At 71.4% G+C, this 55881-nt stretch carries 55 protein-coding genes, 1 tRNA gene, 1 pseudogene and 1 riboswitch (2 of these 58 running past the window's edge); of the genes and pseudogenes, 27 read left to right on the forward strand and 30 right to left on the reverse strand.

What is annotated here, in order from left to right:
• The 4 genes in view from IL992_RS03440 to IL992_RS03455 are tightly spaced (at most 24 nt apart) and all read left to right on the forward strand, a layout consistent with a single transcriptional unit that may run on beyond the window.
• On the forward strand, positions 1–672 hold the 3' portion of the coding sequence (locus tag IL992_RS03440; RefSeq protein WP_193201857.1) for an ABC transporter permease. Its footprint begins 342 nt before the window's first position; the window shows 672 of its 1014 coding nt (coding positions 343–1014); its start codon lies off the left edge, out of view; it ends in the stop codon at positions 670–672.
• Positions 669–1736, forward strand: a complete 1068-nt coding sequence (locus tag IL992_RS03445) for a zinc-dependent alcohol dehydrogenase family protein (RefSeq protein WP_226872297.1) — start codon at positions 669–671, stop codon at positions 1734–1736. Before IL992_RS03440 ends, IL992_RS03445 begins: the two co-directional genes overlap by 4 nt.
• Positions 1733–2692 (forward strand): DUF4380 domain-containing protein, encoded by a 960-nt coding sequence (locus IL992_RS03450; RefSeq protein WP_193201858.1) that lies wholly within the window; start codon positions 1733–1735, stop codon positions 2690–2692. Before IL992_RS03445 ends, IL992_RS03450 begins: the two co-directional genes overlap by 4 nt.
• A 24-nt stretch (positions 2693–2716) precedes the next feature.
• Positions 2717–3568, forward strand: a complete 852-nt coding sequence (locus IL992_RS03455) for a DUF72 domain-containing protein (protein ID WP_193201859.1) — start codon at positions 2717–2719, stop codon at positions 3566–3568.
• Here the strand turns inward: IL992_RS03455 and IL992_RS03460 are convergent, their stop codons facing one another.
• Complete coding sequence (locus tag IL992_RS03460; RefSeq protein ID WP_193201860.1) at positions 3569–4735, reverse strand: methyltransferase; 1167 nt, start codon at positions 4733–4735, stop codon at positions 3569–3571.
• Between the two features lie 157 nt (positions 4736–4892).
• A complete protein-coding gene (locus IL992_RS03465; protein WP_193201861.1) occupies positions 4893–5627 on the reverse strand; it encodes a GbsR/MarR family transcriptional regulator in 735 nt (244 codons plus the stop codon).
• Positions 5628–5868: 241 nt separating this feature from the next.
• Between IL992_RS03465 and IL992_RS03470 the strand changes: the two genes are divergently transcribed.
• Positions 5869–7005, forward strand: coding sequence for a serine hydrolase domain-containing protein (locus tag IL992_RS03470; RefSeq protein WP_193201862.1), 1137 nt, complete (start codon positions 5869–5871; stop codon positions 7003–7005).
• A 29-nt stretch (positions 7006–7034) separates the two neighbouring features.
• Here the strand turns inward: IL992_RS03470 and IL992_RS03475 are convergent, their stop codons facing one another.
• From IL992_RS03475 to IL992_RS03490, 4 genes are all read right to left on the reverse strand, one after another.
• The gene (locus IL992_RS03475; protein WP_193201863.1) at positions 7035–7739 is read right to left on the reverse strand and encodes a hypothetical protein; all 705 of its coding nucleotides are present in this window, start codon (positions 7737–7739) and stop codon (positions 7035–7037) included.
• Complete coding sequence (locus IL992_RS03480; RefSeq protein ID WP_193201864.1) at positions 7736–8074, reverse strand: PadR family transcriptional regulator; 339 nt, start codon at positions 8072–8074, stop codon at positions 7736–7738. The genes IL992_RS03475 and IL992_RS03480 overlap by 4 nt, the downstream gene beginning before the upstream one ends.
• Positions 8075–8105: 31 nt before the next feature.
• Positions 8106–8840 carry a CPBP family intramembrane glutamic endopeptidase gene (locus IL992_RS03485; RefSeq protein ID WP_193201865.1) on the reverse strand — a complete coding sequence of 245 codons (735 nt, stop codon included), beginning with the start codon at positions 8838–8840 and terminating at the stop codon, positions 8106–8108.
• A 131-nt stretch (positions 8841–8971) separates the two neighbouring features.
• Positions 8972–9502, reverse strand: coding sequence for a YceI family protein (locus IL992_RS03490; protein ID WP_319018310.1), 531 nt, complete (start codon positions 9500–9502; stop codon positions 8972–8974).
• Positions 9503–9644: 142 nt separating this feature from the next.
• Here IL992_RS03490 and IL992_RS03495 point away from each other — a divergent pair, with 142 nt between their 5' ends.
• On the forward strand, positions 9645–10535 hold the full coding sequence (locus IL992_RS03495) for a LysR family transcriptional regulator (protein ID WP_193201867.1): 891 nt from the start codon (positions 9645–9647) through the stop codon (positions 10533–10535).
• Positions 10536–10725: 190 nt separating this feature from the next.
• Positions 10726–11973, forward strand: a pseudogene (gene thrS, locus IL992_RS03500) (threonine--tRNA ligase); the annotation flags it as partial.
• Position 11974: 1 nt separating this feature from the next.
• Here thrS and IL992_RS03505 read toward each other — a convergent pair.
• The 5 genes from IL992_RS03505 to IL992_RS03525 form a co-directional block, all read right to left on the reverse strand.
• Positions 11975–13033, reverse strand: a complete 1059-nt coding sequence (locus IL992_RS03505) for an LCP family protein (protein WP_193201869.1) — start codon at positions 13031–13033, stop codon at positions 11975–11977.
• 2 nt (positions 13034–13035) lie between these two features.
• On the reverse strand, positions 13036–13614 hold the full coding sequence (locus IL992_RS03510; RefSeq protein ID WP_226872298.1) for an RNA polymerase sigma factor: 579 nt from the start codon (positions 13612–13614) through the stop codon (positions 13036–13038).
• Between the two features lie 207 nt (positions 13615–13821).
• On the reverse strand, positions 13822–15078 hold the full coding sequence (locus tag IL992_RS03515) for an MFS transporter (RefSeq protein WP_193201871.1): 1257 nt from the start codon (positions 15076–15078) through the stop codon (positions 13822–13824).
• A 197-nt stretch (positions 15079–15275) separates the two neighbouring features.
• A complete protein-coding gene (locus tag IL992_RS03520; protein ID WP_193201872.1) occupies positions 15276–16091 on the reverse strand; it encodes a glycerophosphodiester phosphodiesterase in 816 nt (271 codons plus the stop codon).
• A 114-nt stretch (positions 16092–16205) separates the two neighbouring features.
• Entirely contained in the window at positions 16206–17969 is a 1764-nt protein-coding gene (locus tag IL992_RS03525) for an ABC transporter ATP-binding protein (protein ID WP_193201873.1), read from the reverse strand.
• A 224-nt stretch (positions 17970–18193) separates the two neighbouring features.
• Between IL992_RS03525 and IL992_RS03530 the strand changes: the two genes are divergently transcribed.
• The 5 genes from IL992_RS03530 (at position 18194) to IL992_RS03550 (ending at position 24639) form a co-directional block, all read left to right on the forward strand.
• Complete coding sequence (locus IL992_RS03530) at positions 18194–19774, forward strand: PP2C family protein-serine/threonine phosphatase (RefSeq protein ID WP_226872299.1); 1581 nt, start codon at positions 18194–18196, stop codon at positions 19772–19774.
• A complete protein-coding gene (locus IL992_RS03535; RefSeq protein WP_193201875.1) occupies positions 19774–20157 on the forward strand; it encodes an STAS domain-containing protein in 384 nt (127 codons plus the stop codon). Before IL992_RS03530 ends, IL992_RS03535 begins: the two co-directional genes overlap by 1 nt.
• 128 nt (positions 20158–20285) lie before the next feature.
• A complete protein-coding gene (locus IL992_RS03540) occupies positions 20286–20762 on the forward strand; it encodes a hypothetical protein (RefSeq protein ID WP_193201876.1) in 477 nt (158 codons plus the stop codon).
• The gene (locus tag IL992_RS03545; protein ID WP_193201877.1) at positions 20759–21934 is read left to right on the forward strand and encodes a zinc-dependent alcohol dehydrogenase; all 1176 of its coding nucleotides are present in this window, start codon (positions 20759–20761) and stop codon (positions 21932–21934) included. Before IL992_RS03540 ends, IL992_RS03545 begins: the two co-directional genes overlap by 4 nt.
• Positions 21935–22380: 446 nt before the next feature.
• Positions 22381–24639, forward strand: a complete 2259-nt coding sequence (locus IL992_RS03550) for a HelD family protein (RefSeq protein ID WP_193201878.1) — start codon at positions 22381–22383, stop codon at positions 24637–24639.
• A gap of 586 nt (positions 24640–25225) precedes the next feature.
• Here the strand turns inward: IL992_RS03550 and IL992_RS03555 are convergent.
• Positions 25226–25645 (reverse strand): hypothetical protein, encoded by a 420-nt coding sequence (locus IL992_RS03555; RefSeq protein ID WP_079313447.1) that lies wholly within the window; start codon positions 25643–25645, stop codon positions 25226–25228.
• 221 nt (positions 25646–25866) lie between these two features.
• Between IL992_RS03555 and IL992_RS03560 the strand changes: the two genes are divergently transcribed.
• Both IL992_RS03560 and IL992_RS03565 read left to right on the forward strand, forming a co-directional pair.
• A complete protein-coding gene (locus IL992_RS03560) occupies positions 25867–26397 on the forward strand; it encodes a peptidylprolyl isomerase (RefSeq protein WP_193201879.1) in 531 nt (176 codons plus the stop codon).
• 111 nt (positions 26398–26508) lie between these two features.
• Positions 26509–27372: a rhomboid family intramembrane serine protease gene (locus IL992_RS03565; RefSeq protein ID WP_193201880.1), complete on the forward strand. Its 864-nt coding sequence runs from the start codon at positions 26509–26511 to the stop codon at positions 27370–27372.
• Here the strand turns inward: IL992_RS03565 and IL992_RS03570 are convergent.
• Positions 27365–28078 carry a TetR/AcrR family transcriptional regulator gene (locus IL992_RS03570; RefSeq protein WP_193201881.1) on the reverse strand — a complete coding sequence of 238 codons (714 nt, stop codon included), beginning with the start codon at positions 28076–28078 and terminating at the stop codon, positions 27365–27367. The two genes, IL992_RS03565 and IL992_RS03570, sit on opposite strands and share 8 nt — an antisense overlap.
• Before the next feature lie 112 nt (positions 28079–28190).
• On the opposite strand from IL992_RS03570, the gene IL992_RS03575 reads away from it, so the two are divergent.
• Entirely contained in the window at positions 28191–28925 is a 735-nt protein-coding gene (locus tag IL992_RS03575; protein WP_193201882.1) for an SDR family oxidoreductase, read from the forward strand.
• A gap of 53 nt (positions 28926–28978) precedes the next feature.
• On the forward strand, positions 28979–29185 hold the full coding sequence (locus IL992_RS03580) for a 4-oxalocrotonate tautomerase family protein (RefSeq protein WP_079313442.1): 207 nt from the start codon (positions 28979–28981) through the stop codon (positions 29183–29185).
• A gap of 137 nt (positions 29186–29322) precedes the next feature.
• Here IL992_RS03580 and IL992_RS03585 read toward each other — a convergent pair whose 3' ends face one another.
• Positions 29323–29568 carry a cell division protein CrgA gene (locus IL992_RS03585; protein ID WP_193201883.1) on the reverse strand — a complete coding sequence of 82 codons (246 nt, stop codon included), beginning with the start codon at positions 29566–29568 and terminating at the stop codon, positions 29323–29325.
• Between the two features lie 194 nt (positions 29569–29762).
• Here IL992_RS03585 and IL992_RS03590 point away from each other — a divergent pair, with 194 nt between their 5' ends.
• Entirely contained in the window at positions 29763–30341 is a 579-nt protein-coding gene (locus tag IL992_RS03590; protein WP_193201884.1) for an anthranilate synthase component II, read from the forward strand.
• 195 nt (positions 30342–30536) lie between these two features.
• On the opposite strand, the gene pknB is transcribed toward IL992_RS03590, so the two are convergent.
• The 7 genes from pknB to IL992_RS03625 all read right to left on the reverse strand — a co-directional run bounded on the left by pknB (position 30537) and on the right by IL992_RS03625 (position 39295).
• On the reverse strand, positions 30537–32420 hold the full coding sequence (pknB, locus tag IL992_RS03595; RefSeq protein WP_193201885.1) for a Stk1 family PASTA domain-containing Ser/Thr kinase: 1884 nt from the start codon (positions 32418–32420) through the stop codon (positions 30537–30539).
• A gap of 67 nt (positions 32421–32487) precedes the next feature.
• On the reverse strand, positions 32488–33978 hold the full coding sequence (locus tag IL992_RS03600; protein WP_319018311.1) for a serine/threonine-protein kinase: 1491 nt from the start codon (positions 33976–33978) through the stop codon (positions 32488–32490).
• Positions 33975–35432: a peptidoglycan D,D-transpeptidase FtsI family protein gene (locus IL992_RS03605; RefSeq protein WP_193201886.1), complete on the reverse strand. Its 1458-nt coding sequence runs from the start codon at positions 35430–35432 to the stop codon at positions 33975–33977. The genes IL992_RS03600 and IL992_RS03605 overlap by 4 nt, the downstream gene beginning before the upstream one ends.
• Complete coding sequence (locus IL992_RS03610; protein WP_193201887.1) at positions 35429–36775, reverse strand: FtsW/RodA/SpoVE family cell cycle protein; 1347 nt, start codon at positions 36773–36775, stop codon at positions 35429–35431. The genes IL992_RS03605 and IL992_RS03610 overlap by 4 nt, the downstream gene beginning before the upstream one ends.
• A gap of 26 nt (positions 36776–36801) precedes the next feature.
• Positions 36802–38076 carry a Stp1/IreP family PP2C-type Ser/Thr phosphatase gene (locus tag IL992_RS03615; protein WP_193201888.1) on the reverse strand — a complete coding sequence of 425 codons (1275 nt, stop codon included), beginning with the start codon at positions 38074–38076 and terminating at the stop codon, positions 36802–36804.
• Positions 38073–38537, reverse strand: a complete 465-nt coding sequence (locus IL992_RS03620) for an FHA domain-containing protein FhaB/FipA (protein ID WP_079313436.1) — start codon at positions 38535–38537, stop codon at positions 38073–38075. The genes IL992_RS03615 and IL992_RS03620 overlap by 4 nt, the downstream gene beginning before the upstream one ends.
• Positions 38538–38554: 17 nt before the next feature.
• Positions 38555–39295: an FhaA domain-containing protein gene (locus IL992_RS03625; protein ID WP_079313435.1), complete on the reverse strand. Its 741-nt coding sequence runs from the start codon at positions 39293–39295 to the stop codon at positions 38555–38557.
• 157 nt (positions 39296–39452) lie between these two features.
• On the opposite strand from IL992_RS03625, the gene IL992_RS03630 reads away from it, so the two are divergent.
• Positions 39453–39538 (forward strand) — tRNA-Leu (locus tag IL992_RS03630).
• Positions 39539–40093: 555 nt separating this feature from the next.
• Here the strand turns inward: IL992_RS03630 and IL992_RS03635 are convergent.
• Both IL992_RS03635 and IL992_RS03640 read right to left on the reverse strand, forming a co-directional pair.
• A complete protein-coding gene (locus tag IL992_RS03635; protein ID WP_193201889.1) occupies positions 40094–41098 on the reverse strand; it encodes a CNNM domain-containing protein in 1005 nt (334 codons plus the stop codon).
• Positions 41095–42573, reverse strand: coding sequence for a hemolysin family protein (locus tag IL992_RS03640; protein ID WP_193201890.1), 1479 nt, complete (start codon positions 42571–42573; stop codon positions 41095–41097). The genes IL992_RS03635 and IL992_RS03640 overlap by 4 nt, the downstream gene beginning before the upstream one ends.
• A gap of 254 nt (positions 42574–42827) precedes the next feature.
• On the opposite strand from IL992_RS03640, the gene IL992_RS48195 reads away from it, so the two are divergent.
• On the forward strand, positions 42828–44066 hold the full coding sequence (locus IL992_RS48195; protein ID WP_319018312.1) for an LCP family protein: 1239 nt from the start codon (positions 42828–42830) through the stop codon (positions 44064–44066).
• 55 nt (positions 44067–44121) lie between these two features.
• Here IL992_RS48195 and IL992_RS03650 read toward each other — a convergent pair whose 3' ends face one another.
• The gene (locus IL992_RS03650) at positions 44122–44772 is read right to left on the reverse strand and encodes a GOLPH3/VPS74 family protein (protein ID WP_193201891.1); all 651 of its coding nucleotides are present in this window, start codon (positions 44770–44772) and stop codon (positions 44122–44124) included.
• A gap of 43 nt (positions 44773–44815) precedes the next feature.
• Here IL992_RS03650 and IL992_RS03655 point away from each other — a divergent pair, with 43 nt between their 5' ends.
• The 4 genes from IL992_RS03655 to IL992_RS03670 all read left to right on the forward strand — a co-directional run bounded on the left by IL992_RS03655 (position 44816) and on the right by IL992_RS03670 (position 48488).
• Complete coding sequence (locus IL992_RS03655; RefSeq protein WP_193201892.1) at positions 44816–45421, forward strand: TenA family protein; 606 nt, start codon at positions 44816–44818, stop codon at positions 45419–45421.
• Between the two features lie 183 nt (positions 45422–45604).
• Complete coding sequence (locus IL992_RS03660; RefSeq protein WP_193201893.1) at positions 45605–46483, forward strand: Fpg/Nei family DNA glycosylase; 879 nt, start codon at positions 45605–45607, stop codon at positions 46481–46483.
• A 179-nt stretch (positions 46484–46662) separates the two neighbouring features.
• Positions 46663–46986 (forward strand): rhodanese-like domain-containing protein, encoded by a 324-nt coding sequence (locus IL992_RS03665; RefSeq protein ID WP_193201894.1) that lies wholly within the window; start codon positions 46663–46665, stop codon positions 46984–46986.
• 54 nt (positions 46987–47040) lie between these two features.
• A riboswitch (TPP riboswitch) is annotated at positions 47041–47157 on the forward strand.
• On the forward strand, positions 47148–48488 hold the full coding sequence (locus IL992_RS03670) for a purine-cytosine permease family protein (RefSeq protein ID WP_193201895.1): 1341 nt from the start codon (positions 47148–47150) through the stop codon (positions 48486–48488). Its footprint overlaps the riboswitch before it by 10 nt.
• Positions 48489–48522: 34 nt before the next feature.
• Here the strand turns inward: IL992_RS03670 and IL992_RS03675 are convergent, their stop codons facing one another.
• The gene (locus tag IL992_RS03675; protein ID WP_193201896.1) at positions 48523–49083 is read right to left on the reverse strand and encodes a methylated-DNA--[protein]-cysteine S-methyltransferase; all 561 of its coding nucleotides are present in this window, start codon (positions 49081–49083) and stop codon (positions 48523–48525) included.
• A gap of 119 nt (positions 49084–49202) precedes the next feature.
• On the opposite strand from IL992_RS03675, the gene IL992_RS03680 reads away from it, so the two are divergent.
• Together IL992_RS03680 and IL992_RS03685 are read left to right on the forward strand one after the other, a co-directional pair.
• On the forward strand, positions 49203–51086 hold the full coding sequence (locus tag IL992_RS03680; RefSeq protein ID WP_193202252.1) for a sensor histidine kinase: 1884 nt from the start codon (positions 49203–49205) through the stop codon (positions 51084–51086).
• Positions 51087–51236: 150 nt separating this feature from the next.
• Positions 51237–51689, forward strand: coding sequence for an ATP-binding protein (locus IL992_RS03685; protein ID WP_319018313.1), 453 nt, complete (start codon positions 51237–51239; stop codon positions 51687–51689).
• A gap of 11 nt (positions 51690–51700) precedes the next feature.
• Here the strand turns inward: IL992_RS03685 and IL992_RS03690 are convergent, their stop codons facing one another.
• The 4 genes from IL992_RS03690 to IL992_RS03705 form a co-directional block, all read right to left on the reverse strand.
• Positions 51701–52060 (reverse strand): GNAT family N-acetyltransferase, encoded by a 360-nt coding sequence (locus tag IL992_RS03690; protein ID WP_319018314.1) that lies wholly within the window; start codon positions 52058–52060, stop codon positions 51701–51703.
• A gap of 172 nt (positions 52061–52232) precedes the next feature.
• Positions 52233–52895: a YidC/Oxa1 family membrane protein insertase gene (locus tag IL992_RS03695; RefSeq protein ID WP_193201897.1), complete on the reverse strand. Its 663-nt coding sequence runs from the start codon at positions 52893–52895 to the stop codon at positions 52233–52235.
• Positions 52896–52967: 72 nt separating this feature from the next.
• Complete coding sequence (locus tag IL992_RS47485) at positions 52968–53249, reverse strand: DUF6412 domain-containing protein (RefSeq protein WP_193201898.1); 282 nt, start codon at positions 53247–53249, stop codon at positions 52968–52970.
• Between the two features lies 1 nt (position 53250).
• On the reverse strand, positions 53251–53418 hold the full coding sequence (locus IL992_RS03705; protein ID WP_193201899.1) for a hypothetical protein: 168 nt from the start codon (positions 53416–53418) through the stop codon (positions 53251–53253).
• A 193-nt stretch (positions 53419–53611) separates the two neighbouring features.
• Between IL992_RS03705 and IL992_RS03710 the strand changes: the two genes are divergently transcribed.
• Together IL992_RS03710 and IL992_RS03715 are read left to right on the forward strand one after the other, a co-directional pair.
• Positions 53612–54325, forward strand: a complete 714-nt coding sequence (locus tag IL992_RS03710; protein WP_193201900.1) for a response regulator transcription factor — start codon at positions 53612–53614, stop codon at positions 54323–54325.
• Positions 54322–55437: a sensor histidine kinase gene (locus IL992_RS03715; protein ID WP_193201901.1), complete on the forward strand. Its 1116-nt coding sequence runs from the start codon at positions 54322–54324 to the stop codon at positions 55435–55437. Before IL992_RS03710 ends, IL992_RS03715 begins: the two co-directional genes overlap by 4 nt.
• Before the next feature lie 9 nt (positions 55438–55446).
• Here IL992_RS03715 and IL992_RS03720 read toward each other — a convergent pair whose 3' ends face one another.
• Positions 55447–55881, reverse strand: the 3' end of a protein-coding gene (locus IL992_RS03720; protein WP_193201902.1) for an ABC transporter ATP-binding protein. The gene runs 1341 nt beyond the window's last position; 435 of the gene's 1776 nt are visible here — the last part of the coding sequence; its start codon lies off the right edge, out of view; it ends in the stop codon at positions 55447–55449.

Genomic DNA, 55881 nt, shown 5'->3' on the forward strand with positions numbered 1-55881 from the left:
GTCTGCCTCGCGGTGGGTCTGCTGCTCGGGGCCGGGGCCGGCTTCCTGCGCGCCCGCTGGGGCATCCCGTCGTTCGTGGCCACGCTGGGCCTGTGGAGCGCCCTGCGCGGGCTGGCGCAGTACATGACCGACGGCCTGCCGGTCCCGCTGGAGGCCAACGGGTTCCTCGACGTCCTGTCCGGGAGCATCCTCGGCATCCCGACCCCGGCCATCATCATGGCGGTCCTGTTCGTCGTGTTCCTCTTCGTGGCCAACCGCACGGCGTACGGCCGCTCGGTCTTCGCGGTCGGCGGCAACGCCGAGGCCGCCCGCCTCGCGGGAATCAACGTCTCCCGGATCCGGGTGATCCTGTTCGCGACGACCGGCCTGCTCGCCGCGGTCAGCGGCCTGCTGCTCGCCGCGCGCCTCGGGTCGGGCAACGGCGGCGCGTCGGTGGGCCTCGAGTTCGACGTGATCGCCGCGGTCGTGATCGGCGGCACCTCCCTCGCCGGCGGCAAGGGATCCCTGCTCGGCACCCTGCTGGGCGTCGCCTTCATCACCGTCATCGGCAACGGCCTCGTGCTGCTCGGGGTCAACGCCTTCTTCCAGGACGTGGTCCGCGGCGTCATCATCGTCGGCGCCGTGCTGATCAACGTGTTGCTCTCCCAGCGGAACGGAGCCCGTAGCTCATGACCACCATGAAAGGCGTCTTCCTGCCCGGCGACTTCACCGCCGTGCTCCGCGACGTCGAGGTGCCCACGCCCGGTCCCGGCCAGCTGCTCGTACGGGTGGGCGCGTCCGGCATCTGCGGCAGCGACCTGTCCTACATCTACCGGGGGCACAAGACGCACGTCGGCCAGGAGGGCGCGGCGTACAAGGGGGTCGTGGCCGGACACGAGCCCAGCGGCCAGGTCGTGGAGACCGGTCCGGGCTGCCGGCGGTTCGGGGTGGGCGACCGGGTGATCGTCTACCACATCTCCGGCTGCGGGCGCTGCTCCAACTGCCGCCGCGGCCACATGATCAGCTGCTCCGATCCCGAGCGCAGGTCGGCGTACGGCTGGCAGCGCGACGGCGGGCACGCCGAGTACATCCTGGTCGAGGAGAGCACGGCCGTGCCACTCCCGGACGAGCTGTCCTACGTGGACGGCGCCCTGATCGCGTGCGGGTTCGGCACGGCGTACGAGGGCCTGCTGCGCACCGGGGTCGGCGGGCGCGACGACCTGCTCGTGGTCGGCCTCGGGCCGGTCGGGCTGGCCGCCGCGATGATCGCCCGCGGTCTCGGCGCGACCCGGGTGCTCGGTGTGGAGCGCTCGCCCGAGCGCGCCGCGCACGCCCGCTCCCTCGGCCTGTTCGACGAGGTCCTGATCGCCGACGACGGGGTCGCCGAGGCCGTGGACGAGGCAACCGGGGGACGCGGCTGTTCGGTGACGATGGACTGCTCGGGCTCGGCCGCGGGCCGGAGCGTCGCGATCCGGGGCGCGGCCGAGTGGGGCCGCGTCTCCCTGGTGGGCGAGGGCGGCCGGCTGGAGACCGAGGTCTCCGACCTGCTGCTGCACCGCCAGCTCACCCTGTACGCCTCCTGGGTCACCTCGCTGCAGGCCATGGAGGAGCTGGCCTTCCGCCTGGTGCGGTGGGGTGCCGGCCCGCAGCGGCTGGTGACCGACGTGCTGCCGCTGGAGAAGGCCGACGAGGCGTACCGCCTGGCCGACTCGGGGCGGACCGGCAAGGTCTGCCTGGTCCCCTCGCTGGACCGATGACGACCCACGAGAACGAACCGCTGGTCCGGCTCGCCGCGCCCTGGGGCGAGGCGGTCGTCCTGCCGGGGCGCGGCGGGCGGATCATCTCGCTGCGCGCCGCGAGCCGGGAGTGGCTGTGGCGCAATCCGGATCTGCTCGACGAGTCGTTGGCGCTCACCCCCGCCGCGCGGCGGCTGCCCACTCCCACCGGCTTCGCGAGCTGGGCGAACTGGGGCGGAGACAAGACCTGGCCCGCCCCGCAGGGGTGGTCGTCGGCGCAGGAGTGGGCAGGGCCGCCCGACCCCGTGCTCGACGCCGGCGCCTACACCGTGCTGGAGCGCGACGACCTGCGCGTACGGATGCGCAGCGGCGACGACCCGCGCACCGGCCTGGCCGCCACCCGTACGCTCACGATGTCGGCCGGCGAGCCCGTCCTCGTGGTCGACAGCGAGCTGGAGAACGTCACCGATCACCCGGTGCGGTGGGCGGCTTGGACGGTGACCCAGTTCGAGACCGAGTCCTTCCGCGACCACGACGATCCCCGGTGCGGGGTGTGGGTCGGGCTGACCGAGCGGCACCGGGCGCCGGTGACGTTGTTCGCCCCCGACGGCGCGCCGGTCCTGGAGCGGGTCTCCCCCTCGGCGGGCCGGGTGCCGGTGCGCGACGTGGTCGGCAAGATCGGCATCGGCGGCACGGCCGGATGGCTGGCGGTGGTGGCCCCCGGCGGGGCGACGCTGACGCAGCGGTTCGACGTGCGGCCGGGCGCGCCCTACCCCGACGAAGGCTCGGAGATCGCCATCTGGATGCAGTACCCCAAGGAAGAGGAGCTGGAGGGGCTGGCGGGCCTGCGCCCCACCGCCCGGCTGGTCGAGGCCGAGACCATGTCGCCCTTGACCTCGCTCGCACCCGGCGAGGTGCTGCGCCACCGCGTGACCTGGTCGGTGACGGACGCGCCGCCGCCCGTCGCCGGGGAGTGATCCGAACCGGATAACGTCGGGGCCATGCGGCTTCATGTGGGATGCGCGATGTGGACGCACGCGCCGTGGCAGGGGCGTCTCCTGCCGCACCCGCTTCCTCCGGGGGAGCGGCTGCGGGCCTACGCGACCTGGTGCAACGCGGTCGAGGGCAACACGACGTTCTACGCGACGCCCTCGCGGAGCACGGTCGAGTCCTGGGCGCGGCAGACGGACCCCGGCTTCCGCCTCGTGGTCAAGCTGCCCAAGCCGATCACCCACGAGCGCCGCCTGACCGGGGCCGACGACGACCTGCGGGCCTTCCTCGACGCGATCGAGCCGCTCGGCCCGCGCGCCCACGCGCTGTGGATCCAGCTCCCGGGCTCGTTCGGCCCGGCGGACGTCGGCGTGCTGGCGGCCTTCCTCGGCCGCCTTCCCCGCGACCACCGCTACGCCGTCGAGGTCCGTCACCGCGCGTTCTTCGAGGACCCCCGGGCCGCGCGGCTCCTGGAGCGGGTGTTGGCCGGGGCCGGCGCCGAGTGGGTGCCGTTCGACACGACGGTCCTGTTCCGCAGCCCGCCGACCAGCGACGCCGAACGGGACGCCTGGTCGAAGAAACCGCGCGTGCCCCTGCGGACCGCCGCACTCACCGACCGCCCGATCGTCCGCTACATCGGCCGCGACGATCCGGAGCGTACGGCCGAGGGCTGGCGGCACTGGGTGGACGCGGTCGCCGGGTGGCTGCGCGAGGGCCGCTCGCCGACGGTGTTCGTGCACACTCCCGACAACGCCGACGCGCTGACGCTCGCCCGCCGGTTCCACGACGACGTACGCGCCGAGGTGCCCGGCGTGGAACCGCTCCCCGAGCCCATGCCGAACGAGCCGCTCACCCTGTTCTGATCACCGCTTGACGGCACGGAGCACGACGAACTTCGGGTCGCTGGCGACGACCTCGCAGTTGCCGAAGAGCCGGCGCAGCTTCACGTGGTAGCCGAGGTGTCGGTTGCCCACCACCCACAGCTCGCCGCCCCGTCGCAGCGCGGCACGCGAGCCGTTGAACATGCGCCAGGCGGTCGCGTCGGTCCTGCCCCGATGGGTGTGGAACGGGGGGTTGTTCAGCACCAGGTCCGCGGTGCCCGGCGGGAAGCCCGACAGGCCGTCGGCCGCCACGAACCGGGCGGCGGCGCCCGGGCCGGCGTTCGCCCGGAAGGTGGCCTCGGCGGAGGCCAGCGCCTGGTAGGACTCGTCGATGAACGTCACCTCGGCCTCGCCGTTGGACAGCGCCGCGGCGAGCCCGATCACCCCGTTGCCGCAGCCGAGGTCGACCACGTGCTCGGCCCCCGTACGCGTGGGCAGGCTGCCCAGCAGGAGGCGGGTGCCGGCGTCGAGACGCTCGGCGGAGAAGACGCCGGCGTGGTTGACGACGGTCAGGCCGGAGACCACCCCGATGTCGGCGGGCAAGGCGTAGCTCCGCGGCCACGGATTCGCCCCACGCGGCGCCCCGGGGTCGGGGGAGCAGAAGATCAGACGCGCCTTCTTCACCGCCAGCGAGGTCCGGGTCGGTCCGAGGACGCGTTCGAACAGCTTCAGCGTCGAGGTGTGGATCTCGGTGACCATCCCCGCGCCGACCACCACCGTGCCCTCGTGCACGTGAGGGGCGAGGCGGTGCAACTGGTCCTCCAGGAGGGCGAGGCTCTTGGGCACCCGCACCAGCAGCACGTCGATCCGGTCCGGCGGCGCGTCCCTGGTCGTGCTCAGCCGTACGGCGTCCGCGTCGAGGCCGTTGCGCTCGAGGTTGGCGCGGGTGGCCTGCTGACCGAGGAAGGAATCGCTGATCTGGACGGGTCGGTGGATGGGGCGGTGCGCGGCGAGCGCGGTGACGAGGGCGCCCCACCGGTCGCCCAGCACGACCAGGCTCCCCGACAGGTCCACCGGCCCGCCCTCGCGCTCGTCGAGGTGCCGCAGCAGGTACTCGTCGGCCGCGTCCCACGCGCGGAGCGGGTCGCGGGGGTCCTCGGGGAAGCGCGCGAGGTCGAGATCACCCCGCGCCGTCGTCATACGGTCCATCGCCGCTCAGGCTAGTGGGCCCTCCGCTCGGGTCCGTACGACGAGTCCCGCATCAGCCGCGCCTGACGTCTCAAGACAGGCGTGCCGGCGGTCGGGTGGTAGCCGGCTGACGTCCCGGCGGTGGTCGCCGAGGCTGTCTGCCCGCGATCTGGGCGTGCTAGGTAGCGCTGTCCGAAGTCGTGTCGATTCTCGTGTGGAGGATCTCGCGGGCCTGGTCCGCGGCGCGGACGATGCTCTCGGAGACGAAGGCGACGAAGCGGGCGATGTTCTCCAGGCGGGCGGCGGCCGGGGTTCCGGGGCCGAGCACGCCGACGCCCTGGCGTGCGACCTCGCCGAGGTGGGCGGTGGCGCGGGCGCTGGCCATCATCGACTGGTACAAGACGTCGTCGTCGACGACGTAGCGCTCGCGGCGGCGTTCGTCGCGTTCCCGGCGGATGAGGCCCTGGCTCTCGAGGAACGTGGTCGCTTTGGAGACGGACGCCGGGCTGACCTGCAGGCGTCCGGCGAGCTCGGAGGCGGTGAGGCTGCCGGCGTCGGTGGTGTAGAGGCTGGCCAGCACCCGTGCCGTCATCTTGGGCAGGCCCGATTGCATGAAGACGGTGGCGAACACCTCCTCGTACTCGCGCACCGCCTCGGCATCGCGTCCGTGAGCCTGGGGGGACGTGCCGGAGTTCCGGGGCGCGGCCTTCCTGCGGCGGTGGGTGCGGCGTTCAGTGGCGCGGTGCGCCAGGTCGGCACGGTAGGCGGTGGGGCCGCCGTTGCGCATCACCTCACGCGTGATCGTCGAAGTGGGGCGGTCGAGGCGCCTGGCGATCTCCGCGTAGGCGAGGCCGTCGGCCAGTCCCAGCGCGATCTGCTGGCGGTCCTGCTGGGTGAGCCTGCCTCCCGGCATCGCGGTCTCCTCCGTGGTCTGTGGCCTCGAAAGCATAGCGTTCACGTTTGATCCGTTGCAACGATTGCATCGCGTGATTGTTGCATTGAATTCAGGTCCATTGCAACGATTTGTGGACTATTACGTGCACATACATCTCGTGAACGCAACAAGCCGCTTGTATGACTTGGAAATGCAACGTAGCGTTTCCGATGTCGGAAACGAAGAGCGAAGTCATCGCAGACCTGAAGGAGCCACCACCATGTCCGTCACTCTTACCGGCCAGGACCGCCCGGAGCTGCAGAAGATCATTGAGGAGATGGTCGATTCCGGCTTCGTCGGGGTGTCGCTGCGCGTGCACGACGAGCGGGGCGAGTGGGCCGGCAGCGCCGGGGTGCGCGAGCTGGGCACGGCCGCCGAGCCGCCGATCAACGGACACGTTCGGATCGGCAGCAACACCAAGACCTTCATCGCGACCGTGGTGCTGCAACTGGTGGCCGAGGGCGAGATCGGGCTGGACACTCCGGTGACCGACTACCTGCCCGAGTTCGGCCTGGACGAGCGGATCACGGTGCGGATGCTGCTGCAGCACACCAGCGGGGTGTTCAACTTCACCGGCGAGTACTTCGAGGACGGCACGTTCGTGCCGGGCATCCCCTCCACCACGGCCGGCAAGGAGTGGGTGGACAACCGGTTCACCACCTACGGGCCCGAGGAACTGGTCCGGCTGGCGTTGTCCAAGCCGGCGCGGTTCGAGCCGGGCACCGACTGGAGCTACTCCAACACCAACTACGTGCTGGCCCGGCTGCTGATCGAGAAGGTCACCGGCCGCCCGGTCGCCGAGGAGATGCGGCGGCTGATCCTGGGGCCGCTCGGCTTGTCGGGCACCATCCAGCCGACCACCGAGACGGACATCCCCGAGCCGCATGCCCACGCCTACTACCGCTACGAGAAGGACGGCCAGAGCCAGACGGTCGACGTCACCCGCCACAACCCGTCCTGGATCTCCAGCGGCGGAGACATGATCTCCACCACCCAGGACCTGCACACGTTCATCTCTGCGTTGTGCGGTGGCAAGCTGCTGCCGGCCGAGCTGCTGGCCGAGATGCGCACGCCGGAATCCAAGGCCGGCTACGGACTGGGCGTGTTCGTACAGCAGGCGCCGGGCGGCGGCACCGTCATCACGCACAACGGCGGCGCGGCCGGCCACGCGGCGCTGATGTACAGCACGCCCGACGGCAGCACGACCCTGACCGCCGCGCTGAACTACGTCGACGACGCCGCGCTGTCCATGGGAGTGGCGTTCCAGCAGGCGACACAGCGCCTCGTGCAGGAGGTGTTCGGCGGCGGACGGGCCGGCTCGGCCGACGCGGCCGAGCCGGCTCAGCAGACGGGCTGAGCACCCGGGACGGAAGGCCGGCGGCGGGCTCAGGGACGGCGGCGGGCCGTCCACAGCCACATCGCCGCCAGGGCGGCGATCGCGACGCAGCCTCCGACGGCCATGCCGGCGAAGAAGCCCGGCCCGTCGCCGTCCGGCGGCCCCCACAGGACCCCGGGCGTGACCAGGGCGAGCAGGGCCAGGGCCAGCACAAGGTAGAACCGCCGGCTGAAGAAGACGTTGCGGCCGGGGGCCGCGGGCGGGGAGTCGAGCTGCGCGGCCGGTCCCACGCTGGCTGCCCTGGGCCGCTTGAAGTATCGCCAGTACATCCAGGTGCCGCAGGGCTCCCAGCCCTCGGGCGCCAGCCGCGCGGCCGGCGCGGAACCGCCGATCGACGGTTCCCTGCGGTACTCCCACCGTTGCGGCCGTTCCGGATCGCGGTGGCTGACGAACCTGCCGAGGTGGTCGACCCGGTCGATCTCCCACCCCTGGTCGCCGAGCCGGGCCAGCATCTGGCGGTCGGTGAAGATGTCGGCGGTCCACCGCCACTCGGTGGCGTCCGCCGCGTCGGCCTCGGGCGCCCGCGCCGCCAGCAACTGCCCGGCGAACTCCCCGACCGGCCCGAACTCGTCCTCCGGGTCGGCGCCGGTCTCGGCGACGTACGCGGCGAGGTCGGCGACGGTGGCCTCGATTTGCGCCGCGGGCACGCCGCCCGCGCGCAACAGGGTCTCCAGCTCGTCGAGGTAGGTGCTCACTTCAACCCTCCCGAGGCCAGCACCGTGCGTACGGACTCGTCGAACGCCAGCCACAGGCGGCCCTGCTCGGCCAGCGTCTGCCTGCCCTGCTCGGTGAGCCGGTAGTAGCGCCGGCCGGGGCCCCGCTCGGTCACCCGGAACTCGGCCGACACCAGGCCCGCCTCCTCCAGGCGGTTGAGCACGGGATAGAGCGTGCCGCCGCGGATCTGCCCGAGCCCGGAGCCGGCGAGCATCTTGGCGATCTCGTAGCCGTAGTTCTCGCCCTCGGTCAGGCTGGCCAGCACCAGCAAATCGAGGACGCCCTTGAGCCAGCTCGCGCGGCGGTCGGTCGCCATGTGCCTCATCCTCGCACGGTAGGAGTACTACCTAGACCGCTTGACCGACCGTCTTCCCTGCGGGTGCCGGCATGCACACGAGGCCCCGGACGTCGATCAGGACGTGCATCAGGATCGGCAGCAGCAGGCTGCCGGTGGACAGGTACACGTTGGTGAGCCAGAAACCGAGGAGGGTCACCGCGACCATGCCCTTCCAGCCCTGGTAGAGGTGGCCCGCGACGAAGACCGCCAGAGCCAGGGCGGCGGCCGCGGCGGTGCCGAGGCCCAGCACGCCGACGCCGAACGCGATGAGCAGGCCGCGGTAGACGATCTCCTCGCAGACGCCCGCGGTCACCGCCATGGCGAGGCCGTGCCACCGCTCGGCGGGGGTGCGCGGCATCAGTTCCGCGAAGGCCGCCTGACCAGGTACGGCACGGCCCGAGCGGGCGAGGCGGCGAAGCAGCAGCGTGCCGATCACGATGGCGCCGGTCATGCCGACGACCGCCGGGGCGACCTGGTCGAGGTGGCCCGGCATCGCGAATCCCAGATCCGCCGGGTCGAGTCCCGGCGAGAGCGCCAGGATCAGCGCCGTTACGGCGAGCCAGATCCACTCCTCGGCGATCCACAACCGGTACGCGTGCACCAGCGCCCGGGGGTCGTGGGCGCGGCGTCGTGCCAGCCGGTCGTACTGGCGCTTGCCCAGCCAGGGAGCGGCGAAGGCCAGATAGGCCGTCAGCGCGACCGTCAGGAGCAGGCCCGGGGTCGAGAAGCTCGCAGAGATGCTCATAGGAAGCCGCCCTTCTTACGTAAGCGAACTACCTAGACCATAGAGCGATCTAGTTAGGAATACAACCTATAAGCACTTGCCCTCGGGGGCCGGTGCGCATCCGCGGCAGAGCCTCGATGCGGGCCGGCTTGTCAGATCTGCCGGATCGCGGTGACATCGAGCTCCAGCGCGACCTTCTTGCCGACCAGGCCCGCGGTCGCGGCCCAGCTCACACCCCACTCCTTGCGGTTGATCGTGGCGCTGCCCCTGAAATGAACCCGGACATCGCCCTGCGGGTCCTGCTCGGCGCCGATCCGCGCGAAGGCTACGGTGACCGGCCTGGTCACGCCGCGGATGGTCAGGTCACCGGTGAGCTCGAAGGTGGTCTCGTCGACCTGCTGCGCGCCGGTCGAGACGAAGGTGATGGTCGGGTGGTCGTCCAGCTTGAGGAACCTGCCGCGCAGCATGTCGTCGCGTTGCGGGTTGTGGGTCTGGATGCTGCCGGCCTGGATCGTGAGCTGGACGTTCGAATTGGACGGGTCGTCGCCGTCCAGGTGCGCGCTCCCCTCGAACTCCTCGAACTGTCCGCGCACCTTGGGGCCGATCGTGTGCCGGGCGACGAAGCCGATCCGGGTGTGGGCGATGTCGAGGGTGTAGTCACCGGTCAGAGCCGCGGTTGTCACTCTGGTCGCTCCTGGAGCTGCCTTATCGATGTGCCGATCAGGCGCGTGGCGCCTGTCCGGTGGTGATGTGTCCAGCATCGAGGCAGGTCAGCGGCGGAACAATGTAAGCTTCGTGGGGCGATCCATAACAGTGGGGTTATTGGTGGAGCTACGCGACATCGAGATCTTCCTGACGTTGGCCGAGGAGTTGCACTTCGGCCGCACCGCGGAACGCCTTCGCGTGTCCCAGGCCCGCGTCAGCCAGGCCATCGGCAAGCAGGAACGGCGTCTCGGCGTGGCCCTGTTCGATCGCACCAGCCGACGCGTGACCCTGACCCCTGTCGGCCGGCGCCTCCGCGAGGACCTCCAGCAGGCCCTCGACCTGCTCAAGGAGGGACTCGCCCGCGCCGAGGCGGCCGGCCTGGGCGCGGGCCGGACCCTGCGGCTGGGCGTCTTCGGCCATGCCGGACACGTACTACGCCCCCTCGTCGACGCGTTCCGCACCCGCTACCCCGGCGCCGACGTCCAGTTCGGCGAAATCTACGGCAGCGACCCGTTCACCGCCCTGCGTACGGGAGAGCATGACGTGCACGTGCTGTGGTTGCCCGTCGCCGAACCGGACCTCACGGTCGGCCCCACCGTGCTCACCGGAGGCCGCGTGCTGGCGGTGCCGGCGGACCACCCGCTCGCCGAGCGCGGCACCGCGTCCCTGGAGGACCTCGCCGACAACCATGTCGTCGACCTCGGCCCCGACGCCCCCGAGTACTGGGTCGCGTCCATGGTCCCCACGCGTACACCGCTGGGCCGCCGCATCCCACGTGGGCCCACCGCGCGGACCTTCCACGAGATCCTTTCCCTGGTCGCCGCCGGTCATTGCGTCCACCCGCTGGGCGAGATCGCCGCCCGCTACAACAGGCCCCCTGGCGTCGTCTTCCTGCCCATGCATGACGCCCCCACCCTCCAATGGGCCCTGACCTGGCGCTCCACCGCCGACAGCCCCGCCGTCCGCGCGCTGGCCCAGACCGCCGCCGACCTCGGCCCCATCTCGCTGTGACGGCGACCTCCTTCCTATGGAGCCGGAAATCGGCTCGGGGTTGATCAGCGGCTGTGCTAGCGTTCGCGGCATGATGCGCGCCTGCCTGACGACGACGCCGGAGACCGTCCCGGCGCGCTGACACGTACTTTCATCGAAGCCCCGGGGCGAGCGGCCCCGGGGCTTCGTCGTCCGGTCGCTCGCCTCGCCGCACACGAAACGCGAGGAGACCGCGATGCACGACCACCGCAAGCTGGGCCGCGAGCTCGGCCTGTTCGACACCGACCCGCTGATCGGCTCCGGGCTGCCCTACTGGCTGCCCGACGGCGCCGTCATCCGGCACACCCTGGAGGAGTACATCCGCGACGCCGAACGGCGGGCGGGCTACCGGCACGTGTACTCCCCCGTGCTGGGCAAACGGGAGCTGTACGAGATCTCCGGGCACTGGTCCCACTACAGCGACGACATGTTCCCGCCGATGGACCTCGGGGGAGAGCAGGTCGTGCTGCGGCCGAGCCTGTGCCCCCACCACGCGTTGATCTACCGCTCCCGCTCGCACAGCTACCGCGAGCTGCCGCTGCGCGTCGCCGAGCTGGGCGGCATGTACCGCTCCGAGCTGTCGGGCGTGCTCGGCGGGCTCACCCGCGTGCGGGCGATCCAGCTCAACGACGCGCACATCTTCTGCACCCTCGACCAGGTCGCCGCCGAGGCGGCCGGGGCCCTGGAGATGATCAGGCGCGCGTACGCCGTGCTCGGCATCCGCCCGGTCCGCTACCGGCTCTCCCTGCCGGGGGCCGGCGGGAAGTACGTGGCCGCCCCCGACATGTGGCGGCGGGCGACCGCCATGCTGACCGACGTCCTCGGCCGCTCCGGCCTGGCGTACGAGGCCGTCGAGGGCGAGGCGGCGTTCTACGGCCCGAAGATCGACGTGCAGATCGCCGACGGCGCCGGGCGCGAGGCCACCCTGTCCACCGTGCAGGTCGACTTCCACCAGCCGGAACAGTTCGACCTGCACTACATCGGCCCGGACGGCGCCAGGCACCGGCCGGTCATGGTCCACCGCAGCATCATCGGCAGCGTGGAGCGGGCCGTGGCGCACCTCATCGAGGTGTACGGCGGCGCCTTCCCCGCCTGGCTCGCCCCCACCCAGGTGGTGGTCCTGCCGGTGAACGAGGCCGAACTGCCCCCGGCCGAGGCGCTCGTACGGCGCTGCACCGAGCTCGGCCTGCGGGCGGAGGTCTCCGGACCCGAGCACGGCAGCCTGGGGGCCCGCGTCCGGGCCGCCCGGCTGGCGCCCTACCAGGCGGTGATCGGCGCGAAGGAGGCCGCGGGCGACGAGGTCGCGCTGCGCCTGCGCGACGGCCGCGCCCTGGACGCGATGCCCGCAGCCGAGGCGCTGGCCCGCATCGGCGGTCTCGTCGAGGCCCGTGCCGCCGCCCTGTGGGAGCCCGCGTCGTGACTCAGCTTTCGGCGAGCCGTGCGAACAGGCGGGCGGCCTCGGGCTGCTTCCATTCGATCCGGTTCGGGTCCTTCGTGTAGGGCTGCCAGGGCACGGTCACGAACGTGACCCGGGTGCCGGCCCGCTGCACGTCCCCGGCCAGCGCGAGCATGGTGTCCAGGTCCAGACCCGCGTCCGTGGTGACCGACGTCGCGGCCACGCGGACGAGGGCGGCCAGGGCGGCGGGATCGTCGAGACGGGAGACCTTCTTCAGCAACGCCTGAGCGAGGACCTGGTTCCGCCTGACGCGGGCGATGTCGGAACCGTCGTCCAACGCGAACCGAAGGCGCGCGTAGGCCACCGCGGTCCTGCCGTCGACGACGGAGCGGCCGGCGGGCAGCTTCAGCTTCGATTTGGAGTCGTCCACGGCGCGGGGGAGGGTCACCTCGACGCCGCCGAGCGCGTCGACCAGCTTCTCCATGCCGTCGTAGCGGATGGCGACGGCGTGGTCGACGCGCACGCCCGTCGTGGCCTCCACCGCCTTCCACGCGCAGGTCAGGCCGCCGATCGCGTACGCCTGGTTGATCATGTCCTGGTGCGCGGCGACGGTCCGGCCGTCGGCGGATCGGCACTGCGGGATCCGGACCATGGAGTCGCGGGGCAGGCTGACGGCCGTCGCCCGCTTCCGGTCGGCGGACAGCCGCAGGAGGATCATCAGATCGCTGCGCTCGCCCAGGTCGCCGACGCGTCCGGACGTCGGGCGCCGGTCGGAGCCGAGGAGCAGCACGGTCAGGGCCTCGCCCTTCTTGGGCGGACGGTCCCCGGTGGGCGGCGCCACGGTGTGCGCGCCGGTGGTCCCGCGCAGCAGCACGGTCGGCACCACGACGAGCGCGGCGGTGACCACCGCGACCGCCACCAGGGCGATCCAGCCCGCCCGGCGGCCGCCGCTCCATGCCGTCAGGCGCCGGCGGTGTCCGCCCGCCGCCTCGTCCAGCAGGCGGCGCCGCTGGCGGGCGAGGCCGGCCGGGGGCTCGTGCTCGAGGCCGCGGCCGAGATCGCGGAGCATCGTGAGGTCGTCCATGCTTACTCCTCGTCGCGCAGCGGGTTGGTGTGGCCGAGCGCCTCGCGCACCTTGCGGCGGGCCCGGTTCAGGCGTGAGCGCACGGTGCCCACGGGAATGCCGAGGGCCTGCGCCGCCTCGTCGTACGACAGGTCGGCCCAGGCGATGAGCAGCAGGACGTCGCGGTCGCCCTTGGACAGGCGCGCGAGCGCGGCGGCCAGCAGCGGGCGGACGGCCGTCGCGCTCACGCCGTCCTCGACGCGTTCGGCGGGGGACTCCGCGACATCGTCCAGCGGGCTGCGCGTGAGCGCCCGGTAGCGGGCGGCCTCGTCGCGATGGTGACGGGAGACGAGCTTGCTGACGATGCCGAACAGCCAGGGACGGGCGTCCGGGCGGGCGAGGTCGTAGCGGTCCCGACGCCGGAAGGCGACCAGGAACGTCTCGCCCACCAGGTCCTCGGCGACCTCCGGCCCGAGGCGGCGGGACACGTAGCGGTAGAGCATCGCCGCGTAGCGGTCGAACAGTGCCGCGAACGCCTCGGGCCGCGCCCTGGACTCGGCGATCAGGTCCGAGTCCAGGCGTGGGGTGGCAAGGGGGATCATCAACGACACCATGGCATCGAGCCGGCCTAACGCTCGGGGATCTGACAGCCATGTCTCGCCACTCGTCGCGTTTCGAGTTCACGGTAGGGACGCGCGCTTACGCGTAGCGGGATGAGGCGTGGACGACGGCGGGACGTCCGAGGGCTGTGCCGCGTTCGCGTCCGGCCCGAGGTCGCCGGGCCCTCGCCGCCGAGCGGGGCGGTGTGCTCAGGTCGCGGCCGGTACGTCCGAGGGCTTCTCGTCGGCGACCCGTAGCCCGCGCACGCCGGGGGCCAGCAGCGCGGCCAGCGTGACCAGGATGACGACCGCCCCGCAGGCGACCAGCGCCGGCCGCGGTCCCACCGCGATGGCCACCGGCCCGGCCAGCAGCAGGCCGAGCGGCCCGAACATCAGGGACCCGAGCGCGTCGTAGGAGCTCACCCGGGACAGCGACTCGGCCGGGATCTCGCGCTGCATGGTGGTCTGCCACAGCACGCCGAAGATGTCGAAGCACACGCCCATCACGAACGCCCCGCCCACGACCGTCCACAGCGGTGCGCTCAGGCCGAGCAGCACGTACGGCGCGGCGGTGGGCAGCGTGAGGAGCGTGGCGACCAGGATGGGCCGCCGGGGCCGCAGGCGCAGCGTGACGACCACACCCACGATCATGCCGACGGCCTCGCCCGCGAGGACGGCCGACCAGGCGGGCGCCCCGCCCAGCGACTGCTTGGCCACCAGCGGCCCGAGCACGCCGTGGGCGGCCTGCAGCGCCATGACCAGGATCGAGAACTGGGCGACGACCACCCACAGCCACTGCCGGGAGACGAACTCGCGCCAGCCGTCCCGCAGTTCGGCCAGCACCGAGTGCCCGCCGCCGGCCGCCCGCTCGGCGGGGGTGAGGCGCAGCAGCGCGATCAGCACGGCGGCCACGGCGAACATCGCCCCGCTCGCCGTCAGCGCCCATCCGCCTCCCAGCAGGACCACGGCCGCGCCGCTCAGCACGAGGCCGGTGACGCGGGAGATGTTCTGTCCCAGTCCCAGCAGCGCGTTGGCGGTCTGCAGCCGGTCGGCGGGCACCACGTCCGGGATGATCCCGGTCAGGGCGGGGAACAGGACCGCGGCGGCGATGCCGCTCACCGCGCTCGCGGTCACGAGGGCGGGCAGCGGCGTCCAGCCGGTGAGCATCATCGCGGCCAGGGAGAAGTACGCCGCCGCGTTGAGCGTCTCCCCCGCCATCATGACCCGGTGGCGCGGCAGCCGGTCGGCGATCACTCCGCCGACGAGCATGAACAGCACCATCGGCAGCGCCTCGGCGGTGAGCACGGCGGACAGCGTCGTGGCGGTCGCGCCGGGGAGGCCGAGCACGCCGAAGGCGAGGGCCACCGGTGCGAAGGCGGTGCCGAGTACGGAGATCGTCCGGGCCGCCAGCAGCAGGGCGAACCGCCGGTCCCTGAGCAGGCCGAGATCACGGCGGAGGCCAGGCATGAGAACAACTCCGGAGAACGTGGGACATGGGGAAGAGAAGCGACATTCCATCGTGCCGTCCCCGCCCGCGCCCGTCACCTGATTTACGGCCGCACGGAACTCGACGGGGAGGAGCGGACCGGACCTTCCGACCGGACCTTCCGACCGGCGCGGTGACGTCTCATGCGACGGCTGCCGACCCGGTGGACGGCGCCCTTTCACGCGTCCGCGTAGCGGCGGCACCTGCCGTCCAGCCAGGCGCGGTAGTCCGCGGTGTGGCTGGTCATCACGCTGTTGGGAGCCTGGTCGAACACGGCACGCCACCGCGGCACGTTGAGCTGCCACGGGGGCGGCGGCTCGTCCCACTCGACGCCGTCGGTCCACTTCGCCGCCGATCCTCGCAGGTGCTCGGGCAGCCGGTCGGCGAGCTGCGCCTCGATCCACTCGTCGCGCGAGTAGACGAGGATCGGCTGCGCGTCCTGCCGCTCGACGACGGGATCGACGATCTCCCGCCACGCGGCGGCGCCGTACTCCGGATCGGCCAGGACGAGCGCTGCCGACTTCTTGATCTCCAGCAGCGCGATCAGCCCCCGGGCGCGGACGTGGTCGAGCCACTCCCGCAGCGTCGGCACGCGCTCACCCGCGTACGGTCCGCGGGCGACGCGGCGATCGCGCAGGTTCCCGGGCCCGTCGGCCCACCCGATCTCGCGGATCTCCTGCCGGGGACCGGTCAGCCCGTTCGTCGTCCTGTTGTGCCACATGACCGCCTTCGTGCCCTGCCGCGTGAGCTGGACGTCGGCCTCGACTCCGTCGGCGCCCCACGAAGCCTGGTCGTCGACGGCCCGCAGCACGTTGGGCTGGCGGATCACGTCCTTCGCCTTGGCGCCGGCGCTCTTCGGGTAGCCGCCGTGGCCGATCACCAGCGGGCACGGCGGCAGCTCCGCCGCGGGCACGGGTGCGGGCGCGGCGACCACAGCGACCACGAGGGTCAGCGCGACTCCCGCCGGTGCCCATGGACGTAGGTGGAGGGGCATCGCTCGTCCTCCCCACTCGACCACGGCTGACCAGCGCATTGTGTGCGGACGTGGATGGACCGTGCGGCCGGCGCCGCGCGGGCGGACCCTTTCTTGACGACAACGGGGAGCGGTTCAGGCGAGCTGGGCGGCCTGGAGCCCGGAGTAGACGCCCGGCCTGCGGCTCAGCTCGTCGTGGGTGCCCACCTCGGCGATCCGGCCGTCCCGCATCACGACGATGCGGTCGGCCGTACGGATGGTGGACAGGCGGTGGGCGACGACGAAGACCGTGCGGCCCGCGACCAGGCGGGCGAGGGCCTGCCGGATCAGCGCCTCCGACGCGGTGTCGAGTGCCGAGGTCGCCTCGTCCAGGATCAGCACCCGCGGGTCGCGGACGAGCGCGCGGGCGATGGCGAGCCGCTGCCTCTGGCCGCCGGACAGCCGCGCGCCGCGCTCGCCCACGATCGTGTCGAGCCCGTGCGGCAGCCGGTCGATGAACTCCAGGGCGTTCGCGTCGCGCAGGGCCGCGCGCAGGGTCTCCTCCGGCACGTCCCGCATGCCGTAGGTGACGTTGTCGCGGATGCTCCCCTCGAACAGGATCGACTCCTGGGGCACCACGGAGAGGAACCGCCGGTAGGTCCGCAGATCGAGCTCCTCCATGTCCCTGCCGTCCAGCAGGATGCGGCCCGAGGTGGGGCGCAGGAAGCCGATCACGAGGTTGAGCACGGTCGACTTGCCCGCCCCCGAGGCCCCGACCAGGGCGATGGTCTCTCCGGGAGACACGGTGAGGCTGAACCCGTCCACGGCGGGCCGGTCCGCCTCATAGGCGAGCGACACCGACCGGAACTCGAACTCGCCGCGGACCGCCGTCACCTCGGCCTTGCCGTCGTTGTTCTCCAGGTCGGGCGCCTGGAGCACCTCGCCGATCGAGCGTACGGACTCCAGGCCCTTGCTGATCACAGGCGTCAGGCTCATCAGCGTGGTGACCGAGGTGGTGAGCGTGGTGAAGAACGTGCTGAGCATGACCACGTCGCCGGCCGTGATCGGCAGCACCTGGTAGTAGGAGATTAGCGCGGAGCCGGCGAGGAAGCCCGCGGCGAGCACGTTCAGCGTGATCCACGCCATCGCGCCGAACCGGCCGTTGAGCAGGTCGAGCCGCAGGCCGGTGCGCAGGACGCGGGTGAGCGTGCCGTCCATGCGGTGCAGCGCGTCCTGTTCCAGGCCGTGGGCGCGGGTAATGGGGATCAGGTGCGTCATCTCGGTCACGCGCGCCGACAGCCGCTCGACCTCCTGCCGGAAGCTCTCGTTGTCGGCCCGCAGGCGGTTGCGCATCCGCATCACCAGGACCGCGGCGGCCGGGACGACGAGCAGGAAGACCGGCAGCGCGGCCGGCACCCGGAAGGCGATCACCGCGAGACCGCCCATGAGCATGGTGACCGCCGACAGGCCGCTGTCGGCCGTCTGCTGCACCATCTGCTCGACGCTCTCGACGTCCCTGACGACCTTGGTCTGCAGCACCCCGGCGCTCACGCGCGAGTGGTAGCCGATCGACAGATGCTGCATCCTGCGGCACAGCGCCGACCGCAGCCCGGTGCCCACCTGCCGGATCGCGCCGTGCAGGCACCGTACGTACAGCAGGTGGCCGGGGAGGTTCAGCAGGAGTAGGACGAGCAGCACGGCCATCGACGTCAGCAGGTCGGTGACGGGCGCGTGCCGGACGAGCGCGTCGATGACGTTCGCGGTGACCAGCGGCAGGAGCCAGGTCGGGCTGTGCTTGACCGTGAAGGCCACGACGGCGAGGACGAGGCGGGGCCGGTGCTCCCGGAAGAGATAGGCCAGTGTGCGGAGCGGGTGCTCGCCCCGGTACCGATGGTCCAGAGCGTTGTGCGGAAGCACCATCCCGACAATCCCCCTACCGGAACCGAGAAGGGTAAAAAGTTCCTGAAAGATCCTAAGAGCCGACAAGGGAGTGTGCCCAGGGACGGAGGGAACCTCGTGGGGAGACCAAGGGGCATGCAGTGCCTAACCTGAAGGGTGGAGGGTAACCTCATCGGAAAGGCAAGAGCGATCCTCCCGACAGTCCGCTCTTGTGGATGCCTCGCGGAAGGTGGCCGGCGGATTCAATGAGTGGAGGTGATCGCATCCTGCGGCTTACTCCTGTGAGCGGCCCCTCTCTCGGCATGGGCGAATCGTCCCCCGAAACGATGGTCGGGCTGATGCAGGTCATGCTCGATGCGGTCCCGGTCCAGGGCGTATGGCTGGTGCCCATCCGCGATCAGGCCGGTGCGATCCTCGACTTCGAGGTGTGCGCGGCCAGTCCCGAGGCCAGGGACGTCAACGACAGGACCGGCAAGGAGCTCGTCGGCCTGCGCACGCTCGAGGCGTATCCGGGCTTCGGCGGCTCCCCTCTGTGGGACGCCTACCTCCGCGTCATGGAGACCGGGGAACCCGAGGACGTCGATCCCTACGTGCACCGGGAGGACGAGGGCGGCGTGCCTCATCTGTCCACCTACGGTGTCCGCCTCGCCCGGCTGCAGGGCGGCCTTCTCGTCTCCTGGGTCCGCCACGACAGGGAGGAGCGCCTGTCTGCCCGGCTGCTCCACACCGAGCGCCTGGGCCACCTCGGATGGGGACACTGGAGCCTGATCACCGGCGAGGCCGAGTGGTCCGACCAGCTCTACGTCATCCACGGACGCGACCCGGCCGAGGGACCGTTCGCGCTGGAGTACTACCGCGAGATCGCCCACCCCGACGACATCGCGATCGTCGAGCACGCGCTCACGACGCTGAGCGGCAGCGGCGGGCCGCACGAGTTCGAGATCCGCATCCGCGTCCACGGTGAATACCGGCACATCAGGGCCACGGCCGAGGTCAGCCGGGACGCGAGCGGGCGGCCCGTCGAGATCCACGGCGTCGTGCAGGACGTGACCGACTGGCGCAGGACCGCCGTCGAGCTCGCCGAGGTCACCCAGCGGCTGGAGGAGGAGTCGCAGCTCACCGCGCGGCTGCAGAGCATCATCCTGCCGGTGCAGGACGCGGTGCCCGGGCTGCAGATCGGCGTGCGCTACTTCCCGGCCGAGACGGCGCCGCTGGGCGGCGACTGGTATCAGGCCATCCACATCGACCACGGGGAGGCGCTGCTGGCCGTGGGCGACGTCGCCGGGCACGGCCTGGCCGCCGCCTCCGCGATGGCCAAGCTGCGGCACGCGATCACCGGGCTGGCCTTCGCCGACCACGATCCGGCGCAGATCCTCGTGGCGCTGAACCGGCTGCTGCGGCGGATGCGGCCCGACGTGCTGGCGACGTCGGTCGTGGCCCGCTACCGCACCAAGGACCGCACGCTGAGGTGGACCCACGCGGGCCATCCGCCGATGCTGCTCGTCAGAGGGAGCAAGGTGCACAGGCTGCTGCACCCCGGCGTGCTGCTCGGCGTCTTCGAGGACGTGAGCTACAGCTGTGCCGAGATGCGGCTGGAGCCGGACGATCTGCTCCTCATGTTCACCGACGGTCTCATCGAACGGCCGGGCCGGGACCTGTTCGAGGGCCTGGACATCCTCAGCGCGGCGATCGCCGAGACGGTGCCGAAGGTGCCACCGCAGGATCGGGTGGCGGCGGTCATGGAAGCCCTGGCCCCGAGTAACACCGGTGACGACACCTGCATCCTGGTCGCGCGCATTCTGCCGAACTCCTTGGAAGTGTCCTGATGTCCGACCTTCACAACATCTCGACAGCCGAGACCACGTTCGCCGCCGAGAGCAGCGGAAGCATCGGAGTGCTGACGGTGCGGGGGACGCTCGACTTCACCACGCACGAACCGGCCACCGAATTCTTCGACAAGGCATTCGCCCAGTTCGGGCCGTACCTCGTGGTGAACCTGCTCGAACTGGACTTTCTCGATTCCAGAGCGACGGGGCTGCTGGTCAACTGCTGGAAGCGGGCGCTCGACCAGGGGGGCTGGCTGGGCCTCGTCGCGATCGAGCAGGGCGCGGCCCGTGCCTTGTGGATCACCGGGCTGGCGTCCCACGTCCCGATCTTCCCCACTCTGGCGGACGCCCTCGCCGCCGCGCCGTCCCGCGACGCCGAATAGCCCGCAGGCCGTCGTCCCGAGACCGTCACCCGGCGTCCAACTCCTCCTCACATGCCCGCCGCGGGCGGGATAGAGCCCATGAGCGGGGGTAGCACCCGAGGAAGTCGGCCGTGGAGGGGGCGAAGGCCATGAAACGTCTCGTTGCCGGAGCGGCGGCGCTCGCGGCTGCCGGCTTGGGAGTGGCGCGATGGGCGGCCTCGCATCGCCGGGTGCGGGCCGCGGCGAAGGACCCGCTGGAGTCCAGCCGCTGGCTGGGCGTCACGATCAACCGGCCGCCGGACGAGGTCGCCCCGGCCGGGCACCTGCCCGAACCGCTGGCCCGGGTGGACGCCGAGGTGCGGATGAACCGGGCGCCCGGCGACCGGGGCACGGAGATCTACGCGCGGCCGAGGGAGCACCGGGTCGGCGCCGACGGCGTCCTCGCCCGGCTGCGGGGTGAGGACCCCCGCGCCACGGTCCGTACGGCGCTGCGCGAGACGAAGTCCCTGCTGGAGACCGGCGACGTGCTGCGGTCGGACGAGGAGATCGCGACGACCCGGCCTACCCTGCCGGGCAAGGTGCTCGACATGGCGCTGGGACGCGCGTCCGAAGGGGGCCGGCTGTGAAGGCGCTGTGCTGGCAGGGCGTGAACGAACTGTCGGTCGAGCAGGTGCCCGACCCCGCGATCCTCAACGCCCAGGACGCGATCGTGAAGGTGACGGCGAGCACCACCTGCGGTTCCGACCTCCACCTGCTCGGCGGCTACATCCCGGCCATGCGGGCCGGTGACGTCATCGGGCACGAGTTCATCGGCGAGATCGTCGACGTCGGCCCCGAGGTGAACCGGCACCGGCCGGGCGACCGGGTCGTGGTCTGCTCGATCATCGGCTGCGGCCGCTGCTGGGCCTGCCGGCACGATGAGTGGTCGCTGTGCGAGAACAGCAACCCCAAGCCGGGCGTCACGGACCTGATGTGGGGCGGCACGACCGCCGGCATCTTCGGCTACTCCCACGCGATGGGCGGCTTCCGGGGCAGCCACGCCGAGTACATCCGCGTGCCCTTCGTGGACTACAACGCGTTCACCGTCCCCGAGGGCGTCTCGGACCTCGACGCCCTGTTCGCCTCCGACGCGGCCCCGACGGGCTGGATGGGCGCCGAGCTCGGCGGCGTACGGCCGGGAGACGTGGTCGCGGTGTGGGGATGCGGCGGCGTCGGCCAGATGGCCGCCCGGGCCGCCCTGCTCCTCGGCGCCGAGCGGGTCATCGCGATCGACCGCTATCCCGAACGGCTGGCCATGGCCGCCCGCCACGTCGGCTGTGAGGTGATCGACTACACGAGCACCGACGTCACCGCCGAGCTGCGCGAGCGCACCGGCGGACGAGGCCCGGACGTGTGCGTCGAGGCCGTCGGCATGGAGGCCGACAGCACCGGCATCCAGCGCGTGTACGACGGGATCAAACAGCAACTGCGCCTGGAGCAGGACCGCCCGATCGCGGTGCGGGAGGCGATCCACGCCTGCCGCAAGGGCGGCTCGGTGTTCGTGCTGGGGGTCTTCGCCGGCTTCGTGGACAAGTTCCCGCTCGGCGCGCTGATGAACAAGGGCCTCACGCTGCGCGGCGCGCAGCAGCACGGCCAGCGGTACATCCCGAAGCTCCTCGACCTCATCGCGAAGGGCGATCTGAAGACCTCCTACCTCGCGACGCACACCATGACGCTCGACGAGGGGCCCAAGGGCTACGACATGTTCAAGCACAAGAAGGACGGCTGCGTCCGCGCCGTCTTCCGCCCCTGGGCCTGACCTGAGAGAGTGCCCGCCGCCTCCGTGTGAGGCGGCGGGCCGGTGATCTCAGCGGACGGCCGGGGCGGCCAGCCGTTCCGCCTCGTGATGCAGCGCCTCGATGAGGACGAGCTCCAGGCGGAGCTCGTCGTCCACGAGGCTGTCGAGGACGTCCATCCGGGCCTCCTTGTTTCCAAAGACGTCCCGCGGCGTGCGGCGGTTGACCATGGCGCGATGCGAATCCGGACGGAATGTGGCGGTGCGTCCCACCGATCGCGCCGTACGCCGGTTACCCAGGACCGACGCGACATCACTCACATCAGTCACAAAAGTCTCGGAAAACAAAAAATCCACCCCAGAGCGGAGTGGACGAAGGCGTGCTACACCTACAGAGGCGCGATGCCGTATAGTGACAGATTCCCAGATATCTGAAAGTCAGACACTCTCACTAGGAGTTTATCACAGGAATGGGTGATCGTCAATCCGACTCCGCTCGCGCCGAGGCCCTGCGGATCGAGCAGTCCTATGTCTCCATGCTGTACGGCCGCCTCGACATCGCCCGCGAACGGGCCGAGCGCGGCATGCGGGAAGTCCTGGCCCGCGGCGGCGCGGGAACCCGGCAGGCCGTCGTGGAGCGGGAGGTGACGGCGGCCGAGCACGCCCGCCGCCTCGCGCAACTGTCGGCTGTCGAACGCGGCCTGTGCTTCGGCCGCATCGACGACGCCGGGGGCGAGACCCTCTACATCGGCCGCATCGGGCTGCGCGACGACGACCACACGTCCGTGCTCGTCGACTGGCGGGCCCCCGCCGCCCGCCCCTTCTACGTCGCCACCCCCAGCGACCCGGGCTCCCTCGTCCGCCGCCGGCACCTGCACACGCGGCACCGCGATGTGGTGGGCATCGACGACGAGGTCTTCGACCTCGACCGGATGGCCGACGGAGACCGCCGTACGCTCGTCGGCGAGGCAGCGCTGCTCGCAGCGCTGCGCCGCGGGCGCACCGGACGCATGGGTGAGGTCGTCGCCACCATCCAACGCGAGCAGGACCGGGTGATCCGGTCCGGCCTGGCGGGGGCGCTCGTCGTGCAGGGCGGGCCGGGCACGGGCAAGACCGTCGCGGCCCTGCACCGGGCGGCATACCTGCTCTACACGCACCGCGACACGCTGGAGCGGCGCGGCGTGCTCGTCGTCGGCCCCAACGCCACGTTCTCCCGCTACATCAGTCAGGTGCTGCCCGCGCTGGGCGAGACGCAGGTGGTGCTGACGAGCATGGGCGGGCTCCACCCCGGAGTGCGCGCCACCGCCGAGGACGAGCCGGCCGTCGCCGTCGTCAAGGGCGACCCGCGCATGGCCGAGGTGGTCGAGGCGGCGGTCCGCGACCGCGAGCGCGTGCCCGAGGGCGACCTGGAGGTGAAGATCCCCGTCCGCACGTCGGTCCGCGGCGGCGTGGAGGTCGTGGTCGAGGAGATGACGCTGCGGGTGGACCACGCCACCTGCCTGCGGGCCCGCGACCGCGCACGCGGCCTGCGGCGGCAGCACAACGTCGCCCGGTGGACGTTCGTGGACCAGGTGCTGCGGGCGCTGGCGCGGGACGAGGCGGTCAAGCTCGACCGGCCGCTCGAGGACGGCGACCTGCGCTATGCCGCCACGACCCTGTGGGAGCACCGGTCGGTACGCGACGCGCTCGACGCCCTGTGGCCGGAGATCACCCCGGAGCGGCTCGTCCGTGAACTCCTGTCGGACGAGGAACGGCTGCGTACGGCGGCCGGGCCCCACCTGACGGAGGAGGAGCGCGCGCTCCTGCTGCGGCCCCGTGAGGCGCCGTGGACGGTCGGCGACGTCCCCCTGCTGGACGAGGCCGCCGAACTGCTCGGCGAGTACGACTACGGGGCGGGGGCCAGGCGGCGCCGCGCCGAGGAGGAACGCCGCGAGGAGGAACTGTACGCGCGGGAGGTCCTGACCATCACCGACGTCGATCCCGTGCTCGATGCGACCCTGCTGGCCGGCCGCAACCGCGACGACGGGCCGTACACGACGACGGCTGATCGGGCCGCCCGCGACCGCACCTGGGCGTACGGGCACGTGATCGTGGACGAGGCGCAGGAGCTGTCGGCGATGGGCTGGCGGACGGTGATGCGGCGGGTCCCGGCCCGCTCTCTGACGGTCGTCGGCGACATCGCCCAGACCAGCTCGGCGGCGGGCGCGCGATCGTGGGGCGAGATGCTCGACCCGTACGTGAAGGGACGCTGGCGGGAGGAGCGCCTGCTGGTCAACTACCGGACGCCGGCCGAGATCATGGAGGTCGCCGCCGACGTGCTGCGCGCGGTGGCGCCCGGGGAGGAGCCGCCCGAGTCGGTCCGGTTCGGCGGCGCCCGCCCCCGCGCCGTGGCCGCCGACGGCACCGACCTGCGGCTGCTCGTGGAGTCGGAGCTGCGCGAGATCGAGGAGGGGCGGGTCGGCGTCGTCACGCCGGACGCCAGGCACCCGGAGGTCGCCGCCCTGTTCCCCGAGGCCGTCGATCCCCTGGACAGCCCGGTGGCCGTCCTCACCGTGCGCGGCTCGAAGGGCCTGGAGTTCGACGCGGTGGTCGTCGTGGATCCCGAGGGCATCCTGCGTCAGTCGCCGAAGGGCGGCCAGGACCTGTACGTCGCCATCACCCGGGCGACCCGGCGGCTCACCGTGGTCTACGAGGACGGGCTCCCCGCCGTACTGCACCGCCTGGAGTAGTTGAACCGTCCGGATGTTGCCCAGGTCGGTCACTGCGCCGGAAGGAACCTCCGGCCCTCGCGATGCCCGCTCGGCTGGGCCTTTGCTTCGACCGGGTCGGTCACTGCGCCGGGAACCTTCGGTCCTCGCGATGCCCGCTCGGCTGGGCCTTTGCTTCGACCGGGTCGGTCACTGCGCCGGGAACCTTCGGTCCTCGCGATGCCCGCTCGGCTGGGCCTTTGCTTCGACCGGGTCGGTCACTGCGCCGGAAGGAACCTCCGGTCCTCGCGAAGCCCGCTCCGCTGGGCCTTCGCTCCGGTCCTCGCTCCCTTCCGCTCCGCTCCCTCCGGACGCCCGGCGGGAGACTCCGAGCGGCGAGGGAAGACGGCGGATGTGAGCGCCCCGATGAGCGAAGCGGGAAACACCGAGCGAGCCGGAGGGGCGCGCCGCCGGTCTGGACTGAGGAGCGAGTGGGGAGCGAGGGACGAGCGACTCCGAGCGGCGAGGGAAGACGGCGGATGTGAGCGCCCCGATGAGCGAAGCGGGAAACACAGTACGGCCGGCGTTGGGGGAACGCCGGCCGTACAGGGTGGCTGTGAGGGATGTGCTAGGACATTTTTCCCGAGATCTCGTCGGCGGCCTTGTCGGCCTTCTCGCCGGCTTCCCCGGCCTTGTCTCCGACCCACTTGCTGGCGTCGGAGCCGGTGTGCCGCATGCTCTCCCGCATGGTCTCGGCCCAGCGCTGAGCGTTGTTGCGGTACATCGCCACACCCACCGCGCCGATCGCGACTCCGCCCAGCAACGCCACGACCGGCCAGCGCCGGCGGGTCTTCCTGGTGCTGGTCACGTCGATGCGGCGGGCCAACTCGGTCAGGAACGCGCTCACGATCGGAGCGATCTGCTCCTCGACCGACTGCGCCGCCTGGTCGAGCTTCGGCGCCGCCCAGACCCTCGCGTCCTCGATCCGGTGCGTGGCGAGATCCCGTGCGGTCTCCGCCACCGGGCTCATCCGGCCGCTGGCCTTCATCGCCTGGTCCCTCATCCTGCTCAGCCACGTTTGCGGGATGACAACCTCGGCGCGGCGCCTTCTGTTCATTGTCAGGGACACGATCAACCTCCCCAATCGACGGGGCCCCGGAACGACCCCTTCCCGGATGGTCGTGGCTCAATCACGAGCGGTGCTTGAAGGCATGCTCGATACCCTGTTCACCGGACAACTAACACGAGCTACCAAAGGGGGCGGCCCTCGTGGCTGACAACCTCATCGCGAATCTGCGCACGAACCACGGCACGATCCGCGTCCAGCTTTTCCCCAACAAGGCGCCGAAGACCGTGCGCAACTTCGTCGAACTCGCCGAGGGCACCCGGGAGTGGACTCACCCCGAGACCGGCGAGAAGACGAACGCCAAGCTCTACGACGGCACGATCTTCCACCGCGTCATCAACGGGTTCATGATCCAGGGCGGCGACCCGCTCGGCCAGGGTGTCGGCGGCCCCGGCTACAGCTTCGACGACGAGATCCACCCCGAGAACCAGTTCAACCGGCCCTACCTGCTCGCCATGGCGAACGCGGGCAAGCGGTTCGGCAAGGGCACCAACGGCTCTCAGTTCTTCATCACGGTGAGCCCGCAGCCGCACCTCAACCAGGGGCACACGATCTTCGGTGAGGTGATCGAGGGCACCGAGGTGGTCGACGCGATCGCCAAGACCCCCACCGGCCGCAACGACCGGCCGGTCAACGACGTGGTCCTCGAAGAGGTCACCATCGAGCGGTCCTGACACCGCTCCGGAGACGCCTCGGCCGCGCGAACACGCGGCCGGGGCGTTTCCGGCTTATAGGCTGGCTGGTGGATGCGCCCCCGCACAGGGACTCGCCCAGGAAAGGACCCCATGACCTCCCAGCCTCCGCCGCCCCCGCAGCCGGGGGCGCAAGCCGTGCCCACCTGCTACCGGCACCCCGACCGCGAGACCTACGTCCGCTGCCAGCGCTGCGAGCGCTCGATCTGCCCCGACTGCATGCGCGAGGCGGCGGTCGGCCACCAGTGCCCCGAGTGCGTCCGCGACGGCAGTCGCGAGGTGCGACAGGCCCAAGCGACCTTCGGCGGCGCGGCCGTGGCCACGCCACGCGTCACGTGGACCCTGCTGGTCCTCAACGTGCTCGCGTACGGAGCCGAGGTCCTGCGCCCGAACGAGGTCATACGGCAGTTCGAGATGTGGTCGCTCGGGGTCTACAACGGCGAGTGGTGGCGGCTGATCACCAGCGCCTTCCTGCACGCTCCGCCACCGTCGTTCTGGCACATCCTGTTCAACATGTGGGCGCTCTACGCACTCGGCCCCGAACTGGAGCGCAGGCTCGGCTCGGGCCGGTTCGCCGCGCTCTACCTGCTGTCGGCGCTGGGCGGCTCGGTCGCCGTCTACCTGTTCGGCACCGAGGCCCTCGGCGCCTCGACCGCCATCTACGGCCTGTTCGGTGCGTTGTTCGTCGTCGCCCGCAGGCTCGGCTACGACGCCCGCGGCGTCCTGTGGCTGATCGGGATCAACGTGGTGCTGACGTTCGTCGTCCCGGGCATCAGCTGGCAGGGCCACCTCGGCGGGCTCGTGACCGGCGTGATCGTCGCCGCCGGCTTCGCCTACGCGCCGCGGCAAAACCGCACTCTTGTGCAGGCCGGCGTCGCCGCCGCGGTGCTGGTGGCACTGGTCCTGCTCGTCACCATGCTCCCGCCGTACGGCCTCCTGCAGGGCGCCTTCACCTGACGGTCCCCGCGCCAGGCTGCGTGATGCGGTCGAGCCAGCGCCTGAGCAGGGCGGTCTCGACCGGCTCGAGGGCCTCGGTGCCGGCGAGGTCGAGCTGCGCGCGCAGGCGCAGCGCGGCCTCGCGGAGGGGATCGGCGTCCTCCCGCACGGTCGCCTCGGTCAGCACGTGCGCGAACACGGCGTCGCGCATGCGGTGGGACAGTGCGGGGTCGTCGAACAGCTCCGGACTGGCGATGTGGTCGAGCGCGGCCCCGACATTCGCGGACAGGATCAGCCGGGCCGCGATCGGCGGCTCCACCCTCAGCGCGCCGATCGCCGCGCACCGTACGAGCGTGGCCTCCAGAAGGGCGAACACCCGATCGCGAGCCGTGGACCGGGACCACGGCCGAGGCGTGAACATGAGCTGGTAGAGGGCCCGGTTTTCCCGCGCGAACGCCATGTGTCCGTCCCAGCCGGCCCGGAGGTCGGCCACCGGGTCCGCCGTCTGCTCCTGCGCGGCCTTGAGCGCGGCGTAGCGCTCGTACCCGTGGTCGGCGACGGCGTCGAGGAGCCCCCGCTTGTCGCCGAACAGCCGGTAGAGCACGGGCTGGGTCACGCCGACCGCTTCACAGACCGCCCGCGTGGCGATGTCGTTGTCCGAGGACGTCGCCAGTTGCTTCTCGGCGGCCTCGATCATCGCCGCGCGCAGGGTGTCCGCATCTGCCATGTAATCAATGATACGGAAGTCCGCTAGCGCCGATATGCAGATCGTGCTAACGTCTGGTCTCGTAACGTCGATACGGATACCTCGTATCAGCGATAGGTAAGGAGGTTCTCCAATGAGTGATCAGCGCGTGGCCGTCGTCAGCGGCGGCTCCCGTGGGATCGGCCGGGCGATCGCGACGACGCTGGCCGCTCGCGGCTTCACCGTCGTCGTGGGCTATCAGGGCTCCGCCTCGGCCGCGGCCGAGGTGATCGACGCGGTCACGTCGGCCGGCGGCCGGGCGATCGCGGCGCAGGCCGACGTCGCGGACGAGAACGCGGTCGCGGCGATGTTCGACGCGGCGGAGAAGGAGTTCGGAGGGGTCGACGTCGTCGTCAACTCGGCGGGTCGTATGTCGTTGTCCCCGATCGCGGACCTCGACCTCGCCGAGCTGGACGCTCTGCACCGCACCAACATCCGCGGCACGTTCGTCATGGCGCGGGAGGCCGCGCGCCGCGTGCGCGGCGGGGGCGCGATCATCACCCTGTCCACGTCCATCATGGGCCTTCAACTGCCCACCTACGGGGCGTACGCCGCCAGCAAGGGCGCCGTCGAGGCGATGACGCTCATCCTCGCCCGCGAACTGCGGGGGCGGGACATCACGGTCAACGCGGTGGCGCCCGGCCCGACCGCCACGGAGTTGTTCCTCGAAGGCAAGGACGAGGCCACGATCGAGCGGATGGCCAAGCAGCCCCCGCTCGAACGGCTCGGCACCCCCGAGGACATCGCGGAGGTCGTCGCCTTCCTGGCGAGCCCCGCGGGGCGCTGGGTCAACGGGCAGGTCGTGCGCGCCAACGGCGGCATCGTCTGACGCCCGCCGCACTCCACCCCGGAAACACCCGAAACAACCCGAAAGGAACGACGATGCCGTTCGCCAACCTCAAGGTGCCCGCCGACACCCTGACTCCCGAGTCCAAGAAGAAGCTCATCGACGCCGTCACCGACGCCTACGCCGACGTGTACGGCGAGCGGGCCCGGGCGACCACCCTGGTCCTCGTGGAGGAGGTGCCCGACGGCGGCTGGGGCCTCGGGGGGAACATCCTCACCGCCGAGATGCTCGGCCGAAGCTGACTCTCCTCACGGCCGGGCAGGGCCGGGCAGTGCGCCGCCCGGCCCGAATCCGGCCTGAACCCGTCCTGGGGCCGCCCCATCGCCTGCTGTCCACAGGCTGTGGATAAAAGCTGTGGAAAGAATATTAAGAAAGCAGCCTAACGCCACTTCGTCGACAGCACGACGCCGACGATGATGAGCCCGAAACCGATCAGCAGGTTCCAGTTCGCCAGGGCGGAGATACCGGGAACGGTCGGCGCGATGTAGTAGATCGCGATCCAGGCGATACCGATGATCCAGCAGGCCACCATGACGGGGGCGAGCCAACGCGGGCTGACCTTCACCGTCTGCGCCTTCTGCGGCGGCGTGTAAACGGCCTTCTTACGGGTCTTCGACTTGGGCACGGGAGCTTCTCCTGGTGGGTACCCGCGCGGTCGTGCGGGCTGGTGTCAATAGCGTAATCGCTGTGGCGGTGAAGTCCCGAGCAAGGATAGTCGGCGCGGACCCCGCCGGGCGATCCCCCATGCGGGATTGCCGTACGCTGAAAGTCCGATTTCCGCTCTGCACACCCACCACCCCGGTGAAGCGGGAGACTCCTATGGGCCCGATCCGGGTGCTCGTGGTCGACAATCACGACAGCTTCGTGCACACGATCGTGCAGTATCTGCGCGGTCTGGGCGCGGACTGCGACGTACGGCCGCGCGACCACGTCGCCGTGGGCGACGCCGACGGCTTCGACGCCGTGCTCGTCTCGCCGGGGCCCGGCACGCCGGAGGCCGCCGGGGTGTCGGTGTCCCTCGTACGGCACTGCGCCGAGCGCGGCCTGCCGCTGCTCGGGGTGTGTCTCGGCCACCAGGCCATCGCCGTGGCGTACGGGGCCGTGGTGGACCGCGCGCCCGAGCTCATGCACGGCCGCACCAGCCTGATCTCCCACGACGGGCGAGGCGTGTTCCGGGAGCTTCCTTCGCCGGTGACGATGACGCGCTACCACTCGCTCGCCGTGGTCCCCGGCACCGTGCCGGACGTGCTGGAGGTGACGGCCACCACGCCCGACGGCGTCATCATGGGCCTGCGCCACCGCGACGCCCCCGTCGAGGGCGTGCAGTTCCACCCCGAGTCGGTGGTGTCCGAGCACGGCCATCGGCTGCTCGGAAATTGGCTCGCGCAGATCGTGTAACGCTTTCCGCTCTCGTTACGACTAGAAGAGTGAGGGCTTCCGCCATTGCCCCCGAGTGGCGGAAGCCCTTCCTCATGCCCGACGCCTTTCCCGCGCCGGCCGTGGCGCGGCAGGGCCTTCGAAACCGTGGCGAAACGTCGGCGAAACGCCGACGGCGGCCACCGCCTCGCGGTGACCGCCGTCCGCTCTTCCCGTCTAGTTGCCGAACGGGTTGTCGTCGCCCTCTCCGGGCGGCCCGATCTGCACGCCGCCGCCGTCACCGCTGTCGCCACCGTCGGTCGGCGTGTCCGTCGGCTCCTGGGTCGGCTCCTGGGTCGGCGTCTCCTGCTGCTGAGAGGGGCCGCTGGAGACCGTCAGCGTGATCGTCGTGTTGGGGTTGAGCTTGGTTCCCGCCTGCGGCGACTGGTCGATCACGTTGCCCTGCGGCACCACGTCGCTCGGCTGCTCCGACGTCTTTACCTTGAATCCGGCGCCCTTCAGCGTCTGAGCCGCGTCCTCGAGCGTGAGGCCGACGACGCTCGGGACCTCCGTCATCTCCTTGGGCACGTACAGCCGGACCAGGGCGCCCTTCTCGACCTTCTCGCCCGGCTTGGGGTTGCTGTCGAAGACCTTGCCCTGCTCCTTGGTGGAGGCCTTCGGCACGATGCTGACCTTCAGCTCCAGCGCCTCCAGTTCGGCCCTGGCCTCCTCGGGCGTCTTGCCGATCAGGTCATCGGGGACGGTGACCTTCTCCTCGCCCTTGGACACGATGACGGTGACCGTGGCCCCACGGTCGGCCTGCTCACCCCCGGGCGGGTCGGTGCTCACGACGGCGCCCTTGGGGACGTCGCCGTTGTACTCCTCCGGCCCGAAGGTGACCTTGAACCCGGCCGCCGTGAGGGCCTGCTCGGCCGCCGCCTTCGTCTGGTTCGTCACCCGCGGCACCTCGACCTTGTCGGCCGTGGCGGAGCCCCCGGACCCGAGGAAGGCGTAGCCGACACCGATCATGGCGCCGATCACCACCAGCGGGATGAGGATCCACAGGGCGGTCTTCAGCGCGGTGTTGCCGCCGCCGCTGCGCCGCCGCCCGTCGTACCGGCCGCCGCCGCGCTCCTCCTGGGCGTACTCGTAGTCGGGGATGGCGCGCGTGCTCTGCGTCATGGGGGCGCCGCCGGCGGTGGTCATCGTCCGCGTGCGGTCCGGCGCGCCGTACCCGTTGTACTGCTGGGTGGCCATCGCCATCGTCTGCGGGTCCACCGGCATGCCCGACAGCACCCGCTGGATGTCGCCACGCATCTCCGCGGCGCTCTGGTAGCGGTGGACCGGGTCCTTGGCCATCGCCTTGAGCACGATCGCGTCGGCCCACTGCGGGATCTCGGGATCGATCCTGGACGGCGGGATCGGGTCCTCCCGCACGTGCTGGTAGGCGATCGCCACGGGGGAGTCGCCGGTGAAGGGCGGCTGACCGGTGAGCAGCTCGTACAGCACGCAGCCGGTCGAGTAGATGTCGCTGCGGGCGTCCACGCGCTCGCCGCGGGCCTGCTCGGGCGACAGGTACTGCGCGGTGCCGATCACCTGGGCCGTCTGGGTCATCGTGGCGGCGGAGTCGGCCATGGCCCGGGCGATGCCGAAGTCCATGACCTTGACCTCGCCGTTGACCGTCAACATGATGTTGGCCGGCTTGATGTCCCGGTGGACGATGCCGCCCCGGTGGCTGTAGTCGAGCGCCCGCAGGATGCCGTCCACCAGCTCCATGGCCCGCTCGGGCAGCAGCCGCCGGTCGGCGCGCAGCAGATCGCGCAGCGTCCGCCCGTCGACGAACTCCATCACGATGTACGGCACGGGCGTGCCGTCCATCATGTCCTCGCCGGTGTCGTACACGGCGATGATCGACGGGTGGTTGAGCGAGGCGGCGGACTGCGCCTCACGCCGGAAGCGCGCCTGGAACGTGTGGTCCCTGGCGAGGTCGGAGCGGAGCGTCTTGATGGCGACGACACGGTCCAGCCGGATGTCCCGGGCGCGATACACCTCGGCCATGCCGCCACGCCCCACGACGCCGTCCAGCTCGTAGCGTCCGCCGAGTAGTCGTGGCTGAGTCATTTCCTGCACTGTCCCTTGCCGTTCATCGTGGGGTGCCACCGGTCTCCATCATCGACCCCTCTCCTCATCACTCCCCCTCATCCGGAGGGTTCGTGTCGGGTGGGGCGTCCGTCGGGAGCGGAGTCTCACTGGGTTCCGTGGCCGGGGTGGACGTCGGAGTCGGGGTCGAGGTCGGGGACGAAGCCGGTGTGGGCGTCTGGGTGGTTGATGCCGACGTGCTTACGGTAGCCGACGGAACGGCGCTCGGCTCGTCCGACGTCGCCGGAGCAGTAGGCCGATGCGTCCGCGGAACCTCTGACCTGTTCGTACGCGCCGACGACGGCGATGGCGACGGCGAGGAGGACGGTGAGACGGGCGCTGCCGTCTCACCCGGGTCCGGCGGCGCTTCGCCGGTGTGGGCGGCGGTGAAGGCCAGGACCCCGATGCCGACCGCGGCGGCGCAGCCGGCCGTCGCGAGGAGCAGGGTCGTCCGGCGGCGGCGCACTCCGCCGACGGGCCCCTCCGGACCGCCGGGGCGCCGCGTACGGGCGTCGGGGACACCCGCGGGAGCCCTGCGCGGGGAGGCGGGGACAGGGCCGAGCGGCGCGGTGGCGCCGGGACGCGGGGCACCGGCTCCCGCAGGCCCACCCAGAGGCGCCGTCAGGCCGGGCGCGGCCGGAGGGGTGGTCTGGCCCGCGCCGCCTGCCGCCGGGAAGCCCCGGGGGTCGGTCAGCGAACCGAGAACCGCCGTCGAGGCCGCCGTGCCCGCGAGGGTCTCGCGCAGCACCCGCACCCTCTCGAGGAGCACCGGCCCGGTCTCCGGCCGTGCGGCGGGGTCCTTGGCCAGCATGGCCATCACGAGGGCCGCCACCGGCGCGGGCACGTTGCCGGGCAGCGGCGGGGGCGTGTCGTTGAGATGCCGCAGCGCGAGCGCCACCGGGGTCTCCGCGGTGAACGGCGGGCGGCCCGCGAGGCATTCGTAGGCCACCACCCCGAGCGAGTAGACGTCGCTCGCCGGGGTGAGGGTGGTGCCGGACGCCTGCTCCGGGCTCACGTACTGGGCGGTGCCGAGGATGGTGCCGGTCGCGGTCAGCGGCGCGGCCTCCAGCGCGCGGGCGATGCCGAAGTCGGTGATCTTGACCTGTCCGGCCTCGGTGACGAGCAGGTTGCCGGGCTTGACGTCGCGATGGATCACCCCGGCCCGGTGGGCCGCGTGCAGGCCCCGGGCGGTCTGCTGGACGATGTCGAGCGTGACGTCTGGCCCGAGCGCGCCGTTGCGGGCCAGGATGGCCGACAGCGGCTCGCCCCTCACCAGTTCCATCACGAGGTAGGCCAGCCCGTCGGTCTCGCCGTAGTCGAAGACCTGGGCGATGCCGGGGTCGGTCAGGGCGGCGGTGATCCTGGCCTCGGAGCGGAACCGGTCGCGGAAGGTGGCGTCGCCCGCGACGTGGCGGCCGAGCAGCTTGATCGCCACCTCCCGGCCGAGCAGTTCGTCGTCGGCCCGCCAGACCTCGCCCATGCCGCCCGCGGCGATGGGGGAGGTCAGCCGGTACCGCCCGCCGAGCACCGTCTCCGTCACTGTCCGAGCACCGCCTGCATGACGTCGTGGGCGATCGGCGCGGCCACCGCACCGCCGGTGGCGTCGTTGCCGGCGCTGCCGGACTCCACGAAGACCGCCACGGCGACCTTCGGGTCGTCGACCGGGGCGAAGGAGATGAACCACGCGTGCGACGGCTTGCCCGGCAGCGTCTCCGCCGTGCCCGTCTTGCCCGCCACGGTGATGTTGGGGAGCTTGGCCGCGCCGCCGGTGCCGTGCTCGACCACGCTGATCATCATCTTGGTCAGCTCGCCGGCCACTTCGGGGGTGACGGCCTCGTCCAGCTCCTCGGGGTCGGTCCCGTCGATCTCCGCGCCGTCCGGTCCCATGATCTTGTTGACCAGGTACGGCTTCATGACCGTGCCCTGGTTGGCGATGCCGGCCGCGACCATCGCCATCTGCAGCGGGGTCATCTGGTTGCTCTGCTGGCCGATCGCGGTCTTGGCGAGGGCCGCCTTGCCCTCGTCCGGGCCGATGTTGCTGGCCGCGACGCCGAGAGGGATCTCCAGCGGCTGGCCGACTCCGAACTTCTCGGCCTGCTCCTTGAGCTTGTCGTAGCCGACGTCCATGCCCATGATGGCGAACGGCGTGTTGCAGGAGATCGTGAGCGCCTGCACCAGCGTCGCCCGGCCGCCGCACGACTCGCCGTGGTAGTTGGGCAGCGAGATGCTCGTGCCCGGCAGCGGCAGCGAGTCGGGGGCGTCGACCTGCGTGTTCTCGTCACGGGAGCTGTCGTCGCTGAGGTAGGCCGCCGAGGTGACCGTCTTGAACGTGGACCCCGGGGCGAAGGTCAGGTCGATGGCCCGGTTGAGCAGCGGCTTGTTGTCGTCCTTGTCCAGCTTGTTGTACGCCTTGTTGACGGTGTCCTTGTTCGCCTTGGCCAGCGGGTTCGGGTCGTACGACGGCACCGACACCATCGCGAGGATCTTGCCGGTCTTCGGCTCGAGCGCGACGACCGCGCCGCGCTTGCCGGTGCCGGCCAGGTCCTTGTACGCGACCTCCTGGGCCTTGGTGTTCAGCGTGAGGTCGACGCTCGCGCCCTTGGCGGGCTTGCCGCTGATCATGTCGATCGCCCGGCGGACGACCAGGTCGGGGTGGCTGCCGTCGAGGTAGCGGTTCATCGCGGCCTCGATGCCCGACGCGCTCTCCGGTGCGAACCAGCCGACGACGTGCGTGAACGGCTTGCCCAGCGGATAAGCCCGCTCGAACCGGAACTGCTTGTCGCCGGTGTCCACGGTCTTGGCCAGCGTCGTCTTGCCGTTGTCGGCCGTGATCCAGCCGCGGTCGATGTTGTAGCGGCCGTACAGCATGCGCACGTTCCGCGAGTCGTTGCGCAACCCCTCGGCCTTCACCGCGCCGAGATACGTCACGTTGGCCATAAGCAGGCCGAACATGAGCAGACAGGCCACGGCGACACGCTTGAGCGGATTGTTCATCGCTGCATCACCTGGGTCAGTCCCTCGTCCTGGATCGCCTGCGGCGGCGGCCGGCGGGCCGCGTCGGACATCCGTACGAGCAGGGCGATGAGCATCCAGTTGGCCAGCAGCGCCGAGCCTCCGGCGGACATGAACGGCGTCACGAGACCGGTCAGGGGGATGAGCCGGGTCACGCCGCCGACGATGATGAACACCTGCCAGGCGAGGATGAACGACAGGCCGCCCGCGAGCAGCTTGGTGAACGGGTCGCGGGCCGCCAGCGACGTGCGCAGCCCCCGCTCGACGATCAGCGCGTAGACCATGAGGATGGCCATCAGACCGGTGAGGCCGAGTTCCTCGCCCGTCGCCGTGAAGATGAAGTCGGAGAACGACAGCGGGACCTTGTACGGGTAACCCTGCCCGAGACCGGTGCCGAGGATGCCGCCCGAGCCCATGGCGAACATGCCCTGCATGAGCTGGAAGCTGCCGCCGCCCGCGTCGTACAGCGCGGGGTCCTCGGCGTGCAGCCAGACGTTGAAGCGGGCCTCGACGTGACTGAAGATCTGCCCGGCCAGGAACGCGCCGCCGACGAACAGCAGGATGCCGATGAGCACCCACGAGGTGCGCTGCGTCGCGATGTAGAGCATCGCGACGAACGCGCCGAACAGCAGCAGCGAGCTGCCGAGGTCCTTCTGCATGACCAGGACGCCGAGGCTGATCCCCCAGGTGATGAGGACCGGACCGAGGTCGCGTGCCCGGGGCAGGTCGATGAGCAGCAGGCGGCGGCCCGCCAGGGCCAGCACGTCGCGTTTGGCGACCAGATATCCCGCGAAGAAGACGACCAGGGCCAGCTTGGCGAACTCGGCGGGCTGGATGCTGAAGGGGCCGATGCCGACCCAGATGCGCGCTCCGTTGATCTCCCTGCCGATGAAGGGCAGCATGGGCAGCACCAGCAGCGCGATGCCGATGAAGCCGGCGGTGTAGGTGAAGCGCTGCAAGACGCGGTGGTCCCTCAACGCGATCAGGGTCGCGGAGAACATCACCACGCCGAGCGCCGTCCACATGAGCTGGTTCGCCGCCGAGGCGAGATTCTCACCGGCCAGCTCGATCCGGTAGATCATCACCAGGCCGATGCCGTTGACCAGCGTCACGAGGGGAAGCAGAAGGGGATCGGCCCACGGTGCCCACTTGGCGAGCACCAGGTAGGCCGCGAGCATCAGACCGCCGAGGCCGAGGCCGTAGCCGAGCATGCCGGACGGGACCTTGCCGTTGATCCCGAGCCCGACGCTGGCGTAGGCGCCCATCACGATCAGCACGGCGAAGGCGAGCATGCCCAGCTGGGCGCCGCGCCTCTTCGCGGTCATCGGTACGGGCGTGGCTTCGACAGCAGTCACTTACTGGACCTCGTGGGGGTCGGCGACGACTTGGCGTCCGGCGTGGGCGTCGCCGAGTCGCCGAAGCTCTTGATCCTGGTTATCCCGGCCTGCAGGTCGTCGACCGGGATGCCGCTGCGGACCTGGTCCTGCTGCACGGCCGGCAGCGACGAGACGCGTACGTGGTCGGTGTAGGCGACCTTCTTGAAGGACACCGGCCCGACCTCCGCGTCGACGCCCTGGAAGACGACGAGCTCGTCTCCCTTGGCGCCTATGTAGAACTGGCTCTGGGTCCACTGGTAGCCGAAGTAGCCGCCCACTCCGAGCGCGGCGGCGACGACCAGCACCCCGACGGCCGCTTTCGGGCCCGATCGGCCTTTGCGCGAACGCCGCGCGGAGGCCTGGGCCTCGCGCACGGGTTCGTCGTCCAGGTCGTCGTCGGTGAGTACGGGTTGGGGAGCGGTGACGGTGGTGGCCCGGCCCGCGGGGGTGTCGGGCGGCGCCGAGCGGACCCGGCCCGAGCCGGCCGCACCGACGACCGCCGCCGCCCCCAGGGGCGGCTGCAGGTCGTCCACCTCGATCACGTCGGCGACCACGCAGGTGATGTTGTCCGGCCCACCGCCGCGATTGGCGAGGTCGATGAGCTGCCGGACGACGTCCTCGGGATCGTCGATCGTGGTCAGGGTGTGGTGCAGGGTCTCGGCGCTGACCACCGTGGACAGGCCGTCCGAGCACAGCAGGTAACGGTCGCCCACCTGGGCCTCCCGGTCCTGCAGGTCGGGATCGACCTCGCCGCTCCCGTCCAGCGCGCGCAGCAGGATCGAGCGCTGGGGATGGTTGGCGGCCTCCTCCTGGGTGATCCGCCCGTCGTCCACCAGTGACTGCACCAGTGTGTGGTCGTGCGTGATCTGGTACAGCTCGCCGTTCCTGAGCAGGTACGCGCGGGAGTCGCCCACATGGACCAGGGCGAAGCGCGAGCCGCTCCAGAGCATCGCGGTGAGGGTGGTGCCCATGCCCTTGAGGCTGGGGTCCCGGGCCACCATCGCGTGCAGCTGGTGGTTGGCGTCCCGGACCGCCGCCTCGATGGCGCTGAGCAGGTCACCGCCGAAGGCGTCCCGGTCGAGGGACGACAGTGCGGCGATGGCGACCGAACTGGCCACCTCGCCGTGGGCATGCCCGCCCATGCCGTCTGCGACGGCCAGCAGGCGGCCGCTGGCGTACGCCGAGTCCTCGTTGCCTTCACGGAGGAGCCCGACGTCCGAGCGAGCGGCGTAGCGGAGTGCGATGGTCATTTGCGCAATTCGATGACGGTCTTGCCGATGCGGATCGGAACTCCGAGGGGCACCGGGGTCGGGCGGGTCACTTTCGAGCGTTCGAGGTACGTGCCGTTCGTGGAGCCGAGATCCTCCACGATCCACTGGCCGTCCTGAGGAAAGAGCCGGGCGTGCCGGCTCGAAGCGTAGTCGTCGCTGAGAACCAGCGTGGCGTCGTTCGCCCGGCCGATGGTGATTGGCGTCTCCGTGAGGTTGATGATGGTCCCTTGCAGGGGGCCACCGGTGACGATCAGCTGGCGGGGTTCGCCCTTCTTGGGCTTGGAAACCGGTCGGGGTTGCTTGACCGGTTTGCGTGCGGGCGCGGGAGCCGTACGTGGACCGAACAGGTCTGTCCGGATGACGCCGACCGCGGCGATCACGAAGAACCACAGCACCGCCAGGAAGGCGAGCCGGATCAGCAGCAGCGTTAGCTCGGACATGGACCGTTTGTCTACCTCTAATCGCGCCTGAACACCAGTGTCGTGCGGCCGAGCGTCACCCTCGTCCCGTCCTGCATCTCGATCCTGCGGACCGGCTGGCCGTTGACGAAGGTTCCGTTGGTCGACCCCAGGTCCACGAGCACGACCTGCGGCCCTTCCACTCTTAGCTCGGCATGATGCCGTGATACGCCGGGATCCACCAGCCGAAGATCACAATCGGTTCCGCGGCCCAGCAAAGTGACCGGTGTGGTCAGCTCGTACGAGCGCTGGCCCTGGGGGTCGTCCTGGGTGGAGACGAGCAGCCGGGGGCGGCCCTGGAACGCGCTGGGACGGCTGGCCGGCAGGTCGCTCGGCGGCTGACGGATCTCGTCCTGCTCCACCGTGGCGCCCCGGATCACACCCGACCGGATGCGGAAGAGCCCGACGGCGAGATCGTCGGCGGTCTCGAAACGCACCCGCACGGGCCCGACGAACGAGTAGCCCTGCTCCTTGGCGTACTCCCGTGCGAGAGTGGCGAGCTCGTGGCTGATGCTGTCGGCGTACACCTCCAGCCGCTCGCTGTCGGTCGTCGACAGCTCCACCACGAAGTCGTTCGGCACGAGCGTGCGACCCTGAGCGACGATCGCGGCGCGCTCGTCCATCTCCCTCTGCACGGCGCTGGCAACCTCGACCGGCTGGAGATCGGACTTGAACGCCCGCGCGAAGGCCCCTTCAACCAACCCTTCGAGCCTGCGCTCGAAGCGCTGAAGGACTCCCACCGGATACCTCCCTTCCATTGCCACTACGGTCGCGACCGCTCCGGTGCTGCACTGAGCTCCTTCGCATCGTCGTTTAGAAGGATCGTATCCGGGTTCGTAAGCACGGGCGGATACGTGCTAACCTTTCCAGGCACCCAGAGATGGGGGCCAACCGCAAGGGCAAGTGGCGGAATGGCAGACGCGCACGGTTCAGGTCCGTGTGTCCGAGAGGACGTGGGGGTTCAACTCCCCCCTTGCCCACCAGGAACAGGCCTCGCTTGGCAGCAGCCCGGCGAGGCTTCTTCTTTGTGTCAGCCAGAGGGGCGACTCTCTGGAACCCTCGGGCAGATGAGCGGCCTCGCCTGGTCGGAAGTGAATCTTCCACCCGGCGGGGTTTTTTCTTTGCACCCCCCAGGAGGACGACTCCCTGCGATCCCCGGGCAGGTGGGCGGCCTCGCCTGGTCGCAAGCGAAGCGTCCACGTCCGGCCTCCCCTCCCGGCCCGTACGACGCGGGCCCTCATGGCGATGTCGCGGCGGGGGCCCCGAAGATCGGGGCCCCTCCGTCGCGCACTGCACATTCTCAGGAGGCCGCCTTTCAAACCACTTTCCCCGCGCTTGCAGGCGGCGACCTTTACCTTCTGTCCCAGTTCGTGAGCACACTTGTCTTGCAATGGGAGATTTTTGGGGAAGTCCCAGGCAGGCCGGGCCGTGACGTCCCAGGTCGGCGCGCCCGCTCGCATGACGGGCGCGCCGCTCCCGAACGACGAGGGAAGACGGCGGGTCTAAGCGCCCCGATGAGCGAAGCGGGAGACCAGTCGTCAGGCGACGAGCAGTTCGCCGACCAGAGTGGTGAGATCGATCACACCGACGGGCGTGCCGCCGGCGTCCGTGACGAGCCCGAGCTGCGCGCGGGCCTCCTGCAGCAGGGTCACGGCGTCGGAGATCGTGGTGTCCTTCGCCATGCGGGGGACGGGGGTCGCCAGCTCGCCGGCCCTGCGTCCCGGCTGGAGGACCGCGTCGCGCACGTGGAGCACGCCGACCACGTCGTCGGGGGTGACGACCAGCATGCGCAGGCTCCCACCGCGCGCGGCCGTCCGGCGTACGAGCAGGTCGTCGGCGCTCGCGGGCACCGAGGACGCCTCGCCGACGGGCACCATCAGCCGCTCCACCGGCTGGGAGTGGACCCGCAGCGCGCGGGTGAGCAGGTCGTGCTCGTCGCGGTCGAGCATCCCCATCCGGCCCGACTCGGCGACCAGCATGGCGAGCTGGCGGGGCGTTCGGGTGGTGGCCAGCTCGTCGCGGGGCCGCACGCCGGCCAGCCGCAGGATGCCGTTGGTCAGCGCGTTCAGCAGGGCCAGGATCGGGCGGACGACCCAGGCGAAGCCGCGGAACGGCAGCGCCAGCCCCATCGCGGCGCGCTCGGGGTGCGTGAGCGCCAGCGACTTGGGCGCCATCTCGCCGACGACCATGTGGAGGAACGTCACCAGGACGAGCGCCACGACGTACGCCACGGGCGTGCGCAGCGACTCCGGCAGCAGCGTGAGCACCGGCTCCATCAGATGCTCGATGGAGGGCTCGGCGACCATGCCGAGGCCCAGGGAGGCCAGTGTGATGCCGAGCTGGGCCCCGGCGAGCATGAGCGACAGCTCGCGCCCGCCCCGGACCGCGGCGCGGGCCGTGACCTTGGCCAGCCGGCCGCCGCTGACGGCGACCTCCTCCAGCCGGTGGCGACGGGCGGAGACCAGGGCGAACTCGGCCGCGACGAAGAACCCGTTGACGGCGAGCAGGACTACGCCGAGCAGAACGCCGGTGAGAGAACTCATGCCGGCCTGCCCTGGAACAGCGCGGAGAACAGCTCGGGGGCGTAGTCGGCGCCGCCCGAGCCACGGGCCGCCGCGCGGGCCTTCTCCCGCTCCGGCCGCTCCTCCTCGTCGGCCGACGCCTCGTCCGGCGCCTCCGCCGACGCCTCCGTGGACACCCGCACCCACTCGGGGACGCGGCGGCGCACGCTCAGGACCGTGAGCACGGCCCGCTCGGCGTCGTCGTCCTCGTCGTCGAAGAGATGGGGCTCGGGCACGAGGGGGGAGACGACCCGGTCGCCGGGCTCGGCCATCCGGCCGAGGAGCGCGAGGACGAGGCCGGCCACGGTCTCGTAGTCCTCGCTCTCGGGCAGCCGGACGTGGGTCGCGCGCTCGACCTCGTCGAGGCGGAGGGTGCCCGGCACGTCCCAGACGCCCTCGCCATGCCGTACGACACCGAGCGGTTCCGGGTCGTTCTCGTCCACCAGCTCGCCGACGAGCTCCTCGGCCAGGTCCTCCAGCGTCACCACGCCGGCCAGCCCGCCGTACTCGTCGATCACACAGGTGAACGTCTCACCGGCGGAGGTCATCCGCCGCAGCAGCTCGGGCAGCGGCAGGGTCGCGGGGACGAGCAGCGGGGCGCGGGTGATGCCGCCGACGAGCCCGCCGGAGGGAGAGCCGGCCTGCAGATATTCGGGCAGTCCCGCCACCCCGACGACGTCGTCGGCGTCGGTGCCCAGGACCGGATAGCGGGAGTGGCCGTGTGTGCGCAGGGCGTCGAGGAACTCGTCGACCGGCCACTCGGCGCGCAGCGAGACCACGCGCGGGCGGGGGACCATGACGTCCTCGGCGGTGCGGTCGCCGAACTCCAGCGCCCGCTCCAGCATGTCGGCCAGCCGGGGAGGCAGTTCGCCGGCCGCCGCCGACTCCGTCACGATGCGCGACAGCTCCTCGGGGGTGGCGCCGTGTTCGAGCTCCTCCACGGGCTCGATGCCGAACAGGCGCACGAGCCGGGTGGCCGCGGCGTCGAACAGGCGGATGACCGGCCCGGCGATCATGAGATAGACGTGCGTCGGGCGGGCGAGGAACTTCGCGACGTCCTCGGGCCGCGCGATGCCGAGGTTCTTGGGGGCCAGCTCGCCGATGATCATCTGTACGACCGTGGCGATCGCGACGCCGAGGGCCACCGCGACGCCGGGGACGGCCGCGGCGGGCAGTCCGGCGGCCTCCAGGGGGCCGCGCAGCACGCCGGCGATCGCGGGCTGGGCGATGAAGCCCACCAGCAGGGTGGTGACGGTGATCCCGAGCTGCGCGCCGGACAGCATGAACGACAGGCGTCCGGTGATGTCGAGGGCCCTGCGCGCGGCGCCGTCACCGGCCGCCGACTGCTCGCGGAGGGCACCGCGGTCGGCGGCCACGAAGGCGAACTCCTGCGCCACGAAGAATCCGGTGGCCAGGGTGAGGATGAGGACGGCCAGGAGGCCGAGGGCGGCGCTCATCGGGCATCCGCCGTGCGATCATGAGATCCCGTGCCTGTGCACGGGCAGGTACTCCAGGGGTCCGGAACGGACACGACGATCCTTTCGCGTGGTGGTATACCACCGTAACGGCTGGAATCTCTCCTGTGTTTCCCGGCAGCCTTTACTGACTGCTTAGAGGACGTCTGGGTACCGTGAAGAAGGGGACGCATCGGCAAAGACTTCGGCCGCTGCGGTCAAAGCAGTCGCAAGGACGCTGAGGGCTGGGGGTTCACGTGGCCGATGAGGACGAGGCGACCCGGGCATACCGGCGTACCGCCCAACCCCCGGCGGCACAGCCCCCGGCCGGTCGGCCGCAGGCGGCCGCTCCGGCGGCGTCCGGCAGGGAGGACACAGTCCCCCGCGTCCGGTCCAAGGTGTACGGCAAGCCGCGTTCCGGCGACACCCCGGTCCGCCCGCTCGGCGGGAGCAGGCACGAGGCCGGGGACCGGGCAGGCGCCGCGCACGGCGGTGGCGGCGGGCCGAGGGGCCGCGACGGTTCCGTGCGCGGCGGGGGCCGCGGGCCGCGCCGGACCGGCAGGACCGTCCTGCGGGTCGTCGTGGTGGTGGTCGTGCTCCTGCTCGTCGCCGCCATCGCCGGATATTTCTGGATCGGCTCCCGGCTCCGGCCGGTCGAGTCGCTGACCGACTACGACGGGCGGCCCGCCGAGACGCCGGGTCAGGACTGGCTGCTGGTCGGGTCCGACAGCCGGGCGGGTCTGACGGCGGCGCAGCGCAAGAAGCTCGCCACCGGAAAAGCGGTCGGCAAGCGCACCGACACGATGATGTTGCTGCACATCCCCGAGAGCGGCCGGCCGACCCTGGTCAGCCTGCCCCGTGACTCGTACGTCCCGATCGAGGGGCACGGCAGCGGCAAGCTGAACGCCGCGTACGCCTTCGGCGGCCCGAAACTGCTGGCCAAGACGGTCGAGCGGGTGACCGGCATCAGGATCGACCACTACATGGAGATCGGCTTCGGCGGTTTCGTCGGCATCGTGGACGCGATCGGCGGGGTCAACATCTGCGTGAAGCAGGACATCAAGGACCCGAAGGCCGGGATCGACCTGAAGAAGGGCTGCCAGGACATGGACGGCGGCACGGCGCTCGGCTACGTGCGCACCCGCGCCACCGGCGCCATCCCGGACTTCGAGCGCACGCAGCGGCAGCGCCAGTTCTTCTCGGCCGTCGTGCAGAAGGCCGCGAGCCCGGGCACGCTGATCAACCCGTTCACCTCGGTTCCGCTGGCACTGAGCGCGGCGGACTCGGTCTCCGTCGACCCCGGCACCGGCCTGTTCGACCTGCTGTCGGTCGGCCTGGCCATGCGCGAGGGGCCCCTCGCCACCGCCGTGCCGATCGGCTCGCTGCCGACCATCGGCGGCCAGGCGGTGGTCAAGTGGGACACCCAGAAGGCGCTGCGCCTGTTCGAGGCGCTCGCCGCCGACAAGCAGGTGCCCAAGGACGTCATCACCAAGTAGTGCCGAGCTCCCGGGCGGTTCGCACGGCCCGCGCGGGCCGTGCGATGGCAGGGGGTCAGCTTCCGGCGGTGGCGGCGACCGTCGCGGCGGTCGTGGCGGCGGCGACGGCGGCGTGGATCGAGGCGATCGTCTTGCGGACGGCCTCGGCGGTCCACTGGCCCTCGGCGATCTCCTTGATCCGGCCCTTCGGCGCGTCGGGGAACGCCTTGCGGTCGAGCTTGGCCGCGTGCATGACCGCGATCAGGACCGCCGTCCGCTCGTCCGGCTCGGCTCCGGCCAGCACGTTCTGGACGCGCTCCCGCACGCCCTGCTCGTGGCTCGGGTCGAGCTCCGGATAGCGCGTGGTGGGGAAGATCCCCAGGATCTTGCCCTCCTGCTCGCTCAGCACTCCCCGGGCGGCCAGGCGGGTCAGCAGCCGCTTGCGCAGCCTGCCCGCGCGGAGCTTGCCCACCCACCAGTCGGCCTTGTGCGGCCCGCGCTCCTCGGCGATGCGGGCGAGCGTCGCGTCCAGCTCCTCATCGCCGACCGGGGTGGGATCGACGGGCACGACCTTCGCGCCGTCGAGGTCCACCCGGCGACGTACGGCCAGTTCCGCGAGCAGGGCCCCGGCCAGGGCGCACTCGAGCTCCACCGACCCGATGATCGGCTTGCCGGTGTCCTCGCGGTAGGCCAGCAGCAGCACTTCCTCGGCGATCGTCAGTGACACGGAGTCGAGCCTAACTCTCGGATTACGGTCACAATGAGCCCTTATGGGAATCTCTGCGGACCTGCACGCCATCGGGCGGCCGATGCTGGACGCCCAGCTCGCGCACCCGACCGTACGCGGCATCGCGACGGGCGACCTGCCCGAGCCGGTCTTCCGGTCGTGGCTGGAGCAGGACTACCTGTTCCTGCTCGACTACGTCCGGGTGTTCTCGCGGCTGGCCTGGCAGGCTCCGGACGCCCACCTCGGCGACCTGGTCGACCTGGCGTACGCGACGTGGCACGACGAGCTCGACCTGCACCGGTCGCTGGCGGCCGGCTTCGGCGCCGACCTCGACGGCGCGGTGAAGGGGCCGGCCTGCGCGGCGTACACCTCGTTCCTGCTGGAGTCGGCGGCGGACTACGGTGAGGGGCTGGCGGCCCTCTACCCCTGCATGTGGGGCTACTCGACGCTCGGCCGGATCCTGGCCGCCGACCCGCCCGCCGAGCCGCGTTACCGGGCCTGGGTGGACACCTACGCCGACCCCGGCTTCGCCACCCTCGCCGCGCGCATCGCCGTAATGATAGACGAGGCGGCTCCGGACCCGGCGCGCGCCCGGGAACTGTTCGTCCGCGGCATGGAGCATGAACTCGCGTTCTGGGACGTCCCCTGACCGGCCGGGTTAGGGAGTGTCCCGTGATCTTTTGCCGTAGCGAGGATCGGCCAGATGGATGCATCGCAAGGCCGAGGAGGAGGCCATAGCGGAGCTATGGGCGACGACGAGAACGCAGCGAGGCGCCATCTGGGCGACCGCGGTAGGCTGAAAAGATCACGGGACACGACTTAGTGTGAGGGCATGCCGGAGCTGCCCGAGGTCGAGGCGCTCGCCGAGTTCCTCCGCGAGCACGCCGTCGGCCATGCCGTCATCGGGGTCGACGTGACCGCCTTCCAGGCGCTCAAGACCGTCGACCCGCCCGTCAGCGCGCTCGCCGGACTGCTCGTCACCGGCGTGACGCGGCACGGCAAGTTCCTCGACGTCGACTGCGACGGCCTGCACTTCGTCACCCATCTGGCCCGCGGCGGCTGGCTGCGCTGGCGTGACGACCTCACGGGTGCGAAACCGGTGCGGCCGGGCAAGGGCCCGCTCGCGGTCCGGGTGAGGCTGTCGCCGGGCGAGGACGGCCGCGCCCCCGGGTTCGAGCTGACCGAGGCGGGCACGCAGAAGCGCCTGGCCGTCTACGTGGTGCGCGATCCGGAGGACGTCCCCGGCATCGCGGGCCTCGGGCCGGATCCGCTCGCCGAGGACTTCACGCCGGACCTGCTCAAGACGATCGTGGGGGGGAGCCGCGCGCAGATCAAGGGCCTGCTGCGGGACCAGAAGGTGATCGCGGGCATCGGCAACGCCTACTCCGACGAGGTGCTGCACGTCGCCAGGATGTCCCCCTTCAAGATCGCCGGAACGCTGACGGACGGCCAGGTCGCCGACCTGCACGACGCGATCGTGAGCACGCTGCGGGACGCGGTCGGGCGGGCCAGGGGGCTGGCCGCCAAGGACCTCAAGTCGGAGAAGAAGTCGGGCCTGCGCGTGCACGGCCGTACGGGCGAGGCGTGCGAGGTGTGCGGCGACACGATCAGGGAGGTGTCGTTCGCCGACTCGTCGCTGCAGTACTGCCCGACCTGCCAGACCGGCGGCAAGCCGCTGGCCGACCGCCGGCTGTCGCGCCTGCTGAAGTAGGCCTGCCGGGAGGTCATGACGCCCGCACCGCCGGCCGTGTGCCGAGCGCGTCGAGATCCGTGACGAACCCCACCTGGCGGAGTATGGACACCCCTCGTGGACACGGCTCGTCGCATCACCGTGGGTCACAGCTCACGGCATGGGCCCGGGCATCGACGGTGTGCCGTCAGAATGGGCGCATGACATTGCCGGAAATCGCCCCCGACGCACTGCCCGAGGACGCGTACCTGCTGGACGTCCGCGAGAACGAGGAGTGGGTGGCCGGCCACGCGCCCGGCGCCGTCCACATCCCGCTCGGCGAGCTGCAGGCGCGGGTGGACGAGGTGCCGCACGACCGGCCGGTGTACGTGGTCTGCCGGGTCGGCGGTCGCTCGGCGCACGCCGCGATGTGGCTCAACCACATCGGCCGCGACGCCGTGAACGTGGACGGCGGCATGCGGACCTGGGCCGCCGCCGGGCGTCCGATGGTGAGCGAGACCGGTGAGGCGCCCTACGTGGCCTAGGGACAGGGCGGCGTAGGAAAACGGTCAAACTAGTGTCATAATCGCAAAGACATCATCAATACCCGCGGGAGCTCGGGCGTAACCGGGCTGAGAGGGCGGATCGAACTCGTGCCGCCGACCGCATGAACCTGTCCGGATAATGCCGGCGTAGGGAGCGTGTGATGACTTCTGCCGTCGTCGACGACGCGCACGCGGAGGTTCCGCTCACTCTGGACGAGGAGGCCCCGAGGAGCCTGGGCCTGCTCGACCAGGGGGCGTTCTGGGCCAATCTCGGGGTCAGTCTCCTCGGCTTCTCGGGGGCGCTGTTCCTGCTCGACCCGCTGGGCGGCAAGCCGCTCACGTTCACCGCGGCGGTGCTCGCCGCCGTCGTCGGCAGCCTGCTGGGGACGGCCATGGTCGGCCTGGCCGCGATCCCCGGCACGCGGACCGGCCGCCCCGCGATGGTGCTGCTGCGCGGCCTGTTCGGGGCCCGGCTCTCGTACATCCCGACCGTGCTGAACATCGTGCAGATGCTCGGCTGGGGCGCCTTCGAGCTGTGGGTCATCGCCAACGGCGCGCAGGCGCTGTTCGGCGCCTCGGTGCCGTACGCGGTGTGGGCGGTCGCGGCGGGCGCGCTGACGATCGCGCTGACGATCCGGCCGCTCGGCGCGCTGCGGCTGCTGCGGCGGTACGTCACGGCGGGCGTGGTGATCGCCATGATCTGGCTGTCGGTCGCCCTGTTCGCCAAGGGGCCGTCCGTGGGGGGCGGCTCCTGGGAGGCGTTCGCTCCCGCCGTCGACTACGTCATCGCGCTGTCGGTGTCGTGGGTGCCGATGGCCGCCGACTACGCCAGGCACTCGCGATCGAGCGGCGCGGCGTTCACCGGCGTGGTCGCCGGATACACGATCGCCCAGGTGGCCTGCCTGGCCCTCGGCATCGCCGCGCTCGCGCTCGTCGGCAACGACGGGGACAAGGTGTGGGAGCCGTTCGTGGCCGCCCCTCTCGGGGTCGTGTTCTTCGGCATCCTGGTGCTGCGCGAGGCCGACCAGTCGTTCGCGAACGTCTACTCGACGACCGTCTCGATCCAGAACCTCGCGCCTCGCTGGGACCGTCGGGTGATTTCGGTCGTGATCGGTGTGCTCACCACGCTGATCGCGCTGTTCGCCGACGTGAACTCCTATGGTGCGTTCCTGAGCGTCATCGGGGCGGTGTTCGTGCCGATGTTCGCGGTGCTCGTGGTGGACTACTTCCTGCTCGGCGGGGCCGCCCGGTGGAACACGGCCGGGGACGCCCCCTCGCGCTGGCTCATGGTCGTGCCGTGGATCCTCGGGTTCGCGGCGTACTGGATCGTGACCTCAACCCCGACGGTCGGCTGGTGGGACGGGATCTGGACCGAGGTCCGCCTCATCCTCGGGTTCGTCCACCAGCCCTGGATGAACGCCGCGCTCGCCGCGTTCCTCGTCGCCGCGCTGGTGACCGTGGCGCTCTCCCTCCCGGCCCGCCGCTTGCGGTCACGCCGTTAGAGGCGGCCGGTCTCTCCCCCGGTCGGCTTCGCGGTCAGAGGGCGCCTTCCAGGCGGAGCAGGTGCTCCTTGGCCGCCGGGCCGCCGGCGTAGCCGCCGAGCGAGCCGGGGCCCTCCACCGCCCGGTGGCACGGCAGGAGCAGGCAGACCGGGTTGCCGGCCAGGGCGTTGGCCACCGCGCGGGGCGCCTGCGGCCGCCCGATCCGCTCGGCGATCTCCTGGTAGGTGGTGACGCTGCCGTACGGCACGGCCGGCATGAGCTGGATCACCGTACGGCTGAAGCCGGTGACCAGGCGCAGGTCCACCGGAAGGGAGAAGGTGCGCAGCCTGCCCGTGAAGTACGCGTCCAGCTCTCTGCGCAGGGGATCGAGGCGGCGCGGGTCGGGCCCGATGAACGAGCCGACGGCGCGGGAGACCCGGGCGAAGACCCCGTGCTCGTCCTCGTAGGTGCAGGCCAGCACGCCGCGCGCGGTCACCGCGAGGACCAGGCGGCCCACCGGCGCGTCGGTGGTGCCGAAGGCGACCTCGGGCGGGGTCTCGCCGACGTAACCCGGCGAGGTCACGCGGAGCAGGGCTTCGAGGTCCTCGGTGGACATGGGCGCCCCACTTTCTCTTCTCTGCGTGCAGGCAGCGTATCGGAGCGGTCGCGAGGTGACGGAAAACCCCAAGATCAAAAGGTGAAAGAAGGCACGATGGGGACGTGGGTGACAGCAGCGTGGACGGCCGGGCGGCGGACCTCGCCCCCGCGGTCTTCGGGGACGTCGAGGAGGGTCTCGCGCGCGCGGTCCTGGCCGGCTCCCCCGACGCGATCGTCGCGCTCGACCGCGACCTGGCCGTGCTGAGCTGGAACGCGGCGGCCGAGCGGCTGTTCGGCTGGCCCGCGTCCGATCTGCTGGGCAGGCGGGCCCCGATCGTGCCGGACGAGCTGATGGCCGAGCACAACGCCGTGCTCGAACGCGTACGCGCGGGAGGCCGGGTGTCGCTGACCACCAAACGCCTCCACCGGGACGGGCGGCTGCTCGACCTGCGGGTGGACACGAGCGCGTTGTGCTCGCCTGGCGGCGTCCTGCTCGGATATGTGAGCGTCTACCACGCCGCCGAGGACGACGACGCCGCGCACGGCAGGATGGTGCGCCGCGCCCGCCTGGTGCGGCGGCTGACCGACGTCGTCGGCGACATCAACGCCGAGCTCGACCTGCCCGTCGTGCTCGACCGCATCGCCGCGAGCCTGACCGAGCTGACCGGCGCCGACGCCGGGGGTTTCGTGTCCATCGAGGGGGAGCGGCTGCGCCTGGTCGGCGTCCACCAGTTGCCCGAGACGCTGCGCGGGGCCACCGCCGGGCTGCACACCAGCCTGGTCGCCAAGCTGTTGCGCACCGGCAAGACCGTGCTGCTCGAGACCGGCCCGGAGGGCTTCCAGGACCTGATCTGGGCGCGCCTGCCCGGCCTGCACACGATCGCCGTCGGCATCGCCGCCGTGGGCGGGCGTCCCTATGGAGCGCTCTACGCGTTGTTCGCCCGGCGCAAGGCGAGCCACCTGGAGCTCGAACTGCTCGAACTGCTCGCCGGGCACGCCGGCATCGCGGTCGCCAACGCCATGGCGTACCAGGACGCGGTGCGACAGCGCGCCCACGAGCGGGCCGTCTTCGACGCCAGCGCCGACGGCATCGCGGTGCTGGACGGCGCGGGCGCGGTCGTGCGGTGGAACCCCGCGGCGGCCGAGCTGACCGGCCACCCGGCGGACCGCGTGATCGGAGGGCCGCCGCCCTTCCCGCTGCCGGCGCCGGGGGAGAAGCTCACCTTCCAGCTTCCGTCCGGCCGATGGCTCGACGTGCTGTGCGCGGAGATCCGGGAGACGGGGGAGACCGTCGTCGACTTCCGCGACGTGACCCGGGCCAAGGAACTGGAGGAGGCCAAGGACCTGTTCCTCGCCACCACCAGCCACGAGCTGCGTACGCCGATCACGATCGTGCACGGCTTCGCCAGCACGCTCGACTCCCGCTGGGACCACCTGTCCGACGAGGAGCGGCGGTCGGCGGTCCACACGATCGCCGAGCGCGCCCGGTCGCTCGGGCAGCTCATGGACCACCTGCTGCTCGGCGCGCGGGCGGGTGCGGAGGAGCTGAAGGTCAGGGTCGAGCCCTTCGACCTGGCCGCACGGGTGCGCGCGGCGACGCTCGGGCTGCCAGTCCTGTCCGACCGGCACCGGCTGGAGGTGGACATCCCGCCCGATCTCCCCCTCGTGTACGGGGACGCGCTGGCCACCGACATTCTGCTGGCCCAGCTGCTGGAGAACGCGTTCAAGTACTCCCCGGACGGCGGCCTGATCCGGGTCGAGGCATGGCCGGAGGACGACCGGGTCGTGCTGGTGGTGGACGACGAGGGAGTGGGCATCGCGGCGGGCGACCGGGAGCGGATCTTCGAGCGGTTCGTCCAGGCCGACAGCGGCGACCGGCGCAGGTTCGGCGGCGTCGGGCTCGGGCTGTACATCGTGCGCAACCTCGCCCGCGCCCAGGGCGGGGACGTCGCCGCGCTGCCCCGGTCCGGCGGGGGAACCCGCATGCGGCTGGTGCTGACGTCGGCAGGATCTTCATCCTGACAAGACAGATCGGAGCGTGGCGTCACCACTTAAGGACTGAACTATTGTCCAATGTGCACAAGCTGTGATCCGGGGCACGGTTTCCCGGCCGAGTAAGCGGGGCATTTCGGTCGTACTGGCTCGTGCAGCAGAATCGGGGGTAACGGGGAGGTGAGTGCGTCGAGCGTCGTGATGCTGCCGTACGCACCGTCGAGCGTCGCCGTCGCACGTCAGCGCCTCAGCGCCGAACTTTCGAACGCGGGGCTGATGGCCTCCGCCGTCGACGACGTCGTGCTGATCATGAGCGAACTGCTGAGCAACGCGCTGCGCCACGCCCACCCTCTCCCGTCCGGCCAGCTCAAAGTGGCTTGGCTCTGCTCGGACACCCAGGTCGAGGTGGCCGTGAGCGACGGCGGCGCGTACACGGAACCCCGCGCGGGCCGTCCGACGCTGTCGTCCCTCGGCGGCCGTGGGCTCGGCATCGTCGAATACCTGGCCGAGCGTTGGGGGGTCAGGCACGAGGAGGAGGCGACCACCGTCTGGGCCGTCGTCTCCGCCTCATGGCCCACCCGAAACGGGCATCCCGAGCTGTCCGAAACCCCGGTGCTGCGCGAGGTCGGCTGACCACCCCGCCGCTACGCTCCGCCCCTGTCGCCGAAGGCGTGCTCCATGCAGACCAGGTCGTCCCGGGAGTCCCAGGACTCGGTGACGGCGAAGCCGAGCCGCTCGTAGAGGGCGATCGCCGTCGTCCGCCAGCGCCACACCGACAGCCGTACCGACCGCAGGCCGGTCGTGTGCGCCCGGGTGAGCGCGGCGCGGACGAGCGCGCCGGCCACGCCCCTGCCGCGCTCGCCCGGGTCGACCCACAGCCGTTTGATCTCCGCCCGCCCTTCGGCGGGCGCTGCGAGCACCACGCAGCCGATCGTGGCGTCCCCGCGACGCGCGACCAGCACGACGTCGTCCGCGAACGCCGTGCCCGGGTCCTCGACCTCCACCCGGTAGCGCTCGGGCAGACGCGCCGGGCCGGCCCGGGACGCCCTTCTCGGCCTCGGTCCGCAGGTGGTAGGCGGCCAGGAGCGCCCGCAGGTCGTCCCCGCCGGTGTCCCCGGCCGCCCAGGTCACGATCACGTGATCACGGGTCATGCCGTCAGCATTCCAGGCCCCCCGTCACGCCGTGCGCGGATAGAGGACGGCCCGCTCGGCCGTCGTCCAGGCGCTGCTCACGAGCAGGTAGACGCCCGCCGCGAGCGGGAGGAAGGCCGCCACGGCCACGGTCCAGAACGGCGTGAGGACCTGAAGGCGCCGCATCGGCGCCGTGGGCTCGACCCTGCGGGCGGCGATCACGGCCACGACGACGAGCAGCGCGAGCAGTGCGGCGAACACTCCGGCCGCCGGGCTGACCAGGCCCGCCCCGGCGACCGCGGCCGCGAGGTGCTCCCCCAGCGGCACGCCGAGCACGCTCTGCGCCAGCAGCAGGTTCGGGTGTCCCGCGATGACGGCGGCCGTGAACAGCCGGTAGGTCACCATGAAGAACGGCGACTGCGCGAACGCCGGGAGGTAGCCGGTGAACCGGCCGACGCCCTCCTTGGCGTACAACGCGTTCACCTCACGCAGAAGCCGCTGGGGGTCGTTCTTCCACCGCGTGCGCAGCCTGTCCACCTGGGGAGCGAGCCGCGTCCGGATCCGCTGGGCACGGGCGACGCGGACGCTCAGCGGCAGCAGCGACAGCCGTACGGCGAGGGTGACCAGGACGATCGCGAGCCCGCCGCCGGTGACGTGGCTGAGGGCGTCGATGAGCCGGTATGCGGGATCGAGCACGAAGTCGAACATGGGAAGCCTTTCGTCTGTGACCTTTGCCGGTGGATGAGGGCATGACGAAAGCGCTCGTGACCGGGTGGCCGGTCAGACGAGCGCGGGGCTTCCGGATGGTGCGCGGGGACGGGGACGGCCAGGCATGCCGGGATCGCGCAGCCTGACCATCGCCGTCTCACCGTTGTACGACAGCCTGCCCGGCCCCTGACGCAGAACAGGGACGCCGGTCAGCCGGCAGAGCATCCAGGCGAACACCAGGACGGCCACGCCGGCCAGGCCGGCCGCGGTCAGCGCGCCGGGGCCGGAAGACCCGGCGGCCAACTCGGCCAGCAGCCAGACGAGCGATCCGATGGCGGCCTGGAGAGCGTTCACGTCAGCGGGACAGCTTCCCGACGACGGTGACCGCGACGACGACGACGAGGGCGATGATCCCGATGATGAGCAGGAACTTCAGCGTCGCGAACAGGGCGGGGATCACGAATCCGAACACCAGCCACAGGGCCAGGAGGATCCCCAGAACGGTCAGTACGGTACGGGCCATGGCCCCAAGGTACGCGGTGGCACCGACAACCGCGAGCTTGATCCAAAATCGGTTCGCATACCCGCGATGCATGAGGTTTCACGTGAATCATCGCGTTCGGCGGCGGTTCGCCAACAAACTGCTCGCGCGGCCGGTTCTTACGAGACGGTGACGGGGCTCGGCCGGGCGGCCCGGCGGACTTACCGTTGAGGGCGTGCCGGCCTCGAAGACTCCCCCGAATCCCGCCCGTGTCCTCGTGGTGGACGACGACCCCACCGTCGCCGAGGTGGTGGCCCGCTACCTGGAGCGGGACGGGCACGAGGTCGAGTGCGTGGGCGACGGGGCCGAGGCGCTGCGGCGGGCCCTGGCCGACCCGCCCGACCTGATGGTGCTCGACCTGATGCTGCCCAAGCTCGACGGCCTGCAGGTCTGCCGGAAGCTGCGGGAGCGCTGGCCCGTGCCGGTGATCATGCTGACCGCCCTCGGCGAGGAGATGGACCGGGTGGTCGGCCTGGAGACCGGCGCCGACGACTACGTGACGAAGCCGTTCAGCCCGCGCGAGCTGGCCCTGCGCGTGCAGTCCGTGCTGCGGCGGGCCCGCGGCGCGCTGGTGCCGACGGGCACCGGTGTGCTGCGCGACGGCGACCTGGTGGTGGACGTCGGCGCCCACGAGGTGCACCTGGGCGGCAAGGAGATCACGCTGACCGCCCGGGAGTTCGACCTGCTCGTCTACCTGCTGCGCAATCCCCGCCAGGCGTTCAGCCGCACGGCCCTGCTCGACCAGGTCTGGGGCTGGTCGTTCGGCGACTCCTCCACCGTGACGGTCCACGTGCGCAGGCTGCGGGAGAAGATCGAGGACGACCCCACCGACCCGCGCAGGATCGTCACGGTCTGGGGCGTCGGCTACCGCTACGAGCCGCTGTCATGATCGTCCAGATCGTCGCGGTCGCCGCCGGGCTCGGTCTCGTCATCGCGGCCCTCGGCCTGGCGCTGCTACGGGTGCTGCGCCGCCGGTCGATCGGCGTGATGCTCGCGGTCGTCGCGGCCGTGACGGTCTCCGCGACGCTGGCCGGGGTGGTCGCCATCACCCTCGCCATGATCATCGATGGGCGGCCGAAGAACATCGTGCTAACCGTCGTCGGCATCGGCGGCCTGGTGGGCCTCGGCGTCGCGCTGGTGAACGCCCGCACGGTGGTGCGCGCCAGCAGGAGCCTCGTGGGCGCGCTGGAGAGCGTGCCGCCCTCCGGCCGGTTCACCCCGCCGCCCGCGCCGCTCCCGGCCGAACTGCAGACCATCAGCACCGCGCTGGAGCAGGCGTACGAGCGGCTGCGGCTGGGCCACGAGCGCGAGCGGGCACTGGAGAGCGCGCGGCGCGAACTGGTCGCGTGGGTCAGCCACGACCTGCGCACCCCCCTCGCGGGCATGCGGGCGATGGTGGAGGCCCTGGAGGACGGGGTGGCCGACGACCCCGAGACCGTCAAGCGCTACCACGTCCAGATCAGAGTGGAGGTCGACAGGCTCGCCGGGATGGTGGAGGACCTGTTCGAGCTGTCGCGCATCCACGCGGGCACGCTGCGGCCCACGCTCACCCGCACGGGGCTCGGCGACCTCGTCGCGGACACCCTCGCCGCCGTCGAGCCGCTGGCCCGCGCCGAGGGCGTGCACCTGACCGGCGAGGCGGACCCGCGGGTCCCGGTGCACGTGGACGCCGGGCAACTCGGCCGGGCCGTACGCAACCTGGTGGTGAACGCCATCCGCCACACGCCCGCCGGGGGCACGGTCGTCGTGCGGGCGTCGGCGGAAGAGACGACCGCCCGCCTGTCGGTACTGGACGGCTGCGGCGGAATCCCGGAGGAGGACCTTCCCCGGGTCTTCGACGTCGCGTTCCGCGGCGAGGCGGCGCGAACGCCCGGCCCCGACGGCGGCGCCGGGCTCGGCCTCGCCATCGCGCGGGGCATCGTGGAGGCCCACGACGGCGAGATCGGCGTGGTCAACGAGGGCCCAGGCTGCCTGTTCACGATCACGCTGCCGCTGGCGTGACAGCGCGCGTCAGCCGACCTGGTAGCCCTCCGCCTGGATCGCGAACAGGCTCGCGTACAGGCCGCCGAGGCGCAGCAGGCCGGCGTGCGAGCCGCGCTCGGCCACCCGCCCCTCGTCCAGGACCACGATCAGGTCGGCCTCCCGGATCGAGCCGAGACGATGCGAGATGAGCAGGTTGGTCCGCCCTGCCCGGTGCCGCCGCAGCCCGCTGTGGATCTCGTGTTCGGCCTCGGCGTCCAGGCCCGAGCTGGGCTCGTCCAGGATCAGCAGGTCACGTCCGCCCCTGAGGTAGGCGCGTGCCAGCGCGAGACGCTGCCACTGACCGCCGGACAGGTGGACGCCCGCCTCGCCGCCGTCGAGGAAGATCCGCGACAGCAGCGTGTCGTAGCCGCGGGGCAGCGCGCCGATGAAGCCGTCGGCCCCCGCCCGGCCGGCCGCTTCGGT

Origin of the sequence: Microbispora sitophila, from assembly GCF_014892245.1 — a bacterium.
GTDB classification, from domain to species: domain Bacteria; phylum Actinomycetota; class Actinomycetes; order Streptosporangiales; family Streptosporangiaceae; genus Microbispora; species Microbispora siamensis.

Excerpts from the sequence above, each read along its gene's own strand:
- IL992_RS03445 (WP_226872297.1), top strand. The coding sequence starts at position 669 with ATGACCACCATGAAAGGCGTCTTCCTGCCCGGCGACTTCACCGCCGTG.
- IL992_RS03450 (WP_193201858.1), top strand. The coding sequence starts at position 1,733 with ATGACGACCCACGAGAACGAACCGCTGGTCCGGCTCGCCGCGCCCTGG.
- IL992_RS03455 (WP_193201859.1), top strand. The coding sequence starts at position 2,717 with ATGCGGCTTCATGTGGGATGCGCGATGTGGACGCACGCGCCGTGGCAG.
- IL992_RS03460 (WP_193201860.1), bottom strand. The coding sequence starts at position 4,735 with ATGGACCGTATGACGACGGCGCGGGGTGATCTCGACCTCGCGCGCTTC.
- IL992_RS03465 (WP_193201861.1), bottom strand. The coding sequence starts at position 5,627 with ATGCCGGGAGGCAGGCTCACCCAGCAGGACCGCCAGCAGATCGCGCTG.
- IL992_RS03470 (WP_193201862.1), top strand. The coding sequence starts at position 5,869 with ATGTCCGTCACTCTTACCGGCCAGGACCGCCCGGAGCTGCAGAAGATC.
- IL992_RS03480 (WP_193201864.1), bottom strand. The coding sequence starts at position 8,074 with ATGGCGACCGACCGCCGCGCGAGCTGGCTCAAGGGCGTCCTCGATTTG.
- IL992_RS03485 (WP_193201865.1), bottom strand. The coding sequence starts at position 8,840 with ATGAGCATCTCTGCGAGCTTCTCGACCCCGGGCCTGCTCCTGACGGTC.
- IL992_RS03505 (WP_193201869.1), bottom strand. The coding sequence starts at position 13,033 with ATGGACGACCTCACGATGCTCCGCGATCTCGGCCGCGGCCTCGAGCAC.
- IL992_RS03510 (WP_226872298.1), bottom strand. The coding sequence starts at position 13,614 with ATGATCCCCCTTGCCACCCCACGCCTGGACTCGGACCTGATCGCCGAG.
- IL992_RS03515 (WP_193201871.1), bottom strand. The coding sequence starts at position 15,078 with ATGCCTGGCCTCCGCCGTGATCTCGGCCTGCTCAGGGACCGGCGGTTC.
- IL992_RS03520 (WP_193201872.1), bottom strand. The coding sequence starts at position 16,091 with ATGCCCCTCCACCTACGTCCATGGGCACCGGCGGGAGTCGCGCTGACC.
- IL992_RS03525 (WP_193201873.1), bottom strand. The coding sequence starts at position 17,969 with ATGGTGCTTCCGCACAACGCTCTGGACCATCGGTACCGGGGCGAGCAC.
- IL992_RS03530 (WP_226872299.1), top strand. The coding sequence starts at position 18,194 with ATGAGTGGAGGTGATCGCATCCTGCGGCTTACTCCTGTGAGCGGCCCC.
- IL992_RS03535 (WP_193201875.1), top strand. The coding sequence starts at position 19,774 with ATGTCCGACCTTCACAACATCTCGACAGCCGAGACCACGTTCGCCGCC.
- IL992_RS03540 (WP_193201876.1), top strand. The coding sequence starts at position 20,286 with ATGAAACGTCTCGTTGCCGGAGCGGCGGCGCTCGCGGCTGCCGGCTTG.
- IL992_RS03550 (WP_193201878.1), top strand. The coding sequence starts at position 22,381 with ATGGGTGATCGTCAATCCGACTCCGCTCGCGCCGAGGCCCTGCGGATC.
- IL992_RS03555 (WP_079313447.1), bottom strand. The coding sequence starts at position 25,645 with ATGAAGGCCAGCGGCCGGATGAGCCCGGTGGCGGAGACCGCACGGGAT.
- IL992_RS03565 (WP_193201880.1), top strand. The coding sequence starts at position 26,509 with ATGACCTCCCAGCCTCCGCCGCCCCCGCAGCCGGGGGCGCAAGCCGTG.
- IL992_RS03570 (WP_193201881.1), bottom strand. The coding sequence starts at position 28,078 with ATGGCAGATGCGGACACCCTGCGCGCGGCGATGATCGAGGCCGCCGAG.
- IL992_RS03575 (WP_193201882.1), top strand. The coding sequence starts at position 28,191 with ATGAGTGATCAGCGCGTGGCCGTCGTCAGCGGCGGCTCCCGTGGGATC.
- IL992_RS03580 (WP_079313442.1), top strand. The coding sequence starts at position 28,979 with ATGCCGTTCGCCAACCTCAAGGTGCCCGCCGACACCCTGACTCCCGAG.
- IL992_RS03590 (WP_193201884.1), top strand. The coding sequence starts at position 29,763 with ATGGGCCCGATCCGGGTGCTCGTGGTCGACAATCACGACAGCTTCGTG.
- pknB (WP_193201885.1), bottom strand. The coding sequence starts at position 32,420 with ATGACTCAGCCACGACTACTCGGCGGACGCTACGAGCTGGACGGCGTC.
- IL992_RS03605 (WP_193201886.1), bottom strand. The coding sequence starts at position 35,432 with ATGAACAATCCGCTCAAGCGTGTCGCCGTGGCCTGTCTGCTCATGTTC.
- IL992_RS03610 (WP_193201887.1), bottom strand. The coding sequence starts at position 36,775 with ATGACCGCGAAGAGGCGCGGCGCCCAGCTGGGCATGCTCGCCTTCGCC.
- IL992_RS03615 (WP_193201888.1), bottom strand. The coding sequence starts at position 38,076 with ATGACCATCGCACTCCGCTACGCCGCTCGCTCGGACGTCGGGCTCCTC.
- IL992_RS03620 (WP_079313436.1), bottom strand. The coding sequence starts at position 38,537 with ATGTCCGAGCTAACGCTGCTGCTGATCCGGCTCGCCTTCCTGGCGGTG.
- IL992_RS03635 (WP_193201889.1), bottom strand. The coding sequence starts at position 41,098 with ATGAGTTCTCTCACCGGCGTTCTGCTCGGCGTAGTCCTGCTCGCCGTC.
- IL992_RS03640 (WP_193201890.1), bottom strand. The coding sequence starts at position 42,573 with ATGAGCGCCGCCCTCGGCCTCCTGGCCGTCCTCATCCTCACCCTGGCC.
- IL992_RS03655 (WP_193201892.1), top strand. The coding sequence starts at position 44,816 with ATGGGAATCTCTGCGGACCTGCACGCCATCGGGCGGCCGATGCTGGAC.
- IL992_RS03660 (WP_193201893.1), top strand. The coding sequence starts at position 45,605 with ATGCCGGAGCTGCCCGAGGTCGAGGCGCTCGCCGAGTTCCTCCGCGAG.
- IL992_RS03665 (WP_193201894.1), top strand. The coding sequence starts at position 46,663 with ATGACATTGCCGGAAATCGCCCCCGACGCACTGCCCGAGGACGCGTAC.
- IL992_RS03670 (WP_193201895.1), top strand. The coding sequence starts at position 47,148 with ATGACTTCTGCCGTCGTCGACGACGCGCACGCGGAGGTTCCGCTCACT.
- IL992_RS03675 (WP_193201896.1), bottom strand. The coding sequence starts at position 49,083 with ATGTCCACCGAGGACCTCGAAGCCCTGCTCCGCGTGACCTCGCCGGGT.
- IL992_RS03695 (WP_193201897.1), bottom strand. The coding sequence starts at position 52,895 with ATGTTCGACTTCGTGCTCGATCCCGCATACCGGCTCATCGACGCCCTC.
- IL992_RS03705 (WP_193201899.1), bottom strand. The coding sequence starts at position 53,418 with ATGGCCCGTACCGTACTGACCGTTCTGGGGATCCTCCTGGCCCTGTGG.
- IL992_RS03715 (WP_193201901.1), top strand. The coding sequence starts at position 54,322 with ATGATCGTCCAGATCGTCGCGGTCGCCGCCGGGCTCGGTCTCGTCATC.